This window comes from Paraburkholderia gardini, from assembly GCF_907164575.1.
Taxonomy (GTDB): domain Bacteria; phylum Pseudomonadota; class Gammaproteobacteria; order Burkholderiales; family Burkholderiaceae; genus Paraburkholderia; species Paraburkholderia gardini.
The window spans coordinates 1-57,671 of sequence record NZ_CAJQYY010000002.1; the positions used below are offsets into that span (position 1 = coordinate 1).

Genomic DNA, 57,671 nt, shown 5'->3' on the forward strand with positions numbered 1-57,671 from the left:
TTCCAGATAAGATTTCTGAACCTCAGAACCGGACATTTCTAAAAAGTCCAGACCCGGACATTTGAAACCAGCCTCGACATGGTGTGTTAGGGCTTTTTAGAAATGTCGTGTTTCAGCAAGATACAGATGTCGTGTTTGCAGCTGATGCCATGCTCGGCGTTTCCGGTCTGATTGCGGGAGCCCGCCATGCGTGCAGCCGAACTGGTGACACTGAACATGCGCGAACTCGACCGTTTAAAGGTCATCCAGGACGTCGCCGATGGCAGGCTCAACGCATTGCCACCGGATTCATCCGTTCGCCTTTTATGAGTAAAGGTATTCGTTTCAAACCCGGTGGCCCGAAGCTCCCGCCTACTTGACCTTCGCAGCAGCGGCCAGCTTGCGCACGCCCTCTTCAGGATCCTCGTTCGAGTTCATGAAATTCGTTACGGCGTCGGTAATCGCGCCAGCGGTAGCCGAAGAATGAAGTTCGCCGAAGGCCAGCGACGGCAGGAACCCGCCCGATTTAATCGTGGCCAGTTCGTCTGTACGTGATTTTTTGGCGCAATCATCGAACTTGTCCATGGGCACATCCAGCCGGATGGGGATCGAACCTTTGTAGAGACTGAACTGCTGCTGGAAATCAGGGGACATGATCGTCCTGGCAAGCGCAAGCTGTCCGGGAGTCGCCTCCTTTTTGCCATTCTGCTGGAAGAACACGAACGCATCCACCGTGTAGGTGAAGGCATTCGACGTGCCGGGCGCAGCCGCGCAGACATAATCGACGTCCGATTTCCTGTTCGCATTCGCAAACTCGCCTTTCGCCCAGTCGCCCATGAATTGCATCCCACCCGAGCCGGAAATAACCATGGCCGTCGCGAGATTCCAGTCACGGCCGTGGTAGCCCTTGTCGAAGTAAGTCCGGATCTTCTGGACGGTCTCGAACACCTGCACCATCTGCGGCGAAGTCAGTGTTTTCTGGTCAAGATCAACCAGGGCTTTGCGGTAGAAGTCCGGGCCCTGGGAAAGCACAACCGTCTCCCAGATGGTCATGTCCTGCCACGGCTGGCCGCCATGTGCGACGGCCGTGATTCCCGCTGCGCGGAACTTGTCGGCAAGCGCGAAGAACTCCGGCCACGTCGTGGGCGGCGTGCCGCCCACCTTATCGAGGTCGGCCTTGTTGATCCACAGCCAGTTGATTCGATGTACGGAGAATGGCGCAGCCACATAGTGGCCGTTTGCCTTCATGGTGTTATCGATTTGCGCCGGCGAATGCGCTTTCCAGTCCGTGGCGGATTGATCGATGTTGACCAGCACGCCCTGACTCGCCCAATCCTGAATCAGCGGACCCTTGACCTGCGCAGCCGACGGCGCGTTGCCCGAGATAACCTGCGTCTTGAGCGCCGTCATGGCCGCCGCGCCCGCTCCTCCCGCTACCGCGAAGTCCTTCCACTGGTAGCCCTGTTTGTTCATATCGTCCTTCAGCACGCGGATCGCCTTCGATTCGCCGCCGGAGGTCCACCAGTGCAGTACCGAAAGCGGTTCGGCGCCAAGTACAGAATGCGTTCCAGCCACGAGCAGCGTCATAGCCGTTGCAACCGATGTCAGTGATCGTTTCATTGCAGTCTCCGAATTTTTCGTTATTGATCGAGCGACGCATTCGCGGCCAGGGCGAACGCGCATGCGCGCCCGTTTTCATGCGGGTCAAACGCGGGTCAAACGCGAGTCAAACGTCTTTGCCGATCTACAGGTCAAACCCAAGTTGCACCTTGCCGGTCGGTGTCATGTCCCCGGCCGTCGCGCGTCCGGTGAAATCTACTTCGAAATGGTCAGCCGGAAAATCAGGTGGACTTTCACCCTTCAGGAAGCTCGGCAACTGGCGCTTCAGATAAGCATCGTTTTTGGCGCACGCGGGCGCCGAAGCAATGTACATCACGTTGCTGTAGCCTGCTCCCCTATGCTCGTCCTCGACCGCATGGATGACATCGCTGTGCCAGAACACGGTGTCGCCCGCTTCCATTTTTGGAATCGACGACAGCGCCTCGAACAATGGTGCATGAAATTCCGGTTTGATCGACAGTGCCCGTCCGGGCATTGCACCGCATAGATCGTCTTCCGCGACATCGTCCTGAAGCGCGCGCAGCAGAATGTACGCCATTGCATTGGCGATGGGTACGAGTTGTAGCGTGCCGTCGCCCGGGCCTTGCGGCGTCAGGGCAGTCCAGCCCTGGAAAGTGCGGAACATCGAGCATACGGCGGGCGACGCGATTTCCTGCACGTCCGGCCGGAAAGCCGCGTCGAACGGATCGTAGTCTCGCCAGTTCCCTGCAAACACGTGGCGGTACACCTTCCGGAAATTGCTTTCGATCCAGCGCTCGACCGACCCGCCGTCGCAATGCGCCGACAAGCCGAGCGACGCGGAGCCTGGTGGCCTGCGACGCAGACGGTCGGCATAGACCGGCACGCGCTCCGGATCGAAGTGCACGCGGCCCTCGCTCTCATTGCGCCACAGACGGTTCAGGAACACACGCGCCGCGGTCAGCGACGCCGACTGACGGGCCAGCACTTGTGGCTTCGACCAGTACACGCCATAGATCTGCGGCTTGCTGGATGCCAGCTGTCCAAAGTATTTGTCCTCGGCGCGGTTTTCCAGACGCCTGTCGAGATTATTGCGCTCGACATAGCTTGCAATATCCTCGTCCCAGCCCTGCACCAGCGCGCGGGGAAAGACATTGCGAATCACGCATGCGCCACGCGCCTTGACGAGCGCGATCTGGTCGGCGGTGACGCGTTGTCCGGTGATGTCGGAAAACTGGATCTCGGGAATGACGTCTTCTCCACGATCCCGCTGCCCGGCGATTCGCCGGGCCTCGGTGCTGATCGCTTCCTCGACTTCGGCGAAGACCTCCCGGTAGTTCGGCAACGCCGCGCGCAGTTCCTTTTTCGCTTGCCGGATCGCGGCCGGCAAATCTTCGATTTTTAACGCCATGACTGTCTCCGTATAGATTCGATATCCACGAGGATAGGACGTGTACTCGCATCGTGGTGATACGATTCAGGCAATTCATTTGCGTTTTCGGCCATGAAACCAGCCTATGAGCATGTCGAGTTCGGTGAGGACTGTTCGGTCCGGGTTTACCATCGGCGGCTCCCGCGTATTCCGTTCGAGTGGCATCACCACCCGGAGTACGAGTTAACGCTGACGATGAACAGTCATGGCAAGCGCTACATCGGCGACTCCGTCAACGAATATGAGGCCGAGGATCTGGTCCTCGTGCCGCCGGATCTGCCGCACACCTGGGCGTCGAACCGTTCGATCGAGCCGTCCTCGCCACAGGTCGCCATCGTTATCTGGTTTGACGGCGACTGGGCGCGGCGCATGGCGGATTGTTGCCCCGAATATGAACCGCTGCGCAAGCTGTTGCGCAGGGCCGCGTGTGGGCTGGCCTTCGAGCCGCCTGCTGGCAAATCGATGCGCGACCGCCTGGAGCAATTACTGTCGAGCGGAGCGCGCGACCGCCTTGGCGCCGCCCTCGATATTCTGTGCACGCTCGCCGACGCGCCGGGTCAGCCGCTCGCCTCGCCGAGTGCTTTCAATCAGGCAACCGCGGGCCCATCTGGTCACGAGCCCGAACGGATCAACCGGGTTCTTTCGATGATCGACGCGCGCTTTGCCGAACCGCTGCGACTGTCAGAGCTCTGTGCAGCCGCCAGCCTGTCGGAGCGCACGCTCACGCGTTATTTTGTTCAACATATCGGCGAGAGCGTGGGTCGGTATATCGCCCGGGTTCGCATCGGCCATGCGTGTCGAATGCTGGCTGACACTTCCCTGCCCGTCGCCGTCATCGCTGCTCGTTCGGGCTTCGCGAACGTCGCCAATTTCAACCGGCAGTTCAGGGCCGCGAAGCAAACGACGCCGGCCGAATATCGACGGCTGTTCGCGGCCGTGGGTTCACCGGATAAGGATGCATCGACTCGTTTGACCGAACGGTCTCCGTCGCTTCAAGGGAAGCGGAAATCAGCCGTCGCCCGCAGGTAGCAAATCCCACAGACCTTTAGACAACCGGCTCTGAACGATCCAGGGTCGATGTCCTGTTGCATCGTTCATACCGCATCGGCACCCAGCGCTTCCAGAAATGACCACGGAAAAATGCCCTGCGCGTGTCCGTCGCTGAAAACGAGCTGTACGCCATACGCCATCGACTGAATGTCGACGACGGCGACGCCTTCCGGGGCGCGCACCTCATCGCCGGCAACGCGCACGCGTCGACAGGCCGCGCATGGACAGGCGCGGCGCAACGCGACGTGGCTCAAGCGCTGCGTCATCGCATCGGGCCAGTACAACGTCATGGTATGAGCGCGGGAATCAAGCTCGACGTGCACAGGCACCTTCATGCCGGATGGCCTCCAATCTGCCGCAGCGCGATGCGTACCGCCTTGCGTACTTCCGGATCGGCGTCGCCCTGCGCTCCCAAAAGAGCGGTCAATACGCGACTGTCGCCCAGTTCGCCGAGCGCGAGCGCCGCCTCCTTGCGCAGATTGCTGATGGCATGCGACAGCAACACGGCAAGCGCCGGTCCCGCGGCCGCATCGCGCAAGCGGCCGAGCGCCCTCGCCGCCTTCAGCCGGACCTGCCAGTAGGGATCGTCGAGCGACGCAACCAGCGCCTCGCGGGCGCGCGGCGCGCGCAGTTTGCCCAGCGTCGTGGCGGCTTCTTCACGCACTTGCCATGCGTCATCGCGCAGCGCGCTGAGGAGCGCATCGACGATCGGCGGCGTGGGTTCCGGGCACAGTCCAAGCGCACCCACTGCCGCGCGGCGCACGTCGGGATCGGCATCGCCGGCAGCCACCGACGCCAGTTGCGCGAGCGCCCGCGGGTCCTTGAGCCATCCCAGCACGCCGACCGCCTCGAGACGCACCGCCGCCAGCGAATGCGAAAGCGCGCGCAGGGCGGGATCGAATGCATCGGCGAGACGCAGTTCGCGCAGCGCACGCAACACCGCCATCTGCACGAACGGCTCCGTGCGCGCGATCCAGCGCAGCAACACCGGACCGGACGTCGCGTCCTTCAACTCGGAAAGGCTTTGGGCCGCGGCGAGACGCACCGCTTCGTCGCGATCAAGCAACGCGCCACACAGCGCATCGACGACCTCCTCACGCTCCCACGCGGCAAGCACGCGTGCCGCCTCGCGGCGCACGTCGGCCGAAGCGTCGTGCCGCAACGCGTCGACGATCGGCGGCAAGAGGTTTTCGTCTTCCAGATCCGCGAGTTCAAGCAACGCGATGCGGCGCACCACGGGGTCGCTGTCAGAGAGGCGCGGCAGCAGCACGGAAGCCTCGGGGTCCAGCGCGTCGGGGTCGAATGTCAGCGGGGGAAAATCAGTCATGAGTCGCTTTGAATGAAAACAGGAATCGGGATGAATCGCTCTTCAGGCCGCTTCGCGCAACAACGCGAGGCAGCGCCGCTTGATGTCGATGAATTCCGCTGCGACGGTGCTTTCGTCGTCGCGCGGCCGCGCGAGCGGCACCGCGATATCGGCGACGATCCGCGCGGGCCGGTGCGACAGCACGAGAATGCGATCCGCCAGAAACAGCGCTTCGTCGATATCGTGCGTCACGAAGAGCACGGTGGTCCGCATGCGCGTCCATATGTCGAGAAGCAGGCGCTGCATCATCCGGCGGGTCTGCGCGTCGAGCGCGCCGAACGGCTCGTCCATCAGCAGGACGTGGGGCCGGTTGATCAGCGTGCGCGCAATCTCCACGCGCTGCTGCATGCCGCCCGACAGTTGCACCGGATAGCGCGATTCGAAACCCTGCAAGCCGACAAGCGCCAGCAGCTCACGTGCCTCGCGATGCCGTTCCGCGAGACCGAGCCCGTTCATCTTGAGTCCGAACGCGACGTTGTCGATCACGCGCTTCCACGGAAAGAGCGTGTGCTGCTGGAAGACGAGCCCGCGATTGCGGTGCGGGCCGTCGACCGGTTCGCCATCGACCGCGATCTCGCCGCGCGTGAGCGGCACGTGACCCGCCATGGCGCCGAGCAAGGTGGATTTGCCGCAGCCCGAAGGGCCCAGCACGCAGACGAATTCGCCCGGCTCGACGGTGAAGTCGAGGCGCTCGAGCGCGGTGAAGCGCTCGTTCGCCGGGCCCACGTCGATGCTGACGGAACGTACATCGACGCGCCCGACGGCCGCGTCGGTGGCGGGTACGGCGCTCATCGGCGAACCTCGCTCAGCCGGTACCAGGGCATCAGCGCGAGCCCCAGCCGCTTGACGAGCACACTGCTGCCCATGCCGAGCGCGCCGATCAGCAGCATGCCGACGACGATGTCCGCGTAGTTCTGCAACGTGTACGACTCCCACGTGAAGTAGCCGATTCCGTACTGCCCCGCGATCATCTCGGCTGTGATCAGGCAGAACCACGCGGTGCCCATGCCGATCGACAGGCCGGTCACGATAGCGGGCGCGGCGCCCGGCAGGATCACTTCGCTGAAAAGCGAAAGACGGCGCGTGCCGAGACTGCGCGCTGTCGCGACGAGACGCGGGTCGACGCCCTCGACGCCATGAATGGTATTGAGCAGAACCGGAAACAGCGCACCGACGAACGTGATGAACATCATGCTCACCTCGGACGACGGGAACATCAGGATCGACAGCGGAATCCAGGCAACGGCGGGAATCGGGCGCAGCACTTCGAGCGAAGGCAGCAACGTGTCCTCGAACGCGCGGTATCGCCCGATCGCAAGGCCAAAGCCGATTCCCACCACCGCGGCCGCGCAGAATCCGACCAGCACGCGCGTGATGCTGGAGAAGAGATGCATCGGCAGCTTCGGCGAATGCAGCAGATGCCAGAAGGCCGGTGCGACGTCGGTGGGCGCGGGCACGTTCGCCATCGTCACGAAGCCGAGCGACGCCTTGTACTGCGCCGCGATCTGCCACAGGCCGAGACAGGCGAGCAGCGAGACGCAACGCCAGATCCATCGTCCAGCAGGAATGCCGGACGAGGCCCGTCCGGAGGCCGACGGCATGCTGCCGCTTTCGGTAGGTGCAAGAGAAGTTGCCATGCCTGAATTCCTCGCAGGGTTGGGATGTCGGGCTGGAACCGCGTTAACGCGCAGCCAGGGCCTGGGCCGCGTCGGCGCGCGCCGACGCGTAATCGACGACGTTTCCGCTGACCTGCTTCGCGTAGGTCTCGGCACTCGTGCGCAGCAGGAAAGCCGCGATCTGTCCGTTGGCCGGGCGGACATACCATGCCTGACTGGCAAGGAGCTTCAAACCGGTCCCATGGTCCTGGGCGAACACCGCACGCACTTTCCTGCCCTGCTTCGTCAGGCTTTCCAGCGCGGCGAATGCCTCCTGCGGCTGCGCATAGCTGCGCACCCTGCTCTCACCCTCCACCCATATCTGGGCGACGTCGTTAAAGCGGGTGATCGGCTTGCCGGTCTGCGCGTCATTCGCCACGAGCGGTTGCTTCGCGTAGTTGGCAAGCGCCGCGGCATAGTCGAGCCCGGACTCCTTGAACGCCTCGCGGATGAACTGGTCGTCGATGATCGAGTTGGCGTCGAGTTCGACGTCGGTCTTTTTCAGTAGCTTGAGCGTGTCGATCGCGTTTGCCACCGCCTGGCGATATTCCGGCTTCCAGGTCAGGTCGCGCGTCTGCAGGCCGAGCGGCCCGTGGTACAGATAGTCCACGGTCGCCTCGATGCCGGTCACCTTCTCGATCAGCAGGCTATATTTTTCGGGGTCCTGTGCCATCAGGCGATTCGCCTCGATGGTTGCCCGCAGATAGGCGACCACGATCTCCGGATACTTCTTCGCGTAGTCGACGTTGACGAGCGCGCCATGGAACGTCGGCGCATGGGTTTGCGAACCGTCGTAAATCTTTTGCGCGAAACCCCGATACGGGAAAAGATCGGCGAACGGCACGAAATCGGCATGCGCGTCGATCTTGTGCGCCTTGAGCGCGCTGCCGGCCACTTCCGGCGCCTGCGTGATGATGTTGACGTCGGTCTCCGGATCCCAGCCCTGCGCCTTGATCGCACGCAGCAGCATCGCGTGCGAGGTGGACGCGAACGGCACCGAAATCGTCTTGCCCTTGAGGTCCGCCAGCGAATGCACCGGCGAACCAATCGGCACGACAATGCCGTTGCCGCTGCCTTCGGTGCTACCCGAGAGCACGGTAATGAATTCGCTCTTCTTGCCCGCTTTCTTGAACGCCGCCGCGTTGAGCGTGCCAGGAAAATCGGCCATTCCGCCGAAATCGAGCTTGCCCGCCACCATCTCGTTGGTGAGCGGTGCACCCGATGTGAAGTCCTTCCACTGGATGTCGTACTGGACGTCCTTGTACTTGCCGTCATGAGGCAGATATTTGTCGAGCAGGTGCAACTCGCGGATCATCAGGCCGCCGGTTGCGCAGTTGATCGTCGTATCCTGCGTGCCGATCGCGACGCGGATCGTCTCCGCGCGCGCGGCGCCCATCGATGCGACAAGGAAGACAGGAACCGCCAAAGCTTGCATCCATTTAAGACTTTTCATCACACAACCCCGAGTGAGTAACGGTGGAACGCCGCGTTAGCGCAGCAGATAGGGAATCTCGACCTTGACCGCGCCGGTCGGGCAGTCCTGTTCGCACGGCATGCAGTACCAGCATTCGTCGAATTTCATATAGGCCTTGCCTTTGGTGAGATCGATCGCGAGCAGGTCCAGCGGACAGACGTCGACGCACACGGTGCAGCCCTTGTCGGCGATGCATCTGCTCTCGTCGATCGTGACGGGCGCCGTGCTGCGCTGATAAATCTCGTGAGGCGTATGGGACATGGATGGCTCCGTTCAGACAGATTCCGGCGCGAGCGCGGGTTCAGGCGCCCGGGCGCCGATACGCAGTTTTTGATAAGCCTGGCTTTCCTGGTCGCCGAGCGGAACCACATAAGGTTCAATCGGCCGCTTCACGCTCTTCATCCTGCCGGACGCGTCCTTGAACAGATGCGTATGGCAGAACCACTCGGCGTCGTTGCGCTGCGGATAGTCCACCCGATGGTGATAAAGCCCCCAGCGGCTCTCGGTCCGGAAGAGCGACGCGCGCGCCGCCATTTCCGCGCAATCGCGTATGGCCCGAACCTCCGCGGCACGCATCAGCTCGTGCGGGTTGTCCGCCTTGATGTCGCCGATATCGGCGCTGATTTCCTCGAACCGCTGCAGCCCGATTTCCATCTTGCGGGTGACCTTGGGCGGCTGCAGATAGTCGTTCACCATGCGCCGCAGCTTGTATTCGACCTGCGCCGGCGCGAGCCCCGCTTCGCGTTCGAGTGGCGCATAGATCCGCTGCCGCTCGGCGGCGATCTGTTCGTCGTCGAGCGGCGAGAACGCGCGTCCCGCGACATCGCCAGCGGCGTTCCATCCCGCGAACCAGCCATAGGTGAACGCGCCGAGCATGTAGTTGTGCGGCACCGCCGCCATGTCGCCGGCGGCATACAGACCGGGCACCGTCGTTTGCGCGTGTTCGTCGACATACACGCCCGATGCGCTATGTCCGCTGCAAAAGCCGATCTCGGAGATATGCATCTCGACCATCTGCTGCCGGTAGTCGGTGCCCCGCCCCGCATGAAAGCGTCCACGGCTCGGACGCTCGTTGGTATGGAGGATGTCCTCGATCGTCCGGATCGTTTCCTCGGCGAGGTGATCGAGCTTCAGGAACACGGGCCCGTTGCCGCTTTGCAGTTCCTGATAAAACTCCCACATCATCTGGCCGCTCCAGTAATCGCACTCGATGAAACGTTCGCCCTTGCCATTGGCCGTAAAGCCGCCTAGCGGTCCGGTCACGTATGCGCAGGCCGGCCCGTTGTAGTCCTTGATGAGCGGATTGATCTGGAAGCACTCGAGGTTCGCGAGCGCCGCGCCGGCGTGATACGCCATCGCATAGCCGTCGCCGGCATTCGTCGGGTTCTCGTACGTGCCCATCAGGTAGCCCGACGCTGGCAGCCCCAGCCGGCCGGCCGCGCCGCAACTCAGGATCACGGCCTTCGCGCGCACCACATAGAAGTCGGCGGTGCGGCAGTCGAAGCCGAGCACGCCGCAGACGCGCCCGGTCGCATCGGTCAAAAGCCGCGTCGCGACGATCCGGTTGGTGATGGCCACGCGCGCGCGCTTGAGCTGGCGGTACAGCACCTTCTTGATGCTGTGACCTTCGGGCATGGGCAGCACGTACGAACCCATGTGATGCACTTTCCTGACGGCGTAGTCACCCGTGCTGTCCTTTTCGAACTTCACGCCCCAGCGGTCCAGTTCCTCGATCGTCTTGAAGCTGTGCCGCGCGTATGCATACACCGCCGACTGGTCGACGATGCCATCGTTGGCAATCGTGATCTCCCGGGTGTACTGCTCGGGCGTCGCGTGCCCGGGAATGATCGCGTTGTTCAGCCCGTCCATCCCCATCGATATCGCGCCGCTGCGCTTGACGTTGGCCTTCTCCAGCAGCAGCACCCTGAGCGACGGATCGCGCTCTTTTGCTTTTATCGCGGCCATCGGCCCGGCGGTTCCACCGCCCACCACGACGACGTCGTATTCCAGAACATGTGTGTTCATCACGCTTTCCTTGCATTCCTGCGTTTCTTTTCACGGTCGATGCGCAGCCGGTACTGGAATGCGTCGCCGCGAAAATAAAGGTATTCATAGTCGATCGGCGTGCCGTCGGCGCAATGCGTCAAACGCTCGATCCGCAACACGGGGCTGCCCTCTTCCACCTGCAGCGCCGCGCCGATTTCGTCGTCGGCGAGGATCGCGTCGATCGACACGTCCGCATGACCGAGCGCCAGTCCGCAGTCGTTTTCGAGGATCAGGAAGATGTCGCGCGTCACGAGATCGGCGTTCGCGAGACGCTTTTCGAGCGCCTCGGGGACGTAGGTGACTTCGAGTGAAACCGGCGCGCGGTTCAGCATCCGTACCCGATGAATCTCGACGACGCGCGCGCCTTCCGGCAAATGCAGGCGCGCGGCCACATGGCGGTCCGCATTGATGATCCGAAAGCGCTGCAGCCGGTTGACGATTTCATAACCCATCGACGACATCGCCTCCGCGAAGCCCTGCAGCGACGTCACGTTCTGGAATGCCTTGGGTCTGGAAACGAACGTCCCCTTGCCGTGAATCCTGAACAGCAATCCCTCTTTCTGAAGATCGCCCAGCGCCTGCCTGACCGTGATCCGGCTGACCTCGAACATCGCGCACAGCTCATGCTCGGACGGCATCTGGCCGTGCGGCGCATAGGTTCCGTCGAGGATGCGTGCGCGCAGCACCTCCTTGATCTGGACGTAGAGCGGCGGCGTCGATAGCGGCAATACAGTGGCAACGGAGTGGGTCATCGCAACTTGTTATGACAAGACGAGCCGAGTCTAAACAAGCTGTTAAACGCGACAAACGAAGATTTTCTGATATCGATAAAATCAGGCGTGTGGAAATGCGTCGCTGCAAAGGGATATACCCCGCGCTCCGATCAACCGGACCTGAACCGACAGGTCTCGTCGTCGAGAATGCGGGCGAAGAAGCGAACGTCGTCGCCGGGAAGGCGGCAAAGGGGCGGGCAACTTCGGCTACAACGCGCAGACGGGTGAATAAGGCGATCTGGTCGAAGCCGGCGTACGCGTATTTGAGCCAGTCTGGCTGGCCGTACGTCAAACTCGCGCGCGCTCAGAAGAAGAGCAATGAGCGCAATTCGATGCTTCGACGCGGCCGCGCGTCGATAGGCGACGTTTGAATATCGAATGCCGTATGGGCGCCCAGACGCGCGATCGAATCGCCTGACGAGTCGCAGGATCTTCAGCAACCCGATCAGGCGAACGCCAACCCCGGCTAGACACGCCGCACCGGTCGCGCGGCGGCCAGTGCCGTCGCGTCCGCGGTGCGCCCCGGCGTACCTGCGTCGCTAGTGCGACGACGTGTGCGTCCAGTGATCGCCCACGTTGCCAGCGCGTCGAGCGACGTGCACAGAAGCAGATAGACGAAGCCGACGAACAGGAATATCTGCTCGGGGTACACCATGAGACGGCTGTTCACCTGATTGGCGAGGAATGCGAATTCCGGCACGCCGACGATATAGGCAAGCGACGTATCCTTCACGAGCGACACCCACTGGTTGATGAACGAGGGCGCCATGATCCGGATTGCCTGCGGCAACAGCACATGGCGCAATGCCTGGGCACGCGTGAGCCCGAGCGAGAGCGCCGCCTGCAACTGTCCATCACCGGTCGCCACGATACCCGCGTGCACCGAATGCGACAGATAGGCGCCGCCGATCAACGCGAGCGCGCAGACCACCGTGGCAAGGCCTGGCACGTCGACGTGCAGCAGGATCGGCATCAGGAAGAACGTCCAGAAGATGAGCATCAGGACTGGAATGGCCCGGAAGAATCCGGTCACCGTCAGCAGCACGACGTGGGCAGTCCTTTGCGTGAGCGCGAGCGCCACGCCGCCCGCGAGTCCCAGCAGCGCCGACAGCGATGCGGAAACGACGGCCATCACCACCGTCAGCGCGGCGCCGCCGAGCGGCCCGTGCGGAAAGTTGCCGATGAGCAGGTACGGAATGTTCGAGAGCAGCGGCGAAAGGTCCATGGCCTACCGCCTGCCTGTGCGCGCACTGGCGTGTTGCGACAGCACGAGCCCCACCTCCAGCACCGCAATGGTGAGGATGTAAAGCACGGTCGCGGCGCCAAAGGCCTGGAAGGTCTTGAATGTTTCGGTATCGACCTGACGCGATGCATACGACAGTTCGGCGAGGCCGATCGCCATCGTCAGCGACGAATTCTTCACGACGTTCATGTACTGCCCGAAGAGCGGCGGCGTCGCGAGGCGCACCGCCTGCGGCAGGATCACATGAACGAAAGCGCCCACGGGTGTGAGGCCCAGCGCTGCCGCCGCCTGATGCTGACCGGCGGGAACGCCCGAAAGCCCCGCGCGAAACTCCTCCCCGATGAAAGCGGTGGTATAGCAGGTCAGCCCGAACCATCCCGCGACAAATTCGAACGACGGCCATCCCAACGACACAACGCCGAGGTCCACCGCGTGCGGCGTATTCAACCAGTTCATCGTGGCTTCAGGCAGTAACGTCGCCACGCCGAAATACCAGAACAGGAGCTGCACGATCAGCGGCGAATTGCGAAAGACCAGCACATACAGTGTGGCGCCACGACGCAGCGGCGCAGATCGCGAACTGCGGGCAAGCGCCAGCACGAAGCCGCAGACTGTCGCCGTGATCGCGACCAGCGCCGAAAGCCCTAGCGTCATCCCAAAGCCGTGCCAGAGCCAGTTCACGTACTTCGGCGCGAGCCATCCGTTCATCGGAATCATGCAGTTCGGTAGTCTTCAAACAAAAAAACAGATCCGGCTGGCCGTCACAAGACGACTCAACCGGACGACGCGCAACGTCAGTGAAACGACCGTATGCTCAACTCTTTTGAGGATCGCCGATCTTGAACAACCGTGGCAGCGGCGCACGGCTCTTCGGGCCAAACCACTGGTTGTAGATGTTCGCCGCCGTGCCGTCCGCCTCAAGGCCCTTGAGCGTATCGTTCACGAAACCGAGCAGACGCGGCTCGCCCTTCGGCACGCCCACGCCTTCATAGTCGTTCGAAATGGTGAACGGCGGAATTTCGTATTTTTCGCGATCCGGCACATTGGCGAGAAGCGCCACGAGCTTTGGGCCGTCCTGCGTGATCGCCTGCACGTTACCCGTGCGCAACGCGGCGAACGCGAACGGCGTGTCGTCATACGCGACGATCGTGGCTTGCGGGAACTGGGCGCGTACCTGCTGTTCGTTGGTCGTTCCCTTGTCCGCGCCGATCCGCAAGCTGTTCAGCTGATCGGGCGTCTTCAGTACGCCCTTCCTTGCGATGAACTGCGTACCGGAAGCGAAGTAAGGCGTACTGAAATCGACTTCCTTCTTGCGCTCATCCGTGATCGTGAAGTTGGCGAACACGAGATCCACCTTCTTCGACGTCAGGAAGGCGATGCGGTTGGCCGGGTTGGTCGGCTGGATTTCGAGCTTCACACCCAGTTTGCTGGCAACCGCCTTCGCATAGTCCACGTCGAGACCGACAATCTGGTTGGTCTTCGGATCGACGAAACCGAACGGCGCATTGCTGTCGAACGTCGCGACGCGCAATACGCCGGCCTTTTTGATGTCGTCCAGACGGTCCGCGTGGGCCACGCCCGACACGATAAACAGCAACCCCATGGCGGCTGGCAATAGAGATTTCACTTTCATTGGGTGGTCTTCCAGGGTTCGGTAGAACGGGCACTCGTGCGGTGCCTCGCGACCCTGAATGTAGCAACGGACACGACGCCCGCGAACCACGAAATTCTCGCTTGCTTAGGGCGAACTGGAATAAGGGAATCTTCCGCTCTTCTCTTGCCTTGTGATTCCCTCTTGCCGGGCGCGCCAGCGGCAGCGTTCGCAGCCAGCGTCATTTGCAATGCAGGAATGGTTCGAACTGTGTGGTCGATGGATTGCTTATAGTTGGACACCTAACCATTAACCCTATCGATCAAGGACCGGGGTCCACGATGAAACCACTGCTCTCCTCGCTGCGAATGACCGCTGCCGGCATCGCTCTCTTCGCCATGGCGGCCGGCATTACGCACGCCGAATCGCGCGAAGTCGTGATCGGCTATCAGGACATGGTCGTCCCATGGCGATACGCGCAGGTCAGCGGCGCAGTCGAAAAAGCGACGGGCTACAAGGTAACCTACCGTAAGCTCGCGGGCGGTGCCGACGTGATCCGCGCACTGGCGTCGGGCTCGATCCAGCTCGGCGAGGCGGGCTCCAGTCCGATCGCGGCGGGACTGTCGCAAGGCGTGGACGTGTCGCTCTTCTGGATTCTCGACAACATCAACGACGCGGAAGCATTGGTGGCAAGAAACGGCTCGGGCGTGACGAAACTGACCGAGCTCAAGGGCAAGAAGATTGGCTTGCCGTTCGTCTCGACTTCTCACTTCCACGCCCTCGTCGCCCTGCAGGATGCCGGCGTGGATCCGTCGACCGTGAAGATCCTCAACCTGCGCCCGCCCGAAGTGGCGGCGGCGTGGGAGCGCGGCGACATCGACGCAACCTACATCTGGGACCCGGTTCTCGCCAAGGTGAAGAAGAACGGCAAGGTGCTGATCACGTCGGGAGAAGTGGCGCGGGAATCGGGCAAGGCGACCTTCGACGGTTTCGTGGTGAACCGCAAGTTCGCGCAGGATAACCGCGCGTTTCTCGTCGGTCTCGTGAAGGTGCTGGCGGACACGGACGCCCAGTACCGCGATCACAAATCAGCGTGGGTGGCAGGGTCGAAGGAAGTCGAAGGCGTGGCGAAGGAATCGGGCTCGAATGCCGCCGACGTACCCGCGAGCCTCGCGCTCTACGCGTTCCCGACGCTCACTGAACAGACTTCGCCCACGTGGCTTGGCGGTGGCGCGCAGAGCGGCGCCGCGAAGTCTCTGGCGGCGACGGCGGCATTCCTCAAGTCGCAGGGCACGATCCAGAACGTGCTGCCTGACTACTCGGCGGGTGTCGACCCCCGCTTCGTGCAGCAAGCGTCGAAATGAGCACACTTGAGATCCGCGGCCTTGGCGTGACCTACGAGGGCGCCTCGACGGCCGCACTCGAAGGCGTCGATCTGCGGATCGAGAGCGGCGAGTTCGTGGTCGCGCTGGGCGCTTCGGGATGCGGCAAGACAACACTGCTGAACTGTCTGGCAGGCTTCATCGATCCGACGACGGGTGTCGCCCGGCTGAACGGCGAACCAATCACGGGCCCCGGCGCGGAACGCGGTGTCGTGTTCCAGAAATACGCGCTGATGCCATGGCTCGACGTGCTCGACAACGTCGCGCTCGGGCTGCGCTTCCAGGGTGTCGGCCGCACCCGCCGGCGCGAGATCGCACGTGAAATGCTGGCGCTCGTCGGCCTCGACAATCACGCCGATGCGCGCGTGTACGCCCTTTCCGGCGGCATGCAGCAGCGTGTGGGCATCGCCCGCGCGCTTGCCAGCGATCCGCTCGTGCTGCTGATGGACGAGCCAATGGGCGCACTCGATGCACTCACCCGCGAATCGATGCAGGAACTCGTGCTCGATGTCTGGGGCCGCACCCGCAAGACCATTTTCTTCATCACGCATAGCGTTGAAGAAGCGTTGTTTCTCGCCACGCGACTGGTGCTGATTACGCCCGGCCCCGGCCGGATCGCGCAGAGTCATTCATTGCCCTTCGCGCGCCAGTTTCTCGCGTCGCGCGATGCCCGCGCGGTGAAATCGTCGCCTGAGTTCATCCAGTGGCGCGAGCGCCTCGTGCGGCATCTGCACGGCCAACCGCACGCAGTAAGCGAAACGGCACTGTCATGAGTTCGATCGATTCGTTGCCGTCGTCTCCCGCCGTCACGCGCACGGCCGGACGTCGCAAGCCCCGGCGCGGTCTGCCGGGAGAAGGTCCAACGGCCGCGCTGAGCGTCGCATCCGTCGTCGTCATCGCGCTGTCATGGTGGGCCGCGACGTCGTTTCGCTGGGTTCCGCCGCTCTTTCTGCCCTCGCCGCTGGCAGTGTGGTCCGCATTCGTCGACGCGTGGAACGGGCGCATCCAGGGCGGCCTGCCGCTTTCCCAGCACCTGATGTGGAGCGCCATCCGCGTGTTCGGCGCATTTGCGCTCGCGAGCCTGACGGCGGTTCCGATCGGCATCCTGATGGGCGTGAGCCGGATTGCGAGGGGCCTGCTCGATCCGCCGCTCGAGTTCTATCGGCCGTTGCCGCCGCTCGCCTATTTACCGCTGGTCGTCATCTGGTTCGGCATCGATGAAACCGCGAAGCTGATCGTGATCTATCTCGCGTGCTTCGCACCCATCGCGATGGCCGCGCGTGCCGGCGTTCGCAGCGCGACGGCCGAGCAGGTCAACGCCGCGTATTCACTCGGCGGCAGCTTCGCTCAGGTCGTCCGGCACGTGGTACTGCCAGCAGCGTTGCCGGAAATCCTGACAGGCTTGCGGATCGCCGTCGGCTTCGGCTGGACGACGCTGGTCGCCGCCGAAATGGTCGCAGCGACAGCCGGGCTCGGTCAGATGGTGCTCAACGCCTCGAGCTTCCTGCGCACCGATGTCGTCGTGATGGGCATCGTGCTGATCGGCCTGATCGCATGGACCTTCGACCTCGGCATGCGCGCGCTCGAGCGGCGTCTGGTACCGTGGCGCGGGAAAGCATGAAAGAGACGCCCGTAACCTAAGCCGACTCCGCAACCGCGAGCCGCCGCGCCTCGGCCACGGCGCCCGCCAGATCGAGTCGCAGCGACGCATATGCGGCCCGTTTCACGTCGTCAGGCAGCGTCCAGTCCCACTTTTCGTTATCGACGTTCTGGATCGTCTGCAACGCGGCGGTCGTTTCGGACACCGTCATCGCCGCGATCCGCTGCAATACGTCGCGCACCGCGCCGGTTCCCGAAGCGCGGACACTGACCGCCGGCCCCTGGTTCCACGCATCGAGACCCTGCGCGCGAAGCAGCACGACGAGCGCATCGTTCAGCCAGTCGCCGGACCACGTCGCCAGCATCACGCTGCTGCCCGCGACGAAAATCGATTGCGTCGCGAGATTCGACGCAACGAAATAACGCCGCGCCTCGTCGAGCAGCATCTGCGCTCTGGCGTCCAGAAATGCGACCGGCTCCGTTTCCGCGAGCACGCGGTACATTTCGCGCCGCACTTCGTCGTGAACCCGCGCTCCCGCGCCGTCGAAAACGGGCGGCGCACCGCCGCGGTCCGGATGCACGAAGACGGTCTTCTTTTCCGCGTCGACGTCCTGTACCCGCCAGCGCTGTCCGGCAAAGATGATGCTCTGCCCAGGCGTCAACGGATGCGAAACCGGCAGCGAACCCAGCCGCCGGTTGCCGGCCACCACGCTGAATTCGTCGTCGCTGGAAAACGATGCGTAGAACGCGTAGTGATTCACGAGCCGCTCGCCCGCGACGCCATGCAGCAGCAAGCCGCCCTGCTCCTGCACGATCAGATCCCTGCTGCCGAGACTGCGCAGGATCGCCGCGAACGTGGGCTTGTCGATCGTATCGAACGGCCCGTTCACGACGAGCGTCTGCCACAGGTCGAACGCCGTGGCGCCGCCGCGCTCCGCGATGATCGACAGGATCTGCTGCACCAGTGTCGACGGATGCAGGCCACCCGCGCGCGGCGGTTCGAACCAGCGCTTCAAAAGCAGCCGCACCATCGCGATCGATTGCACAAGACCTTCGCGCAGCCGGTCCGACAGATCGGAGTTGTCGCGCAGTTCCGCCTCGATGCAGTAGCAGCGCAGAATCGCCGCTTCGCCCTTGCGGCGTCCCGAGCGTCCGAGACGCTGGCGCAAGCTCGCCACCGATGGCGGCGGTCCGATCTGCGCGACACTTTTCACGGCACCGATGTCGATGCCCAGTTCGAGCGTCGTCGTGCACACCGCGCTCGCGGGCCGGTCGCCGGCCTTGAGCGCCCGCTCGGTTTCCTCGCGCAGTTCCTTCGAAAGACTGCCGTGATGCGGCCAGAATTCATTCGGATAGCCGTCGCGCTCGCACGCGCGACGCAGCAGGCTCGCGTAGTTTTCCACCAGCCGGCGGCTGTTCGGAAAGATCAGGTTGTTCGAGCCGCGCAGCGCGCGATAGATCTGGTTCGCGACTTCAAGCGTGCTGCCGGGCACATCGTCTTCGAGCGCGGGACGCTCGCCGGGCGCGAGATCGAAGTCGAGCCGCGCGCCGGTTTCGACGAAGCCCTTGATCAGCACTTTCAGTTCCTGCCCCGCGCTGCCGGACTCGATGATCTCGACGGGCTTTTCCGCCCGCGCGCGCAGAAAGCGCGCGGCGAGCCGCATGTCGCCGAGCGTCGCCGAGAGCCCCACGCGCGGCACGGCCCGGCCGCACACGTGATCGACGCGCGCCATCAGCGACTGCAACTGCATGCCGCGCTCGGCGCCGATGAACGCATGCAGTTCATCGACGACCACATACCGCAGCGTGCTGAAAATCGTCGCGAGCGAAGCGCCCCGATTGACGAACAACGCTTCGAGCGATTCCGGCGTGATCAGCAGCACGCCCGCGGAATGCTTCAGGAAGCGCTGCTTGCGCCCCGCGGACACGTCGCCATGCCAGCCCGTCACGGGAACGTCGAGCGACTCGCACAACCGCTCCAGACGCGACCACTGATCGTTGATCAACGCCTTCAGCGGACTTATGTACAGCACCGAGCCAACGCAACGCGCATCGCGCAGCAGGTTCGACAGGATCGGCAGAAACGCCGCCTCGGTCTTGCCGGCGGCCGTCGCGGCCGCGATGATGACGTCGCGGTCCGCATCGATCAGCGCGGGCACCGCGCGCTCCTGCGCGTCGCGCAGTTCCGCCCAGCCTTCGCGCCAGATCCAGCGGCGGACCCGTTCGTCGAGCAGGTCGAAACTGCGTGAATCAGTCGAGCCGGAAACGGGTGAGCTCATCGTCGCTGTCCGTTGCGATGTCCGCTGCGCCACCGGTGTCGCGCTCGACTTCGAGGCCGCCGATCAGCTGACGCCAGTCCACAGCGGGATTCTGTTCCAGTACGGCAAGCAGATTGATGAACGCGGTGATCGTGGTGCGCGGCGTGCGGAAATACGCTTCGCCAAGGCGCGCGGCGGCATGCGCCATGAAAGCCTGGATCGCCTCGACAGGCAGCAGTGCCCTGCCCGCGTCGCCAGATGCATGGACGATGCGGATCTTGTCGAGCAGCACGTAAAAATCCTCGGGCGTGAGGCTCGCGAGACGGATCACCGGGCCGCTATAGTCGACGAGCCCGTTCGTCGCGAACGTATTTTCCGCAAGCCGCGACTGCAGCGCCGGATAGCTGTAGAGACCACGCCGTGTATCGAGCAGGAATTCAGGCGTGCCGCCCAATACGAAACCGAGCCCCGCCGCGGAACCCTGCAACGAGTCGTTGAGAATGCGCAGAATCTGTTCGTAGTTGGCGTTTCGCGCCTGCACGTTCGCGAGCTTGTAGAGGTTGACCAGTTCGTCGAGGCATACCATCAGCCCGCTATAACCGGCCATCCGCACGAAGCGGCCGAGCAGCTTGAGCTGGTCGTACATGCTGGCATCGTCGACGATGGTGCGCACGCCGAGCGCATTGCGTGCATCGGTGCGCGTCGAGAATTCGCCGCGCAGCCAGCGCACCGCATCGCTTTTCAACTGCTCGTTGCCCTCCTCGAAACCCCGGCAGTACGCCGCGATCACGTCTGCGAAATCGTAGCCGTTGACCATCTCCGTCAGTTGCGCGAGTTGCGCGCGAATCACGGCTTCGCTCGTGCGGCCGGTCGCTTTTGCTTCGGTCTTCGCCTGCCCGATAAATTTCTCGACGACGCCTGCCAGCGCCCCGCCTTCGGGCTTCGTGCGGGTCGCCATGTTCTTGACGAGTTCCGCGTAGAGCGAGCGCGCCTGTCCGCCGGACGCATGCAGGCGCCGGTCCGGATTCAGATCGGCATGGACGGTGACGAGCTTTTTCTCCAGCGCGATCGCGCGAACCAGGTTCAGAAAAAACGTCTTGCCCGCGCCGTATTCGCCGACGACGATGCGAAAGCTCGAGCCGCCGTCGGCGACCCGTTCCACGTCCTGCAACAGCGCTTCGAGTTCACGCGCGCGGCCCACCTGAATCAGATGCTGTCCGGCGCGCGGCACGACGCCGGCACGCAGCGACTGCAGGACCGCATCGCGGTCTCTCGGGCGAATCGTTGGAATCGTTGTCATGCTGCCAGCCTTTGTGCCAGATCCTGATTGATTTCCACGGGGTCGTCCCCGTCCGTGAGCGGCTCGTCCCAGTGATCGAGCGACGCCTCGTTGACCTGTTCGATCGCGCCGTCGAGCATCAGCTCGAGGTCCGCCGCGGCATCGGCGAGTTCGGCACGCGTCCACGACGGACGTGACACCAGAAGTCGCAGGAACGTCGAATGCGCATCGTCGAGGCCGAGCAACGCGTCTGGCGCTGGCACGACCTCTTCCGGCTCTTCCAGATCTTCCGGCGCGACGGATTCCCGCGCATTCGACGCCTCCTCGAGCGGCACCGCCGGCTGCTCCTCGACGAACACGTCCGCGAGAATCGCCGACACGCGCGCGGTTTCCTGCTGAAGCGCCGCGATCCGCGTCGTATCGAGCACCAATCCCGCGCCTGCTGAACGTGCTTCCGGCGCGGCATCTTTCGATGCCCGCTCCCCTGGCTTCACCGCGACTGACGCACGGCGCGCGCCGGGAGCGCGAGCGCCACCCGGACCCGACACGGCACTCGCGCCCTGATGCAGATCGATATAGAGGCGCTGCGGGTCGAGATCAAGCATGCGGTAGATCTTTTCCAGCAGTTTCACTTCCTCGCGCGAGACCGTGCCATCCGCGTTCGCGGTTTGTACGAGGAAACACGCAATCGCCTTTTTGACCCCGGCGGGCAGCGGTTCGAGCTTCTTCTTCAAACCCGCGCTGGATGCCGCCTGTGCAAGCTGCACGAGATTTCTCGCCTTCAGGCGTGTCTGCTGCAGCGGTTCGAGATGCGACCATGCGTCGATTTCCCGCTCGATCAGCGCGATTTCCGCCGCCGATGCAGTGCCGTCCGCGGTCGCCACCGCAGCAGCGAGATCGACCATCAAGGTCGCGACGACATACGCATCGTCGGTATGCGCGAGCGCGGCGGTTGCGGGCGCGGCGAACAGCGCGACGGCATCGTCGGGTTTCGGTGTGCGTGCGCCAAGCCGCACGTCCGGTTCGACCGCGATACCCGCCTGCGACAGCGCGGCGTTGAACGACGCCATCCTGTCGCGCGTGAGCGTGCCCATCGCCTTGAAGCGCGCGAAGAGCGCGCCGAACGTGATCACCGTCGTCGTGTCCGCCACCTCGCTGGCGAGCGCGCTAATGGCATCGCGCGTCGCATCGGGCCACACCTCCGGCGGCAACATCAGCGTGGCTTCGAGCGAGCCATATGCATCGGGATTGCGGGCCAGATAACGACTGAACGCACCGAGCGCGTCGGCGGATTCGTTCATCAGCAGTTGCAGCCGGTTGCGCGGCCCGGTGACCGCGGCGACGTCCGGCAGCCCGAGCAGAAATCCCGGCAGCGGCACGTTCTGAAGCGCCTTGAACGCGGGCTGCGGCAACACGTTGAGCCGCGTACGGTTCACAGGCACCAGCATGCCCTCGTGAAAACGCTCGCGATACCTGCGCATGAATACCCGGTCGAATTCGTCCGGACAGCGCGCCACGGCCGCGCGACGGATCATCATCGGATCGAGCTTGACCCATGCGAGCGCCCAGCCGGCCGGCACCGGATGGCGGTCGAGCGCCGCCTGGCCGAACGCCACCCGCACGTTCAGCGGCACCTGATAACCGGTCGCCGAGCCGTTCGGCGGCTTCTGGTCGTAGACCTTGCCGGTTCGCGCGGCCATCAGGTCGATGAAATCGAGCAGATTGCGCACGTGCCGCTGCCATGAATAGTCGGCATCGAGGTTGAGCATCCGCTGCAATTCACGCGTCATCTCGCCGTATTCGGCTTCGCTGACCTTGCCCGCGGCGCCGTCGATGAGCACGCGCCGCTCGAAGCCGAACAGATGCAGGAACAGGTAGCGGGTATGGATATCCGGTTTCCGGCGGGGCGACGCGAGCCATTCGATGTACGTGCGCCGCTCTTCCCCCGACAGGGTCGCGTAGCCAGGCGGAACGATGCCGATGTCCGCGGCGGGATCGGCCGCCTCCTGCGCGACCTGGGCGCCGGTATCGATAACACACGCATCGACCGGACCCGGGCGGCCCCGGCGAAAATCGCCGACGTAGAAGAAGCCGCGCCCGATCGGCAGGTCTTCGATGTCGACCGTTTCGCCCGGCATGACCCAGCGCGTGGACGATGCCGGCACCGACGCACCCGCAGGGGGCTTGATCCGGTAGCTGCCGGCATTGTCGGGACCGTTGTCGCCTGAAACCGGAACGGTGACCAGCGGCTCATCGCCTTGGGAGCCGGAAGGATTTGTCATGGAATAACGGGCTAGCGAGCCTTGTGCGAAGTGAATGCAGACGCAGCATGGGCGCGGGCGGCCCTCGCCCCCTTTTCCTGCTTGCCATGCCTGATGCGCTTCGGCCGGTGTCCGCACATCGCGGACTGGCCTGGGGTTAGCCATTGATTATATTACGGGTTCCAGAGCGGCGAAGGACGCGCGCGAAGCCACATCCTTCGCCCGATACCACGGTCAATAGCAAGGCCCGCGCCCGGCCCGGCATCCCCGGTTCAGCGCGCCACCTGCACACCCGGCACATCGTACGGGGCGAGCAGATGCCGGGCATAAGCGCACGCCTCGACGGGCCGGCTGAAGAGATAACCCTGCTGCTTGTCGCAACCGATGGCGCGCAGAAAGGCCGCCTGCTCCGCCGTTTCGACGCCTTCGGCGGTCACGTTCATTCCCAGCGAATGCGCCATCGCCACGACGGCCTGCGTGATCGCCACGGAATCGCGATGATCCGGCAGGCCGGCCACGAACGAGCGGTCCACCTTCAGGTTGTGCAGCGGAAACCGCTTCAGATACGACAGCGACGAATAGCCGGTGCCGAAGTCGTCGACGGAAATCCGCACGCCCATGCCGGTCAGCGCCACCAGCATCGGCAGCACGGCTTCGCTGTCGTGCATCAGAACGCCTTCGGTAATTTCAAGTTCCAGCGCGGCGGGATCGAGCCGCGTGCGCGAGAGGCAGGCGGCGATGCGCTCGACCAGCCCGTCATTGAACTGGCGCGGCGACAGGTTCACCGCGATCACGAGATCGGGGGCAATTGTGCGACGCCATTCGGCGGCCTGCTCGCAGGCGCGTTCGAGCACCCAGTGGCCGATCGCGACGATGAGGCGGGTATCTTCGGCAACCGGGATGAACTCCGCCGGCGACACCTGCCCCAGCGTTTCGTGGTGCCAGCGCAGCAGCGCCTCCGCGCCGATCGTGCGGCCGCAGCCGCTGTCGATCACCGGCTGGTAGACGAGGCTCAGCTCGCCCGCGGCCAGCGCGCGCCGCAACGACTGTTCAATCGTGAAGCGCCGTTGCAGACGCTGGTTCAACTCGGCGGTAAAGAACTGGAAGTTGTTCCGGCCGCGCTGTTTCGCGTGATACATCGCGGAATCGGCGTGACGCATCAGCATCGTCGCGTCCTGCCCGTCGTCGGGCGACACGCTGATGCCAATCGAGACGCCGAGGTAATACTCGTTGTCGGCGACCTCGAACGGCACGGCGATCGTATCGAGCACCTGACGCGCGAGCGAAGCGATATCCTCGACGTCGCGATAGCCGCTCACGACGATCACGAACTCGTCGCCGCCCACCCGCGCGAGCGTGTCCGCTTCGCCCACGCAGCGCGCGAGCCGTTCGGCGACGCTGCGCAGGAGCACATCGCCCGCGTCGTGTCCGGCGGTGTCGTTGACCTTCTTGAAACCGTCGAGATCGACGAACAGCACGGCGATCCGTTCGGGGGGCGTGCTGCCGTCGGTGGGCTCGAACAGTTCACGCATCCGGTCGCCAAGGTACGCGCGGTTGTAGAGGCCCGTCAGCGAATCGCGTGTTGCAAGCTGCCGAAGCTGCTGCTGGGCCTCGCGCACGGGGCCGATATCGTTGAACGAGATGAGGACCGAACTCGCTTCGGTTTCACCCGGCTTGATGATCGGCACGACGTTTTCGGTGATCCACACCATCTCGCCGTCAGCCAGCACGAGGCCCATGGTGATTCCAGGCAGCGGCTTGCCGCTTGCGAGCACACGGCGGGTTGGCTGTTCGTGCGGGGCAATGAGCGAGCCGTCTTCCCGCACGGCGTGCCTGAGCACGCTATAGATACTGTCGCCCACGAGACTCGTCTTCGCGTGCAGCATGCGCCGGGCGCTCGGATTGCACGCCAGCACGATGCCTTCCGGCGACTGCACGACGATGCCTTCGTTCAGGTGATCGATCACCAGCCGGTGATGTTCCTCGCTTTGCGCGAGGCGTCGCGCGATGGTGTCCTGATGGACCGCGAGCCCGACGCTGCGGCCGATGTCGCGCATGATCGCTTCTTCTTCGCTGCCCGGCCGGCGCGGTGCGCGGTAATACACGGCGAACGCGCCGAGCACGGCGCCCGCTTCGTCCTGCAATGGAATCGACCAGCATGCGCGCAGCCCGACCGGCAGCGCGAGATGCTTGAAGTCCGCCCAGAGCGGATCGGTCTCGATGTCTTCGACGACCACCATGCGCCGCTCGAACATCGCCGTACCGCAAGAGCCGCGACTGGGTCCGATCTCAAGTCCATCGAGCGCCGCGCTGTAATGCGCGGGCAAGGATGGCGCGGCCCCCACCCGCACGCGGCAGCCGTCTTCCTCGAGCAGCAGGATCGTGCACGACGCGCCGACACCCAGCAGCGCCTCGGCGCGCCGGCATACCTCGACAAGCAGCTCGGGCAGGGGCGTATTACGCGTGATAAGCCGTAATACACTCTGTTCGGACGCGAGCACTTCCTCAGCCAGACTCGACCGGTAGCGTGCGCTCTCCGGCTCTGCGTCAATGGCGAACCCTGCGGTCTCTTGACGAATCATAGTTGCGCTCCCTAACCCGACATCGGCAGTTCCAGAGCCAGAGCGTACTGGGGTTTACGCTAAAAATTGCGAAAAGAAGCGTGGGATCGTCCACAGGATCGACAATACACGAAGCCGGCCCACTGCTGGCATGGCCAATATTCAGCAGGCACCCGGTAATGTCCAGGCCTGCGTTTCGAAGTCTGGCGGGGCCTGCCGCGGCGTCATGTGGCGCGGCAGGCCTGGTGCGTCAATCGTGAGGAGGGCGATCATGGAGCATCGTTTTGCCGATCGCGCGGAGGCCGGCCGCGTGCTCGCGCACCAGTTGAACGTCTATGCCGGCCGGGGCGACGTCCTGGTACTGGGTTTGCCGCGCGGCGGCGTGCCCGTCGCGTTCGAAGTGGCAAAAGCACTGGGCGTGCCGCTCGACGTGCTGATGGTCCGCAAACTGGGCGTGCCGGTGCAGCCGGAACTCGCCATGGGCGCGATTGCGTCCGGCGGCGCGCTGTACGTCGACCGTCAGTTGCAGGACGAAACAGGCGTGACGGAGGCGGAATTCGCGCGCGTGCTGATGCAGGAGCGCGCCGAACTGGCGCGGCGCGAAGCGCTCTACCGCGGCGCGCGGCCCGCTCTGCCGGTTAGCGGGCGGACGGTGATCGTAGTGGATGACGGCATGGCCACGGGCGCGACGCTCAAGGTCGCCGCACAGGCGCTGCGCGCGAACGCGCCGGCGGCCATCGTCGCGGCGTTGCCGGTGGCGCCCGCGGATGGGGCACACCGGCTCGGGGATAGCGTCGATGCACTGGTCTGCGCGATGAAGCCACACGTCTTCTTCAGCGTGGGCCAGTTTTACGCGGACTTCAGCGAAACCGCCGACGACGAAGTCCGCGACCTGCTCGCCCGCTCACATCGCGACGCAGGCTGGAACGCCTGACGGCGCGATCGATTCAGGCGGCCTGCGCGGTAAGCGCGAGCGGCAGATAGTTCTGCAGATACTCTTCGAAATCCGCTTTCACTTCGGGATGGCGTAGCGCGAATTCGACGGTCGCCTTCAGATAGCCGAGCTTGCTGCCGCAATCGAAACGCGTGCCGAAATAGCGGTACGCGAGCACCTGCTCTTCCGTCAGCAGCGACTGCAACGCATCGGTCAGCTGCAACTCGCCGCCCGCGCCCGGTTGCAGCGCGCGGATGTGATCGAAGATCGTCGGCATCAGCACGTAACGGCCCACGACACCCAGGTTCGACGGCGCCTTTTCAGGCGATGGCTTCTCCACGATCCCCGACAGCTTGATGACATCCTCTTCCCACTCGCGGCCGTCGACCACGCCATACGAGCGGCTCTCCTCGCGCGCAATGGTTTCAACGCCCACCACCGAGCTGTGATAGTGGTTGAAGACGTTGACCAGCTGTTTCATGACGGGCTCGCTGCTGTGCAGCAGATCGTCCGCGAGCATCACGGCGAACGGGCTGTCGCCCACGAGCTTTTCCGCGCACAGCACGGCGTGACCGAGACCGAGTGCCGTCGCCTGGCGAACGTAGAAACAGTCGACGTTCGCGGGCTTGATGCCGCGCACGAGATCGAGCAGTTCTTCCTTGCCGCGTGCTTCGAGCTCGGCTTCGATTTCATATGACTTGTCGAAGTGATCTTCAATGGCGCGCTTGCTGCGGCCCGTGACGAAGATCATTTCCGTGATACCGGCCTCGATCGCTTCTTCTACCGCGTACTGGATCAAGGGCTTGTCGACTACCGGCAGCATTTCCTTCGGGCTCGCCTTGGTGGCGGGCAGAAAGCGCGTGCCGAGGCCCGCCACGGGAAACACGGCTTTAGTGACTTTCAGCATGATTGTGTTCTCACATCTGTAGATGACGATGCGTCCCGCCCGACTCCGGCGACTCCGCGTTCCCTGAAAAGACTAGCGGAAAATAAATCATCCGGATAATCGAAATAACTATTAAATCTCGATATGCATAATCAATCAGATGGAGTTGTCATATTATGAAATTCAGACGGAAACAGTTACACGTCAGTTAAACAGGAGGCGGAAGGATTTTCCGGATTTCGAGGCGACACACGGTGCCTGGCGGATAAATCGCGCGTGGTCCGTTTTCTGAATTACTCGTTCTCGTCCATTGGCGGCAACTTGTTGCCCTGGTTCATCCTGAACCGGCTGATTGGCTCGTTCCTCAATGCCTCGCGGTACGCGGAAATCGCGACGAGGACCAGCAATACGGCGATACCTGCCAGCAGATGCATGTTCATGGCGCTACTCCCTGATTCCAGCAATCCAGCCTTCAAACTAGCATGAAAAAACGGATAAATAATTCGCCATCCCGGATGCCGTTATTTTCCTTTCAGATTGTCATCGGCATGCCTTTTAATTACTTTTGAAAGAAGATTTTTTATTCATTTATTCATTACCGTCTCGCATTACGATACTCAGGCGGCCGCGTGCGTCCATGACGGTCCGCCATCGCCGCATCGGCGCCAGCGTTTGCGAACGCATGAACCAGGGATTCCGTATGAGCGACCCGGCATTGCATGCCTCCGGCACATCGCTGCCATTCACCTCCGCTTCACGCACTCACACACGCGCCGAAAACGTCGGCAAGGAGCACGTTATCGACGCGATGCGGGGCTTCGCCGCCCTGCTCGTGGCCTACTTCCACTGCCGTCAGGTCACGTGGGTCGGCATGGAAGCGTTTCACCGCACCGCCGGCAAGGTGCTCGATCTCAACACGATCGTCGCGTACCTGACGCTTCCGGTTGCATGGGGCTCGGCAGGGGTGCCGATTTTCTTTGTCATCAGCGGCTACTGCATTCATCGCGGCGGGGCGCTACGACTGGCTGCGAACCCGTCATACAAGCTCGATGCGGTGAACTTCTGGGCACGCCGTTTCGCGCGCATCTATCCGGTGCTGCTGGCGGCGCTCCTGCTCACGTTCGCACTCGATTCGATCAGCTACCAGTTGCCCCCTGTGAGCCACAAGCTGAAAGACATCGGCCTGCCGGTGTTCCTCGTGAATCTCTTCTCCCTGCAGGGTGTCGCGGGCCGAACCTATGGCTCGAACGGCGCGCTCTGGACGCTCTCGCTCGAAGTCCAGTTCTACGCCGTCTATCCGCTGCTGTTCGCATTGCGCCGACGGCTCGGCATGTCGTGGGTCGTCGCGATCGTCGCGGCGCTCAACGTCGTGTCGGCGTTCGTGCTGGAGCGCCACGACATGCAGTTTTTCACCTCGTACTGGCTCTCGTGGACGCTCGGTGCCTGGATCGCCGAAGCGAAAGCACATGCGGGCACCCGTGCAGGCTCACGTTCGCGGTGGCTTTATGCCGGCGCGGCGGCGTTCACCCTCGCCGGCATCGTTGGGTTTCACTTCGGGCAATACGCAGCGTTCCAGCTGTGGGCCGCCGGTTTCGCGTGCTATCTGCTGAAGGCGCTCGATCGTCCCGAGTCGAACGCCCCGCGTTTTCCGCTGCTGTCGCGCCTCGGCGATTTCAGTTTTTCGCTCTATGTCGTCCACCTGCCGCTGTTCGTGTTGCTGTCGGCGCTGGTGCTTCATTCGTCGCTACAGGTCGCGATCTGGCCTTCGTTCGCGTTCCTGCTGCTCGCCATTCCGTTCGCGTGGGTGTTTTACCGTCTGGTCGAACTGCCCGCGATGAAGTGGTCGGCAAGTCTCAAGCCCAAGGTAAAAACGGCGCATGCCCGGACCTGAGCAGACGCCGCTTTCCTGTTGTTTCCCTGTTCCGTACCCGGCCGCTGATGCGGCCGGTTTCACAGCAACAGTAACGCCGCGCTCTACGCGACGGCTGCTTTCTTCAGCTTCCTGCCGTTGGCCGCCTGTCCTGCCACGTTCTTCAGAATGCGCTCGACGCCCGCGACATAGTTCGCCGTACCAAAGCGCTGCACTGCCGTGCGATGACCGTTCGCGACGATCCGTTCGCGCAGCGCAACGTCCGTCTGAAGGTTCGCGAGCGTTCTGGCAAGCGCGCCTGCATCGCCCGGTTCGCACAGCAATCCGTCCACGCCATCTTCGACGATTTCAAGCACGCCGCCCGCGCGCGCGGCAACCACCGGACGCAGCGCGAGCATGCCTTCGACGATCACGCGTCCAAACGGCTCCGGCGTGATCGACGTATGCGCGACGACATCCACCGCGCACATGCAGGCCGCGACATCGTGCTGGAATCCGAGAAAATGCACACGTTCGGCAAGGCCGTTCGCTTCGACGAACGCATGCAGGCCGGCTTCGTATTCATCGTCTTCGCCGAAGAGCGCCGCGCCGACGAACACCGCATGCATGCGCGGATCGTGCACCATCGCTTCGAGCAGGACGTGCTGGCCCTTCCAGTGTGCGAGGCGGCTGAACGAGCCGACCAGAAACGCGTCCTGCGGCAATCCCAGCTGCGTGCGCAAGGTACGTTGCGGCACACCGCGCAACGCGTCGAACGGCGCCGCGGAAATGCCGTTGAACACAACGTCGATCCGTTTCCTGTCGAAGCCGGTCAGCCCGGAAAACGCCCGCGCTGAAGCCTCCGAATTCGCGATCACATGCGCAAGCCCGAATTTCGCGCACCACTTGATGATCGCCAGCTGCTTGCGGCCAAAGTGCTGCGCGCTGACGATATCGCGCAGATGCCAGACCACTGGCCTGCGCGCAAGTTTGCCGGCCATCGCGCCAATCACCATCGCGCGCTGCGTGTTCGCGTAGATCACGTCGGCGTCACGCGCGCATGCCGTCAGGGCACGCACGAGCGAGGCAAGACCCATCAGCGCCGAAGCCTTCGGCAGCTTGCCGCCCTGCTTGCGCACGTGGCGCAGCGCACCGGCGTCGAGCACGTCTACCGCGACGCCGGCTTCGTCGAGTGCGGTGCGAAACGGACCATCGTCGAAAAGCGCGACCTGGATGCGCGCGCGCAGCGTCTTGACGACTTCGAGCAGCGACAGCTCGGCGCCGCCCAGCACGCCGCTCTGATCGATCGCGAGCACGCCGATGCTGCCGGCCTTGAGCGCACTGTCCGAAGGCGGCGCGCAATTGAACGGCGGCAGCGTCGCATGGCGCAGCGCCGGGACTTTCTCCCTGACGTGCTCGAAGAAACGCTCACGGAACAGGGTCGCCGAAAACTGCTCCGCGTTCGCGCGGCAATCCGCAGGCGAAAAACGTCCGATGTTGTCGTCGAACTGCTCGACGGCCGCGATGATCGACGCGGTGGTCTGTTCGTCGAAGAACATGCCCGTGGGCCGCGCGTCATACAGGTCGCGCACCGTTTCGAGCGCACCGCCCTTGCCGTAGGCGATGACCGGCGTGCCGCAGGCCTGCGCCTCGACCACCGAGATGCCGAAGTCCTCCTCGGCGGCAAACACGAACGCCTTCGCGCGACGCATCTGGTCGTGCAGCACGGCGAACGGCTGGTAACCCATGATCTCGATGTTCGGCGTTGCCTTCGCGCGGATCTTCTGCATGTCGGGACCGTCGCCGATCACGACGAGACGTCGCGCGGGCATCTTTGCGAATGCCTCGACGATCAGGTCGATCTTCTTGTACGGCACCATCCGCGAAGCGGTCAGATAAAAATCTTCCTTGTGCTCGCTGACGAGAAACGCGTCGACGTCGACAGGCGGAAAGATGACTTGCGCATCGCGCTGATAGACCTTCCTGATACGCCGCGCGATAAACGCCGAATTGGCGACGAATTCGTCCACCGAATTCGACGTGCGGACATCCCAGTTGCGTATGTAGTGAAGAATCAGCCGTGCGAGGGCGGAACGCGGACCGCTGATCAGGTTCGACTGCTTCAGGTATTGATGCTGCAGATCCCACGCATAGCGGATCGGCGAATGCACGTAGCTGATATGAACCTGATCCGGGCCCGTCAGCACACCCTTCGCGACAGCGTGGCTGCTGGAAATCACGACGTCGTAGGCGGACACGTCGAGCTGCTCGATCGCAAGCGGCATCAACGGCAGCATCGCGCGGTACTTCGTGCGCGCGAGCGGCAGATTCTGGATAAACGACGTGGTCACCGGCTTGTCGCGGATGAACGAGCGGTCGTCGAGAAAGTCGACGAGGCTGAACAGGTCCGCATCCGGAAAGCACGCGATGATCTGTTCGAGCACGCGCTCGGCGCCCGCGTAGGTGACGAGCCAGTCATGCACGATCGCGACGCGAACGGGCTTGCCCGGGCGCGGCGGGCGGCGCGCCGGCAGTTGCAGTTGCAGTTCCAGGCGCGGCGCAGGCAGCAGCGCGCCGGGCGCGGCAGGTACGTCAGGGTTCGCGCGCAGGACGGGTTCGTCGAGAACGTCTTGGTTCATGCGCTTTTCCTCGGGTTCAGTCGCAGCAGCAGCGAGCGGGCAAGCCCGCGCACTGCTGGCGTCATCGTGAGAGACCAGCCGGTATTCGCGAGCACGATGAGCGCGCCCGCCGCGAGTGCTGTCGCGAAGCTCGACAGGAAACCAGCGATATACAGGCTGCCCAGCAGAAAGACGAGATGCGGCAACATGTCGAGCCAGATGGGCCGGGCGCGGATCGCCGAGAGCCACAACAGCACCGCGTAATCGAAGAGCGAGCGTGAGGCCACGATCACCGCCGCACCGGTCAGGCCGAAATGCGCGATGCCGAACCACAGGCCGCCTGCGAAGAGCGGCAGTTCGACGAGCGCGACCCTGGCTGCCGCGGCAGGGTTGACCTGCGACTGGATCAATACGCGCGTGACGTTCGCCTGCCCGATGAGCCATACACTCAACACGAGAATGCGGCCTACAGGTGCCGCTTCGCGTGCAAGTTCAGCGCCCACCCACAGGTGCAGAAACGGTTCAAGCCCGAAGATCGCGACGATCGCAACGGGGGTGAATACCGCGTTGAGAAATTCGAGTGCCTGTTGCGCGAGCACGTCCGCGTGATCGCGGCGTACGGCGGACAGGCGGGGAAACAGCGTACGCACCACCGCCGTCGAAACGATGTTGAGCCGGTAGACCAGGTTTTGCGGCACCGTGTAGTACGTGACGAAGCGCGCGCCCATTGCTGTCCCGAGCATCATGCGGTCGAGCGAATCGGAGACCATGTTCGTCATGCTCGTCACGAGCATCCAGCCACCGAAGTTGAAGAGGCCCCTGGCGACCTTGAGTTGCGGCGGCTGGATGCGGCGGATGCCGAGCACCTTGAGCGTCGAGTACCCTAGCAGCACCGCGGCCAGAAGCCGCGCGACCACCGCCGCGGCCAGCACGCTTTGCAGGTTCGGTGCGACGAACCACGCAGCGGCAAGCGGCAGCAGCTGGAACAGGAAGGTGCCGATTGTCTGGTTCGTGTTGTAGATGCCAAAGCGTTCCGCCCCGTTGATCGAGCCGGCAAATACCCACGAGACGTTCGCAATCGGAATCGCGACGGCGAGCCACGGCAGCGCCATATACACCTCGTGCTGCAACGCCGGCGACACGCGCGTGAAATACGCGGTGTAGATGAACGCGCCGAAGTAGATCACGAGGCCGCCGATGATGCCGGTGCCGAGATTGAGCCAGAACGCGCTCCAGAACACCCGCGCGCATTCTGCATCGTCGTTCGAGGCGCGCGCCTTCGAGATGTGATTCTGCGCGGCCATGCTCATGCCGAGATCGAGAACCCCGAAGTAGCCGATCAGCGTCCACACGAGACTGATCACGCCGTAGCGTTCCACGCCCAGCGCCCTGATGTAGGCAGGCACTGTCACGAGCGAAACGAAAGTCGGCAGCACCAGTCCGCAAAAATTGATCGCTACGTTCTTGAGGATGCCTTTTTCCATCAAATGCCTTTGAGTCAGTATTGCGTCCGCCGCTCGCGCGCCGGGAGATGTTTCGAGTAGAGCACGTAAAAAATGACCGCTGACGTTGTTGAACGCCCGGAAAATAATCCGCTCGAAGGCGACGAAAATGCCCTGATCAAGGCCTTAAAACACTTTTGTGTCAGGCGGGCTTCCAGCGATACATCAACACCTTGCCGCGCGCGTCTTCCTCGACGAAGATCAGGTATTCGCCATCGCCGCGCCTGAATGCGCTGATGCCGTTCGGCACGTCGACCCAGCCCGATGCGCGGCCCACTTCCGGACCAGGCCGGAAAATACCCACTTCGCGACCGGAGTCCCTGTCGTACACGTGAACGGTCCCGACGGGTTCGACAGCGAAGATGTACTGGCCTTCAACCGTGAAGCCCATGATCGTCGAAACCGGCTTCGCCTTCGTTTCCCATGGCAGCGTGATGGCGTAGCGTTGCACCGGCTTGCCCGACGACCACCTGTCGTAACGCACCAGCATGCGGCCCGCTTCCTTCCAGAACGCGCGGTCCACGCCGAGATCCGCCGTATAGCCCGACGCGTACATTGTGTCGGTGGCCGCGTCATACACGGCGCGGCGTAATTCCGTGAACGGCGCGGGCACCGGGTACGTCGTCATGTTCGACCACGCGTAGATCGGGTTGCCCTTCGCGTCCAGCCCGCCGAAATGCAGGCGGAAAATGCCCTTCGTGTCGCGCGCGCGCCAGATGTCGCCGGCTGAATCGACCCACCAGCCCCACCCGCCCGGCAGTTTCGCGCCGGTGTTGTCCGGCGAGAACTCGTTCGCATCGAAACGGCCATTACCGTTCGTATCGCGCCAGATCCAGTCGCCGCCCGGCGGCGCATTCGGCACGTGTTCAACGGCCTTCGGCCTGCCGGCGATGAATCCCGAAGGAATCGCCGTCTCGCCATCGTGCGCCGCGTCGAAGCGATAGATCTTGAGGTGATCCGCGTACATGTCCGTGAGAAACAGGAACGTATGCCCCTTCAGCCTGCGCGCGATCGGCAGACCCGGCCACTCGGCCACGGTAAACACCGGGTCTTCCGGATACCTGAAGCGGTTCGACAGAAAGCCCACGTATTTCCAGTCCTGACCGGCCGGCTTCGACAGATCGAGTTCGAACCGTTTGTTGCCGGTGTAGACGCTGTCGGGCCGCGACGGATCCATCCACGCGCCATCGACGAACAGCAGCCCCTGCAACTGCCATAGCTGGCGCCCATCCGGCGCGTAGCTCTCGAGCGTCGCACCCAGATTCGCCGCGATCACCTTGCGTATTGGGCCGACACCATTGCACGACACGTACACGTTGCCGCGCGCATCGACGCCTACGCCCGTCAGGCCATTGAAGCGCTGCGGCCCCGGTCTGCCGGAGGCGCCGGAAAAAATGCCGCCACGTTCGCCAAGCGTGCCGCTCGCCGTATAGCGGCCATTCGTGCGGCTGAAAAACAGCACCTGCTGACGCGGACCGTTGTCGGCTATCAGTACGCGACCCTGGCCGTCGACCGCGACGTCCGCGACCACCGTATCGTCCGGCAGCGGCAACGTGTCGTTCAGACGCTGCCCATCGGCCGTGTAATGCAGCACGCGCCGCGTACGGTCGCCAGGCGGGCCGCTCAATACCCAGAGCGTCCCGTCCGGCGCGACGGCAATCCGGCCCGGTTCCGGCACGCTCCACGTCGTTTTCCGCAACATCGATTCGGCGTCGTAGACCTCGATGCGGTCACGCGCGGTGTTCGACACGTAGAGCGTGGTGTCGGTCGCGGCGAGCCCGTCGATCTCCGCCTTCTGGTCGGACGGCACTTCGTTCACCATCAGAAAGCTGGCCGCGAGCCGTGCGCGCGGATCGAGCGCGAGCGATACGTTGGCGCCGCTGTGAAACGGTGCGCTGCGTTTCGGGTCGGCGATCTCGCGGCGCGACACGCCGTACCACTGCTTGCCCTTCTCCGGCCACACGCCGGGCGAAACCAGATGGCCGCGCTCATTGCCGACCGAGACCGCCAGAAACTCGTACTTGTGATTGATCGCGACGGCCGTGCCGCCCAGGTTGCCCCAGCCGTGCGTGTCGCCCGCGACACCGAGCACCTTGCCGTTCTGATAGATGCTCGCCTCGGCACCGCTCTCGTCCCAGATCGCGTTGGTGTACACCTTGCCATCGGGCGAAACCGCGATCGCGGCGATGTCGATCTGCATCCACGTGCCGTTGCCGAAACCGAACGTGTTGCCGATCCACGACGTCTTCACGTTCAGCACGTTTTCGGCATGCAGCGGGCACGATGCCAGCGACACCCAGAACAGCAGCGCGCACAGACGCTTTGTCACAAGACTGGCAGACAGCGAACGCGGCAATACAGATCCTCCGGTCAGGGGCCGTTCACGGCGCGGATCGCGCGCGATCGAAGCAGGTCGTTTTCACCGGTTCACCTTACCCGGGAAATCCGGGCCGATGAAAATCGAAAATAATTCAAAAATATTCAGGGAATATTCGCTGATATCCGTTCTGGTTGATTTTCGCGCGCGAATCAGGTCACGTAATCGGCATGCAAGGCGATCCGTCATAAAACGGCCGTTTTTTCCGCAAGATCGCGCGCCTTCATGTGCGCGCCAGCCCGCATCCAGTGAGTGGATCCGCATGAAAAGCGCATCTCCGGCCTGTTTGATTACATTCTGATTCCATTGTTTCGGTTTATCAGTTTTGTATTCGTTTTTTCATCAGTTTATTTTCCCTAGAATGAATGGCACTTCCCGTTGCACACAGGGTGTCTTCGTGCGTGCGGCTTACAACGCGCCCTTTCCGGATGGTTCATGACAGCAAGCGTACAGTCCGCCTCGCCCTCCCATTCCCGTCGCATCCCCCAGCTCGACGGACTGCGTGCCGTCGCGGTTCTTGCCGTGTTTGCCCAGCATGCGCTCAGGGCGCCGTTATGGATGGGCGTCGACCTGTTTTTCGTGCTGAGCGGCTTTCTGATCACCGGCATCCTGCTGGAACGCAAGGCGCGCCAGCAGTCGTATTTCAGCTATTTCTACTCGCGACGGATTCGCCGCATCCTGCCGCCTTATCTGCTGCTGATGCTCGTTTCTTCGCTCGTGTTCGGGCTCGGCTGGGCGCAGCACTGGCAGTGGTATGCATTTTTCGCGACGAACATCGGCGACGCGCTCGGACAAAGCGGCCACGACAGCCTGAACGTGCTGTGGTCGCTCGCCGTCGAGGAGCAGTTTTACATCGTGTGGCCGTTCGCGGTCCTGCTGCTGTCGCAGCGCGCGCTGGCGATCCTCGCCGCCGCCCTGATCGTGCTCGTGCCGCTGTTGCGCGCCGTCGCGACGCCGTGGTTCGACACGTTCTGGCCGATCTACTACCTCACGCCGTTCCGCATGGATCTGCTGTCGGCGGGCGCGCTGCTCGCGGTGGCGGTGCGGCGCGATCGCAATGCGCTCGAACGTTTCCGGCTGCCCGCCGTGTTCGCGCTCTTTGCGGCGCTGGCCGTGCTCGCCGCGCTGCATCTGCATTTCCCGCGCTTTCGCGCGGAGAACACGCCGCTTTCGAACGCCTGCCTTTACAGCATATCGCTCGTGCTGTGCACATCGGCGCTGGTGATCGCGTTGCAGTCGAGGGGTATCGTCAGGCAGGTCCTGTCGCATCCGGTGCTCGTCTATATCGGCACGGTCAGCTATACGATTTACCTGATTCATCTGACCGTGCTTTACATGCTGTGGCCGCTTGAACTGAATCGTTATGTCACCGCCGCGCTTGCGCTCACCATCACGCTGGCCTATGCCACGCTCACGTGGTTTGCGTTCGAACGGCGTCTGATTGCCGGGTCGGGCGCGGGTCGTGCGGGCACGCGAACGGTATCCGCCCAGAGCGGTTCCGCCGGATCGCGGACCTGAGCACGCGCCGCGCTCAACTTCGACATCGAACCACCATGAGCCCAGCCGCCGCGTCACTGTCCGCCACTGTCCGTGCCCTGATCGTCGCCGCGCTCGCGATGTGGGCCTGTGTGCGGCCGGCCAGCGCCGCGCAGCAGGACGTGCTGATCGAGGCGTACGGCGATTCGACAACGCTCGGCATCTCGTGCAGCGACGGCCATTGCGGCCCCCAGGCGCAGAACGCCGTCACGTATCTGCAGGACGCGTTGCAGGCTGCGCACGGCCGGCGCGTCTCGGTCGTCAACCATGGCGTTGGCAGCACGACCGCATCGCAGTTGCGCGACGGCACGGAGCGCGGCCGCGGCACGCCGTGGAAAACGCGGCTCGCGGCCTCGCGCGCGCGGATCGTGACGATCAACTACGGGATCAACGAAGTCATGCAGGGCCAGACGCCCGAGCAGTTTCATGCAGCGGAAAGCGATCTCGTCGCGACCGCGCGAGCGCTCGGCAAGGAGGTCGTGCTGGAAACGTCGAATCCGATGCCCGACGGCCATCTGAACGCGAAACTCGCGGCGATGGCCTCGATGACGCGTCGTGTCGCCGCCGAGCAGCACGTGCCGCTCGTCGACCAGTTTGCGTACATCAGCGCGCTGCCCGACTGGAAATCGATGATGTCCGATGGCGCGCATCCGAAACCCGCGCTTTACCGGATCAAGGCGGGACAGGATTTCAACGTGCTCGACCCGCTGGTGCGACAGATGCTCGACAGCGGCAATGCCGTTCACGCCTCTTATCAATGAATCTCACTACCCTGAAGGATCATCCATGAGCACTCCACGCAAGGCGATCATCACGGGCGTGTCCGGACAGGACGGCGCCTATCTGACGAGACTGCTGCTCAACAAGGGCTATCGCGTTACCGGCACCTACCGCCGCACGAGTTCCGTCAACTTCTGGCGCATGGAAGAACTCGGTGTGCTCGACCATCCGAACCTGTCGCTTGTCGAACACGACCTGACGGACCTCGGTTCGACGATGCGTCTGCTCATCGCCGCGCAGGCCGACGAGGTGTACAACCTCGCCGCGCAGAGCTTCGTGGGCGTGTCGTTCGACCAGCCCATCACGACCGCTGAAGTGACGGGTGTCGGCGCGTTGAACCTGCTCGAAGGCATCCGCATCGTGAATCCGAAAACGCGGTTTTACCAGGCGTCGACGTCGGAAATGTTCGGCAAGGTACAGGCCGTCCCGCAACGCGAGGACACGCCGTTCTATCCACGCAGCCCGTACGGCGTCGCGAAACTGTTCGCGCACTGGTCGACGATCAACTATCGCGAGTCGTATGGACTCTTTGCGAGCAGCGGCATTCTGTTCAATCACGAATCGCCACTGCGTGGCCGCGAATTCGTCACGCGCAAGATCACGGATGCCGTCGCGAAGATCAGGCTCGGCAAGCAGGACGCGCTCGAACTCGGCAACATGGACGCGAAACGCGACTGGGGTTTCGCGCTCGAATACGTCGAAGGCATGTGGCGCATGCTGCAGGCCGACGAGCCGGATACGTTCGTGCTGGCCACGAACCGTACCGAAACCGTGCGCAACTTCGTGCGCATGGCGTTCGCGGCGGCGGGCTACCAGCTCGAGTGGTCCGGCAAGGCCGAGCAGGAAACCGGCATCGACGTCGCGACCGGCAAGACGCTCGTGCGAGTGAACCCGAAGTTCTACCGGCCGGCCGAAGTCGATCTGCTGATCGGTTGCGCGGACAAGGCTCGTGAAAAACTGGGCTGGAAACCCGAAACCACGCTCGAACAGCTGTGCCAGATGATGGTGGCCGCTGATCTCGCGCGCAATGAACATCACCAGACGTTCTAACGCGGCGTCGCGTTCCGGATGCCGCTGCGTTGCATTTGCGTCTCAACGGCGTACAATCTTCGCATCGCAATTGCAACGCACGGAGTGAGCCCATGAAAACCGCCACCATCCCTTCCCTGCGGGTGGATCCGAGGCTGCGTGAAGCGGCCGAAAGCGTGTTGCTCGAGGGGGAAAGCCTGTCGTCGTTTGCAGAAGAATCGCTGCGTGCCAATGTCGCTCGCCGTCAGATGCAAAAGGAATTCATTGCACGCGGGCTGGCTGCAAGGGACGAGGCGCGCCGAACGGGCGAGTACTTCGACGCAGACGAAGTGCATGCCGGGCTTGAGGACATGCTGGCTGCCGCGAAGGTGCGCGAGGGCAACCGTTGAGTTATCGCGTGCGCTATACCAGTGCCGCGCGCGCTGATTTGCGGCGACTGTACGGCCTCATGCTCGAACATGACATGGCTTCGGCCGGGCGGGCCATTGAAGTCATCCGCAAGAGCACTGAAGTCCTCAGCGCGTTTCCCTTCTCCTGTCGCAAGGCCGATCCTGCCAATCCGTTCCTGCGGGAGCTGATCGTAAGCTTTGGGAGCGCTGGATATGTCGCCTTGTTCGAGATCGAGGACGACACCACGGTGACGATTCTCGCTATACGGCATCAACGCGAAGAGGACTATCACTAGCTAAACGACAAAGCCTGACGCATGGCCAGGCTTTGGGGGCTTTGTTAGCGGTCTGAATGCCACGGTCTGCCGTGGCATTTTTTTCAGGCGTATCGAAGCGCCCTAATGGACGACGCCCGCGGCAATCGCTTCGTCATACACCGAAGCCACGCGCTTCGCGATCACCGCATTGTCGAAGTTCTCACGCGCGTACGCACGGCATGCGTCGGCGTCCGGCAGCTTGAGCGAGCCGTCGAGTGCGGCCGCGAGACCCTCCGCGATCGCCGTGGCGCCGGTGGCCGGCAACACCAGATCCTGCGACAGCCCCGCAACCGCTTCCGGCAATCCGCCTACTGGCGTGACGAGCACCGGCGTGCCCGACGCGAGCGACTCCACCGTGATCAGCCCGAACCCTTCGAGCGCCACCGTCGGCACGACGCTGATCGTCGCGGCGCGATACAGCGAGGCGAGGTGCTGGTCGGGAACGAAGCCCAGCAGCTTGACGTTGTCCGCGAGACCGGCTTCGTCGATACGCGCCTGCAACTCCGCTTCGAGCCGGCCCTTGCCCGCGATCAGCAACAGCACGTCCGGCTGCCGGCGTTTGAGAAGTTTCACCGCGTCGACAAGATCTTCCAGTCCCATGCGGCGCACGAGTCGCCGCACCGCCAGCACGATCGGACGTCCGAGCGGCAACTGAAGCTTGAGCCGCGCTTCCGTGGGCGACACCGGCAGGTTGAACTGTTCGACGTTCACGCAACCCGGCACGACGCGAATGCGCTCCGGCGAGATGCCATAGCGCGACGTCAGGATCTTGCCGAACGCCTCCGAGAGCACGATCAGGCGCGACGAACGCGCATACACGGCCTGCTCCAGATAGCGCTTTGCACGCTGGCCAAGCGAATCGGCGCCTTCGACGTGACTTTCATCGGCCCACGGTCCCTGAAAATGCGAGACCTGCGGAATGCCGCGCGTGACGTCGAGACCCGGAAACGTGTACAGCGCGAAGTGCGACGAAATCACATCGGGCCGCTCGATCCCGATCGCATCGCGCAGCGCACGGCGCGCGGCCATCAGACGTCGCGGCAGCGACTGCGCAGCCGGGCCGAAGCCGCGAATCGCGCCATCGGTATCCTCGGCGACACGCGGCGAGCCCGCGACGACGCCCCGTACCGCAACGCCCGCGCCCGGCAGCGCGCCGACGAGCGAGTAGTACATGCGGTCGAGCCCGCCGGCGCGCTCGGGGAACCAGTGCATGCCGATTTGCAGCGATTTGATTGAACGGGTTGTCATGGCTGTTCCCTGGTTATTGTTGAACATGACTGCAACGACGCGCTGCAGCCAGCGTGGCGATGGATGGGATGACCGGTACGTGATTCATTCGGCCGTCTCCCGGTGCGCGAGCACGGGCGTGCGCACGACTTCGCCTTCGGTGCTGCCCGCGTTGCGCGGTTCGTTGCGGCGGCCCACGATCTGCCGGTACAGGTCGATGTACTGGCGCGCCATGCGCGCCCAGCCGAAGCCGTTCGCGAGTTCGCTGGCGGCACGGCCCATCGCGCGGCATACCGGGTCGGACGCGGCGAGGCGCGCAATCGCACCGGCGAGCGCATGGGGATCGTCGGGATCTTCGAGCACGATGCCGCACTCGGGCGTGATGATCTCCGCGCCCCCTGCCGTACGCGCCGTGACGACCGGCAGACCCGCGGCCATCGCCTCGAGCAGCGACAGGCTCATCGCCTCATAGCGCGACGGAAACACGAAGGCATCGACCGAATGCATCAGCACCGGCATCTCGTTCACGAGTCCGAGAAAATGCACGCGGTGCTCGACGCCGAGCGCGCGTGCCTCGTCCGGATACGGGCTGCCCGGCAGATAACCGGCGACCGCGATCTGCACGTGCTCGGGCAATTCCTTCAACGCCCTGAGCACCGTGCCGAGGTTCTTGCGCGGCGTGCGCAGATCGCCGACAAAGAGCAGCAGGAACGCGTCGGCCGGCAGGTTGAATTTCGCGCGATCGCCCGTGGCGGCCGCGAAGCCCTGCGTATCGACACCGTTATAGATCACATCGATGCGGTTGCGCGGCGTGAGCCCGATCGCGCGGATTTCGTCGGCGACCTTCTGCGAGACGGCCGTGATCACGCGCGAGCGCCGGTAGGCCCAGCGTTCGAGCCGCGCGTTGATGCCCGTGTAGAGAAACTGGTACGCGGACCATACGCCCTTCGCGAGCCCGAACGGGTAGTACCTGCTGCCGAACCAGCCGCTGTGCACGAAGTGCGCGGTGTTGACGTCGGCCGCGATCCACGAGATAAAACCGTTCACATGCAGGACGTCGTATTCACGACGATGCCGGCGCAGCCACCATGCGCTCTTTAACGCAAACACCTGCTGGCGGAGCAGGTTCGACGGCCACCATTTGCCGATCCGTACCGGGATCCAGCGCACGTCCGGATGCGCCAGCAGTTCCGGCGCGACGTGCGAAGCAATGAGGGTCACCGCGATATTTTCATCCAGGGCCGCGCGCGCGATTTCATGGTTGACGCGTCCCTGACCGTCGTTATGACGCACGACGTGCGTGACGATGGCGACTCTCACTCAGTGCCCTCCATGGAGAATGAGATTCCGCCTGCGGTTCAGCTTTTGCCAGTGCGCCGAGGACAGAATCGAGAAGAAGCTCATGAACAGGAGCAAGCCGCCCGTGCCCACGAGCGAATTGGTGAAGACCAGCATCGAGAAACACGCAAGCCCGAGACTCAGGCACGCACCCGCGAACTTGTCGTCGTGAAGCGCGAACGAGGCCAGCACGGCGCGCATCAGCAGCCACAGGATGCCCGACATGTAGAGCAGCGTGCCGGGCCAGCCGAGCACGAACGGAATGTTCATCACACCGCTGTCGAAGTTGCCGTACTTGCCGAGTTCGCCGCCGCTGTCGCTCGACAGTCTGGTCGACGTGCCGGTGGCGCCGAGCCCTTCACCCTGCACGTCGGTGAACGCGGTTTTCGCGAACGTCGCGTAGAACTCGTTACGCGCCGCGTAGCTGGTGTCGTCGTTGAGGTTGACGAGGGTTTCCAGGCGCGTCTGCATGCGTTCCGCGACCGGGCCGACGGCCAGCAGCGGCACGCACAGCCCCGCGAGCAGCACGGCGGTCGCGATAATCCGCACGCGTATGCGATTGTTGGATTTGACGAGCTGGATCAGCAGCGCGACGACCCAGCCGCCCCACGTCGAGCGCACGAGGCTCAAGGCGAACGCGATAAAGCCGAGCGCGCCCGCGATCCAGCGCACCCGGTGCTGCGCGGCCATCACGAACACCATCGCGCCCATCATCGCAAGCGCGAACGGACCGGACGAATTCATCGTGCTGAACACGCGCACGCCGAGCGGCACGGCGTCGCCCTGCGAGTTCATCTGCGAACCGAGCATCCACATGACGTCCCACGGCGGCATGATGAAAAACTGCACGAGACCGTATGCGCCCATCGCGAGCATGCCCCAGATGAACGTATTGACGATCACCTCGCGGTATTCGGGGTACTGGCGCGTGTGCGCCATGATGTGAAAACCGATCAGTACCGGATAGATCCAGTTCGCGAGGTCGTACAGCGCGGCGAGCGGCCCGCTCGACACGACGCCGATCAGAAACGCGTACGCGAGACCCGCGAGGATCAGCAGCACCGGCAAGCCACGCCGCTGCGCGAGCACTGGATAAAAACGCAGCAGCGAGAGTCCGCTGATCATCGTGACGGCGAGCGGCGCGACCTGGATGAGGCTCGTCGGTGTGAACGAGCCTTTCGACCAGTCCGCGAGACGGCGTACCTCGGGGCTCAGGAACCACAGCCACCACATGAAACCGACGTACCGCGCGGGGCTTTTGAAGTACAGCCAGAATCCCGTGAGAATCGCGAGCACGGGGAACGCAAGCGTCAGCACGGTGCCCTGATGCGCGCCGATCAGCACGGCCGTGACAAGCCACAGCAGCGCCTGCGGCAGCCATGCCTTGCGCTCGCCGCTGAAAAAGCGCGACGGGCGCTCGTCGATCTGGGCGCGTGCGACAGCCATCGTCATCGCCCCCTGCCGGCCTGATGCCGCGACTGCGGTTGCACGGGCTGCGCGGGTTGCACGCTGCTGCCGCCCGCGCGGCGCCGCGCTTCGTCGACGGAGCGGCCACGCGGCGCCGCGCGCCGGCGCATCAGTTCACGCGTGATGCGCACGTGCTGCTGCGCGAACTGCTCGGTGGTGAGTTCGCGCGTGGTCAGCTGACGCGCGGCGGCCTGCGCCTGACGCAACGCGTCGCCGGGCGCGGCGACGAGCCGGGCGACCGCCTGACGCAGCGCCTCCGGATCGAACGGCGGCACATAAGCGGCCTGCGCATCGGTGAAGTAGTCCCTCAACGCGCCGACATCGGTAACGATCATCGGCTTGCCGAGCGCCGCGGCTTCGAGCATCACGGTGATGCCCGACGCGTGCGTATTCGGCCGTAGCGGCACGACGATCACATCGGCCCAGTCGTACAGTTCACGTTGCTTCTTCAGGCCGGCGGCAGGCGCGATCTCGACGTTCGAAGCGTGCAGCGAAGATGGAATGCGCCGGCGTGTCGCCAGCCTGACCGTGTAGCGCGCATCGTTGCCATAGGCACTGATGAGGCTTTCCCAGTCGCGGTCGCGATCGTTACCGATCGCGGCGATACGCACCGGCGTGTGCGGCTGCCATGCAACCGGTTCCCGCACCGGGAAATCGCGGGTATTCAGGCCATAGTAGACATGCACGGCGTCGCGATCGAGGTAACGGCGGCACAACAACGCGTTTTCGGAAGCGAGTGTCGTCAGCACATCGGCGCGCGCGATCAGCTTGCGATACGCCCAGCGGCGCAGCACACCGTAGTCCGGCCATTTGTCGAGCAGCCACACGCTCTGCGCGAGCAATAGCGGCTGGCGTTTCTGCCGGCGCCTGAGCAGCAGCAATAGCGCCACCGAAAGATATTCGTGTTCCGTATGCGTCCACACCACGTCGGAGCGCATGATTTCGTCGCGATTGCGCAGCGTGTGAATGAAGTCGAAGCCGAGCACGGCCTTCAGCCCACGACGCAGGAGCCGCATCGGCAAACGCTCGCGGGCGTCCTGCGAATAGCTCAGCGCGAACTCATCCGATTCGGCATGGTGATAACCGTACAGGCAGCCGATGTCGTCGCCCTTGCGGTAAAAACGCGGGTCGGCGCCGTAAAACAGATGGACGTGGACGTGGGTCGCACTCATGCAGTAACTCCGGGCTTGTTATGAAGGACTTCGGCGCGCGCGACGATCAGGAGGCCGTACGTCGCGCCTCGTGCGCGCCGGTACGCACGGCGCGCCAGCGCGACAGCGTCGCGCGGCCGCGCTTCGAGGCCAGTGCGAGCACCGCATGCGCCATGCCCGGATACACGCGCGTGCCGACGAGCGTGTACCACCACCAGGCGGCTTCGCGCCGCAGCGGCGGCAGATGGTCGCGCAGGATCAGGTGCAGGTTGTACGCGGCGTTGCGCACGGCCTGCAGCGTCTGCGCGTCGCGGCGGTCGTCGTCGAAGCGTTCGGCGGGAAAGTGATCGACGGCGACCTGCGGGTCGTACACGAGCTTCCAGCCCGCGTGCTTCACGCTCATGCTGAACGCCATGTCGTTGTGAACCTGGGCGCCCGTGCCGCGCAGGCGCGGATCGAAACGGATCGTGCGGATCGCCTCGCGCCGGTAGCTCATGTTCGCGCCCTTCAGCAGGTCGACTTCGCGCGCTCCGCCCACGCCGAGATGGTGGTTGCCGATGATCCTGCCCGACGCGCGCAGCTTGCCCACGAGCGGCCGTGCATCGTCGAGAATGCCGCCCTTCTGGTGTACCCAGTCGCGCCCGCCGAGCGCGCCCAGCAGCAGGTCGTTCGAGAACGCATCCGCGATGCGTCGCGCCCAGTCGGGACGCGGCGCGGCGTCGTCGTCGGTGATCGCGATCACGTCGCCCGTCGCGGCGTCCAGCCCGCGATTGAGCGCCGCGACCTGCCCCGGCGTTTCGACGATCGCGACGCGCAGCGGCAAGGTGCCCTTCACCGCGGGGTCGTGCAGGCATGCGAGCGTTTCGGCGTCGTCGGGGCGCACGACGACGATCACTTCGTCCGGCGCGCGCTGCTGGCGCCGGAGCGCGGAGAGGCAGCGCGCGAGATCGGCGGGACGGCGAAACGTCGGAACCAGTACGGAGAGTTTCATGATGGATCCTTTCGTGCGCTCAGGCGCTCAGATATTCCTGCACCGCCGCATAACCGCGCGAATAGTTGCCGCGCGCGCGCGCCGGCATCGCATTGAAAATCGCGCCCTGCACCGTCACGCCCGCGTTGTTCAGGCGCTTGAGCGCATCGTTGATCTCGGGCTCGCTATGCATGCCCGAACGCAGCACAAGGAACGTGGCGCCCGCGTGCACCGCGACAATCGATGCGTCGGTCACGGCGAGCACCGGCGGCGTGTCGATCAGGATCACGTCGTAGCGCGTCGCAAGCGCGTCGAGATACGTCTGCAGACGCGGTGACATCAGCAGCTCCGACGGATTCGGCGGACGGTGGCCACACGAGATGAAGCTCATGTTCTCGGTTTCCGTATGACGGATCGCTTCCTCGAGCGAGATCTGGCCGCTCAGCAGTTCCGACAGACCGTTGTCCTGCGTGCCGCCGAGGTAACGTTCCAGCGAGCCACGCCGCATGTCGCCGTCGATCAGCAGCACGCGCTTGCCGGAATGCGCGAGCAGCGTCGCGAGATTGACCGTCAGGAAGCTCTTGCCGACGCCAGGCATCGGGCCCGTCAGCACGACGATGCGGTTGCGCGCATCCATCATCGTGAACTGCATCGAGGTGCGCAGGCTGCGCATGCTTTCGACCGTCGCGTCCTTCGGGCGGGCCGCCGCCAGCACCTTGCGCAGACGGTTGCCGCCCCGCTCGAAGCTGCTTTCCAGCACCGCCTGCTCCGGGCTCATCGGCACGAGGCCGAACACCGGCAGGTGGAACATGCGCTCGACGTGCTCCGGATCGTCGATGCCCTTGAAGAGGTTGCGGCGCAGGAACACGAAACCGGTGCCCACGATCAGACCGAGGATTACCGCCGCCGAGATGATCAGCGTCTTCTTCGGCTTGACCGGAGCACCCGGACGCAGCGCGGCATCGACGATATGCACGTTGCCGCCCGTGCCGGCCTTCTGCACCTCCAGTTCCTGCACGCGGTTCAGCAACAGCACGTAGATGTCTTCGGCGACCTTGGCGTCGCGTTGCAGCTGCACGGCCTTCACTTCGGTGGCCGGCAGATTGCGGAAGCGGTCAGCGTATTTCTCGCGCTGCGCCTGCAGTTCGGCGAGCTGCTGGCGCGCGGCGATCAGCATCGGATGATCGTTGCCGAAGCGCTGTTCGAGCGACGCGATCTGGATACGCATCGCGGAAATCTGCGATTCGTACTGCACGCTGCCTTCGAGGTAGACCTTTGCTTCATCGCTCGCATTGATCGAGCCGGACTTGCTCTGATAGGCGGTCAGCGCGGCTTCGGCGCGTTCGAGATCGCCCTTCAGCCGCGGCTCCTCGCTCTTCAGGAAGTCGAGCATCTTGCTCGCATCGGCCTGCTTGCTTGCGATGTGCTGACGCAGATACGACATCGCGAGCGCGTTGGCGATTTCCGCGGCGCGCTGCGGGTCCTGGTTGTCCAGCGAAATCTGGATGACGCCCGTGCCCTTGCCCTGCTCCGACACCTTGATCGCCGACTGGAACGCCGCAATCGCGTCGAGATCGTTCGCGCGCATCACGTTGAACTGCGTGCCCGGACGCGCGACGAGCCGGTTGACGAGGATCGATACGCCGCCGCCCTGCGCCGGCTGGCCTGTCTGGCCGCGCAGCAGCAGCGAGCCGTTGGGCGCCTGGAGTTCGAACTGGCCGTTTTCCAGCGCGGTCATGATCATCTTCTGACCTTCGAGCGCGGGCGGCACTTCGACGTAATCGACGTTGGCGATTTCACCGCCCCACGCGTAGCCGCTGAAGCGGTCGAAGCCCGGCCACGGACGCGCCGGTTCGCCCGGCGTCGCAAGACGCGCGGCGATGCTGCCGATCACCGGCAACATCCTCGGCGCGACGCTGAAGTTCAGCTTCAGCTGCTGGACGACTGGTGCCACCACGCCGCGGCTCTTGATCATTTCGATCTCGGCGTCGGTCGGCAGCGCCGTCTGGCCGGTCGTGATGTTCGCGCCGGTCTGCGTCTGCGTGAGCGCCTGCGACGTGTTGTCGGACTGCTCGACACGCACGTGCGCATCGGCCGAATACACCGGCTTCGCGACGTAGCAATAGAACACGGCGACCGCGACGATCGACAGCGCAATGGCGATCAGCCACCAGATGTCGTCGATGATCACCTGCACCAGTTGACCGAGGACGACGTCCTCTTCTTCGGTCCTGGCCGGTCCGGCCAGATGAGTGTTTGCGTGAGTGCTCACAGTTCGATCCTGGTTGGTTCACCTTGGGCCCGCGCGGTCCGCGACGATGTTCCGTGCGGGCCTCGCGGGCTGTCGGCGGGTCATGTGCGACTAGCGCGTCAACTGCTTCAGATAGAACAACGTCTGGACGGTCGGCAGCACCTGCTGCAGCACGCGGTTGAACGTTGTCGACGCGGCGGTGCCCACGTAGACCACATCCATCGGTTGCAACTGGAACTGCGCGGACAGCATGATGGCGTCCGGCTGCGTCATGTCGAGGCGATACACGTCGGGCGTCGTCGGGTGGTCCTTCATGCCGCGCATCACGTAGATCTGGCGCGGATTCGCATCGGTGTCGAGAATGCCGCCTGCCTGCGTGAGCGCATCGGCGATCGTGAGACGCCCCTTGATCATCTGCAGCTGCACCGGCGCCTTCACTTCGCCCATCACGAACACCCGGCTGTCAATGCGGTCCGGCACGTTGATGATGTCGCCGTTCTGCAGCATCACGTTCTGCGAGACGTCGCCGTTATCGAGCATGCGGTTCGCGTCGAGTACGTACAGCTTCTTGTTGCGCGTGAGGCGCACGCGCTGCAGGTCGGCGTCGGTAGTGAAGCCGCCGGAGCGTGTGATCGCGTCGACCAGCGACAGTGGCACGTCGCTGATGGCAAGCGGCCCGGGCGTCTTCACCTGGCCTGTCACCTGCACCTTCTGGCTGCGATACGACAGGATGCGCACGTCCACCTGCGGGTTCCTGATGTAGGGCACCAGGCCCGCGGCCAGCTGGTCGCGCAGCTGGCCCACCGTCTTGCCGGCGGCATGGATGCGGCCGATGAACGGGAAGTAGATCGTGCCGTCGGAGGCGACGGTCTGGCCGTACGGATCGGCCTGGCCCGGCAATGCCGTCGTGTACGGCTGCTGCAGCACCGCGCCGACCGACTGCGTCGTGTTGCCGCCGGCGGACAGCGTGCTGCCGTTAGGCGTCGTGAGTTCAGGGTGATCCCATACCGTCACGCCCAGGATGTCCTGCGGCATGATCCGGTAGACCCATTGCGACGGATCGGCAAAGCGCGATTGCGGCAGCACCTGCGGCACGGCGGCGGCCTTCGCCTGATCCATCACGACCTGCGCGGTGATCAGATGCACCGGATAGTCTTCAGCGGGTGCGCTTTGCGGTTCTTCCTTCAGCCGCGACGTGTCGAGGTAATTCCCCGGCGCGGTCGCACAGGCCGACAGAAAGAGCGTCAGCAACAGAGAGAGTGTGAGATTTCGCATCAGCATATTTTTTTTAGCCATCCCATGACCAGGTGTTCGATGAGCACGAGACTTGCCCGATAGCCGGCTTCGTGTCCGCCATGCGGATCGGCGACATCGGAGTCCTCCCATTTGCCAAGCGGCCAGACCTTGCCGCGCGAAGTCGGATCGAGTGCCTCGACCTCCTTCACCTGCGCGCGCTCGGTGACGAGCACCAGATCCGCGTCGCGCACGAGACGGCGGTTCAGGCGTCGCGCCCGGTGTCCGCTGGTGGCGACGCCGTGCTCGGCGAGCAGGCGCCGCATGACGGGGTCCATGCCGTCGCCGTCGAACGCACGGATGCCCGCCGACTGGAAGACCATGCGCGCGCCCAGACGGGGCAGCGCGCGGGCCTTGAACAGCATCTCCGCGGCCGGCGAGCGGCACACGTTGGCGTGGCAGACGACGAGAACGTTGGCGAACATGGACCGGTTCCGTGATGTAGTGGTGTGCGTGTTCAGCGGGCCGCGGTCGCGGCCCCGCTGACCTGTGCCTCGCGCACGGGTGCTGCCATCGCGGGCGTGACGTCCGCGAGCGCGGCCCGTGCGGGCTGGCGACCGATCGCGTGATACTCGATGCCGAGTTCCTGCAGCGATTGCGGTTCATACAGATTGCGGCCGTCGAAAATCAGCGGCGACTTCAGCAACGCCTTGAGACTTTCGAAATCGGGGCTCTTGAAGACTTTCCATTCGGTCAGGATCACGAGCGCGTCGGCATCTTCCGCGACGTCCATTTCCTCGTTCATGAATTCGAGGCGGGCGCGTTGCTGCGGTGCGTGCTGCAGATCGAGCGCGAACACGCGCTTCGCTTCATCGATCGCGACCGGGTCCCATGCTTTCACGCGTGCGCCGCGCGCGAGCAGCGCCGCGATCAGACGGCGGCTCGGCGCTTCGCGCATGTCGTCGGTATTCGGCTTGAACGCCAGACCCCAGACGCCGAACGTGCGGCCCGTCAGATCGGCGCCAAGGCGCATCTCGATCTTGTGCGCGAGAATTTCCTTCTGGTCGTGATTGACGGCTTCCACCGCGTTCAGAATGCGCAGGTCGGCGCTGTGTTCACCGGCCGTGCGGATCAGAGCCTGCACGTCCTTCGGAAAACACGATCCGCCGTAGCCGCAGCCGGCGTACAGGAAGTCATAGCCGATGCGCGGATCGGAGCCGATGCCGCGACGCACGGCTTCGATGTCGGCACCCACGCGGTCGGCGAGATTCGCGAGTTCGTTCATGAACGAGATGCGCGTGGCGAGCATCGCGTTCGCCGCGTACTTCGTGAATTCGGCGGAACGCACGTCCATATACAGCGTGCGTTCGCGGTTGCGGTTAAACGGCGCATACACGCGTTTCATGACTTCGCGGGCCTTTTCGCCGGGCACGTCCTCGTCGCAGCCAAGGACGATGCGGTCGGGCCGCGTGAAATCCTCGACGGCCGCGCCTTCCTTCAGGAACTCCGGATTCGACACCACCGAGAACATGTGCTTTTCGCCGCGCGCGGCGAGTTCTCCGGCGATCGCTTCGCGCACCCGCAGCGCGGTGCCGACCGGCACCGTCGATTTGTCGACGATCACCTTGAAGCCGTTCATGTGGCGGCCGATGTTGCGGGCGGCGGCCAGCACGTATTGCAGGTCGGCGGAACCGTCTTCGTCCGAAGGCGTGCCGACCGCGATGAACTGCACGTCGCCGTGCGCGACGGCTGCTTCGATGTCGGTCGAGAACTTCAGGCGCCCGGCCTTGCGGTTGCGCGCGATGACTTCCTGCAGGCCCGGTTCATGGATCGGTACACCGCCGCCGTTGAGCACGTCGATCTTGCGCTGATCGAGATCGAGGCAAAGCACGTCGTTGCCGATGTCGGCAAGACACGCGCCCGTTACGAGCCCTACATAGCCGGTACCAATGATCGTCAGGTTCATCTGTTACACCTCGAAAATTTGAAGATTCCAGAAGCAGAAAACGTATGTGCCGCGGTTCGCTGTCCTGTCTTGCGCAACTGCGGTCCGCTCAATAAGCGTTGCGACCGGCGAAACCCTTGTAGAGCGTCAGGACGACGATCTTGATGTCGAGCCAGAAGGTCCAGTGCTGCATGTAGTACAGGTCGAGCTTCACGCGTCCCATCATTTTCTCGATGCGGTCCGTCTCGCCCCGATAGCCGTTGATCTGCGCCCAGCCGGTGATGCCGGGCTTGATGCGATAACGGTGCATGTAGCCCTTCACCAGGTCCTTGTAGATGTCGTCGTGTTCGAGCGCATGCGGACGGGGACCCACCACCGACATCTCGCCCTTCAGCACGTTGATGAACTGCGGCAGTTCATCGAGGCTCGTCTTGCGCAGGAACGCGCCAACCGCCGTGATGCGCGGATCGCCGCGCGTCGCCTGGGTCACCTTGCCGGCGGTTTCCGCATGCACTTTCATCGAGCGGAACTTGTAGATCTCGAACTCGTGACCGTCGATGCCCTTGCGCTTTTGCCGGAAAAACACCGGCCCCGGCGACGACAGCTTCACCATCACCGCGATCGCCAGCATCAGCGGCGACAGCGCGGCGAGCGCCGCGAGCGCGAACAGGCGGTCGAACACGAACTTCGGCAGCACGCGCACATCGGTGATCGGTGAAGCCGCGAGGTTGATCGCCGGCACGCCCAGCAGGTCGACCACCGGCTGGTTGAAAAGACTCAGGCTGCGTACATCCGGAATGAAGCGGATGTTCACGAACTCGTTGCGAAACTCCATCACGAAGCGGTGAATCGTGCGTTCCTGCGACATCGGCAGCGCGAGCCACAGTTCGCAAATGCCGCGTGTGCGCATCGCGCGCACCATCCGGTTGAAATCGCGCTCGACGGGAATGCCTTCGAGTTCGGCCGGCAGGTTCGCGGCGCTCACGGATGCTTCGAGGCGATCGCTCTCGCGACGGCCGCCCGGTTCATCGAACACGATCACGGGGCTAAAGCCTGCTTCCGGGCGGCTCCTCATCTGCTCGATCAGAAAGCGCCCGTACAGCGCGCCGCCGACGATCGCCACCGCCTTCTGGTTGTAGCCCTCGCGACGCAGCCCCTTCAGCACGCCGTGTACCAGCGCCTTGGTGATCATCAGCAGCACGATCGTCGCGATGGCCCAGTACATGAGCCACAGGCGCGACAGCAGGTCCGAGCGGTGCAGGCTGAAGATCATCAGGATGCCGGTGCCCTCGACGGCCAGCCAGGCGCCCGATACGCGCCACAACAGGTCGTACACGGGCTTGCCGCGCCATGACTGATAGATCCCGAGCGCAGGAAAGAACAGGACCATCAGCAGGCAGTTGAACAGCAGCGAGACGCTCTGCATGTCGTTCAGCCACACAAACGTCCCGTGATACACGGCAGCCGCGATCAGTGCGCCGAGGCCCACCATCGCGATGTCGATAATCCTGGATAGAACGCTCAGCATGAGTCGCCCCTCGATTCGTCAGTCAAGTTCCGTCCGTGTCTGTTTGCATTCGCGCTGTCCCACCGGGCAGCATGGACAGGCGGTCGTGCCGTTCAGCCCGGGCGCCCGTTCATTGGCTCATTGCAATGACGGCGAATCCCGGCTATCGGCCTGTCGAGCGAAATATCTGGCCTGAATGAGTGAATACCCTCGTACAGGTATAGATAAAGCGATATTAAAATTCGGGTTGCAAGGCGGCAAAATATCTCAAATTGTATCGGCAATTGTTACGTTATTTTTTTGCTTTTTGATCAGCAATAGTTGCCGCAAATATTACCTTTTGCCCAGTAAACAGGCAAAATGGACACATCTTCCCGCGGCCCGTGGCAGATACCTCGAAGCACCATCGCGTGCTCCCTCGCCATATTTTTTTCGATAAAAAAATACAGCGGCTCTTTTTTCACAGGTTTTTTTCATTTTTTATTTTTCCCCGCAAATAACCCGGACATATAAGCGTTATTGGCTATTAATTTCACTATTACATTTGAGCAACAGGAATTTAGTGCTTCTTTTATTGGCAAATTACGTCGTGATACAACTCGACGCATTGATCCAGCCTTCAGGAGCACACGCATGACAGCGCACATCGCAGCGCCCGACGTCGACATTCGGTCCTCAAATGCCGCCACAGTGAAACTCAAAGTTCATCCCGTGATTCTGGCCGGTGGGTCCGGCACCCGGTTGTGGCCGATGTCGCGCGAGCAGCATCCGAAGCAGCTGATCGATCTGCTCGGCGATGAATCGCTGCTGCAGTCCACCACACATCGTCTCGACGCGCTCGATGCGGGCTACCCCGTCGCGGACCAGATGGTCGTGGTCGGCAACGAGGAGCATCGCTTCACGACCGCGGAGCAACTGCGCGTGAGCGGCAAGGCCGCGCAGCTGATTCTCGAACCGGTCGGGCGTGATACCGCTCCGGCGCTGACAGTCGCCGCGCTGTCGATCGTTGCCGATGCCCAGGACGGCTTGATGGTCATCATGCCCGCGGACCATGCGGTGGCGGACGTCGCGCGTTTTCATGCAAGCGTGAGCGCGGGCGTGCAGCAGGCCGCGCTCGGCCACATCGTGACGATGGGCATCGTGCCCACGCGCGGGGAGACGGGTTACGGCTATATCCGCGTAGGCGAAGCCGCGCCGGACGCGGGTACCTCGAATGCGCGGCGGCTCGACCGTTTCGTCGAAAAACCGCATCTCGAACTGGCGCAGCGCTATGTGAGTTCGGGCGAATACTGGTGGAACAGCGGCATCTTCATCATGCGTGCGTCGACGTGGATCCGCGCGATCAAGCACTTCCAGCCGGCCATTTACGCCGCGTGCGCGCAGGCGTTCGCGGGCGGCAAGACCGATGGTGATTTCTTCCGGCTGCAGCGCGAGGCGTTCAGCGCGTCGCCGTCGAATTCGATCGACTACGCCGTGATGGAACGGCTGAACACGGATACGTCCGTGTGCGCGGGCGTCGTCGTGCCGCTCGATGCGGGCTGGTCGGATGTCGGTTCATGGGATGCGATCTGGCAGATCCTGCCGAAAGACGCGGACCAGAACGTCGGGCGCGGCCATGTGATGTTCGAAGGCGCGGCCTCGACGTTCGCGCATTCGGAAGGTCGACTGATCGCATGCGTCGGCACGCAGGATCTGGTCGTCGTGGAAACCGCGGACGCGATTCTCGTCGCGGACCGTTCGCGCGTGCAGGACGTGAAGAAGGTGGTCGGCCGCATCCGCACCGAAAACGGCCCCGAGGCGGCGAACCATCGCAAGGTTCACCGTCCGTGGGGCTACTACGATTCGGTCGATACGGGCGAGCGCTTCCAGGTGAAACGTATCGTGGTGAAACCGGGCGCACGTCTTTCGTTGCAGATGCATCATCACCGCGCGGAACACTGGATCGTCGTTCGCGGTACGGCACTCGTCACGCGTGGCGAAGAGCGCTTCATCGTCTCCGAAAACGAGTCGGCCTATATTCCGCTGGGCGTCACCCATCGCCTCGAAAATCCCGGCAAGATGCCGCTCGAGATCATCGAGGTGCAGTCCGGCTCCTATCTCGGCGAAGACGATATCGTGCGCTTCGACGATACCTACGGACGCCAGTGAAGGAACAGCGTGATGTGTTGTTGTGATCCCGTGGGTCGGTATAACGCTACCGGCCGCGGGTGTCCCCTGCGCTCATCCCGCGTGGGAAATGAATTCGGCAGCCGACGCGAAACGGTCACGGCCGGTGGTGCTGTCATCGGTACTGCTGCCCGTGGTGCTTTCCGGATAACGGCGAAGCGGAATCCGGCGTGCATTCACGTTCGCTTGCGCGGCAGCGTGCACATTCGCCGGAACGACAGTGACGGATTGCGTGACGGCTTTTGCGGCGGACGGTGCAGGCACGGATGCAGACGCAGTCCGCGCAGGCACGGCGGCGGCGCCCGCGACCGGACCCGACACTGACGTTGCCGCAGGCCGTGGCGCCGGCATCGGACGCGACACCGGGCGCAATGCTCCCGCATGCAACGTGTCGTCATGCGCGGCGGCGGCGAGCGTGCGTTCGTCACGATCGATCCACTGCTGTGCCCAGTCGAGCGCGTACTGTTCGGCGGCTTCGGGTGTTTCGAAACGCGGGCCGACGAGGCCGGAACGTTCGACGCGTTTGCCGTCCTTCATGATCTCGGCCCACGCGCGATACTTCTCGCCGGGCACGGACTGCGCCATCACGTAGATGCCATAACCGCGCCGGTCCGCGAACTGCGTCCCTGGCGCGGAAAGCCCCAGCCACATCGCGGCGCGACTGTCGTCGTCCGGATGCGCGGTAGCGTGCGCTACTGCGTCAGGATGACTGGCCGCATCTGTTGCGCTGGCACGCGTTTGCGTGTCGTCAGGCGGGCCTGACAGTTGCCGGGTGATCTCGGCGAACGGATCGACGGGACGCGAGTCATGCGCGGTATCGTGCGGTGCCTGCCACGACTCGGGGCTTTTCCAGAACACACCGCGCACGCCTTCATCGTCGCAAGCCGAAGGCGTGGCGACAGGTTGCGCGGCACGTTGCGGCGCCACGGGCAGGGACGGTTCCGGAATGTACGCAAACCGGCGGCCGGTCCGCGACAGAAGCTGCACCATCCCGGCCAGCGTGCCGTTCAGTTGCCACTCTTCAAAGCGGCGACGGCATGTCGGACCCGAGGGATAACGGCCAGGAAGTTTGGACCACGGTTCGCCGGTGGTCAGGATCCACAGCACCGCGTTTGCCACGATGCGCGGTTCTGCGCGAGGACGGCCGCGCCGGTTAAGACGGACAGCCGGTTCATCTGAAACGAGCGCGGTTAGTAGCGCCCATTCGTCATCATTTAGCTCATCGAAAAACATACGTTTCTCCACGCAGCACGGCCACGCTGCGGCTTTGGACAGCACAGATTTCTTGTTTCTCGACCTGTGTCATGCCCCCGGTTGCACAATATGCTTATACGTTCTGGTTCGTTTATGGGAAACCGCACAGCCTTAGTGCGGATAATCCCGTTAGCGGCGCACAAAACGTGGTCTCACTCGTGCATCGGAGAATTTGTGCACGAAGCATACCATCGCCAGGGTTTGCATGAATATGCATGAGACAAGTGTTACGGATGGAAACAAACTTGTCCTTTTTGCGGCGTTGTTTCATCCTCTGTCGTCACGGAATTGTCGTGATTGCAACCTTCAGAATCGACGATGATGCGCACACATTCCATGCACTCGCATGCAAATCCGCCTAACGTACCGGCGTACTCGCATGTTCTCCGACGACGGTCGTCCACGGTCGCACGCGCCAGTGTGTAACGAGCCCCTCGCGCACGTAAGGGTCTGACATCGCGAATGCTTCGGGAATCGCGGGCGAGTCCGCCTCGAAGAGCAGGATCGCGCCGTCGACGGGATCGGCAAGCGCGCCCGCGAGCAGCAGTTCGCCGCGCTCGACCGCGGCCCACGCGTACCCCAGATGTGCGTCGCGATGCTCGCCGCGCCGCGCCAGATAGTCCGCCGATACGTCGTACATCAACAGATAGTGCATGGTCCTGCCTCCGTGTCTGTGTGCGTGTTGCCCGTATGCCAGTGAACATGATGCCGCGCCAGGGAGCGTGCGCGCTTCGCCAGTATCAGGGAAGAACCTTACGGCACACCTGTCAACCGTATTATGGTTTTATTCGTTTTGACGAACAGCTTTGCCATAATGGTGACGGCGATGGGCCATGGATCTTTCGATGCCCGCTCGCACGACCACCAACAACGTTCAACAACGATGGAGTGTCCCATGAAGATCCAGTCCGCTATCGCCGCGCTCGCCCTCGGCTGCATGCTCGTCTCGCCGCTCTCGTTCGCCGACAACAGCCAGCAGTCGAAGATGACCACCTGCAACAAGCAGGCGGCCGACAAGAAAGGCGATGAGCGCAAGGCGTTCATGAAGAGCTGCCTGTCGGCCAGCGCCCCGGTCGCAGCTTCCGCGCCGATGACGCAGCAGCAGAAAATGACCGCCTGCAATGCGCAGGCAACCGGCAAGAAAGGCGACGACCGCAAGGCTTTCATGAAGGACTGCCTCAGCAACAAGGGCTAGGCATGAAGCGCGACGCATCGCATCGCGCGTTAAAGCGCCCGTCTTGACCTTCGCACGCTTGACCTTCGCGCTTTAGCAACCGGTATGGCCATGTCTTTCATGGTTTTTAGCTTTAGCCGTAGCGTGACACCTGCATGCCGCGTCCGACGATGCACGCGGCATGCATCACCCACACCGCTCTCCGCGTTCCCTGCCTCTACCCCCGGCGCTCTCCCCGTTTCAG

Annotated in this window: 49 protein-coding genes; 14 read left to right on the top strand and 35 right to left on the bottom strand. The window is 63.5% G+C overall.

Features of this window, described 5'->3' with window-relative positions; translation table 11 throughout:
- Window positions 1-186: 186 nt before the first annotated feature.
- Window positions 187-309 (top strand): hypothetical protein, encoded by a 123-nt coding sequence (locus LPA34_RS26875; RefSeq protein ID WP_267478169.1) that lies wholly within the window; start codon window positions 187-189, stop codon window positions 307-309.
- A gap of 42 nt (window positions 310-351) precedes the next feature.
- Here the strand turns inward: LPA34_RS26875 and LPA34_RS01495 are convergent, their stop codons facing one another.
- Together LPA34_RS01495 and LPA34_RS01500 are read right to left on the bottom strand one after the other, a co-directional pair.
- Entirely contained in the window at window positions 352-1,566 is a 1,215-nt protein-coding gene (locus LPA34_RS01495) for an ABC transporter substrate-binding protein (protein ID WP_407672518.1), read from the bottom strand.
- A gap of 157 nt (window positions 1,567-1,723) precedes the next feature.
- Window positions 1,724-2,968, bottom strand: coding sequence for a DUF1479 domain-containing protein (locus tag LPA34_RS01500; RefSeq protein ID WP_228974187.1), 1,245 nt, complete (start codon window positions 2,966-2,968; stop codon window positions 1,724-1,726).
- 93 nt (window positions 2,969-3,061) lie between these two features.
- On the opposite strand from LPA34_RS01500, the gene LPA34_RS01505 reads away from it, so the two are divergent.
- On the top strand, window positions 3,062-4,018 hold the full coding sequence (locus tag LPA34_RS01505) for a helix-turn-helix domain-containing protein (protein ID WP_228974189.1): 957 nt from the start codon (window positions 3,062-3,064) through the stop codon (window positions 4,016-4,018).
- Between the two features lie 65 nt (window positions 4,019-4,083).
- Here LPA34_RS01505 and LPA34_RS01510 read toward each other — a convergent pair whose 3' ends face one another.
- From LPA34_RS01510 to LPA34_RS01565, 11 genes are all read right to left on the bottom strand, one after another.
- Entirely contained in the window at window positions 4,084-4,374 is a 291-nt protein-coding gene (locus tag LPA34_RS01510) for a DUF971 domain-containing protein (protein ID WP_267478860.1), read from the bottom strand.
- Entirely contained in the window at window positions 4,371-5,366 is a 996-nt protein-coding gene (locus LPA34_RS01515) for a HEAT repeat domain-containing protein (RefSeq protein WP_228974192.1), read from the bottom strand. The genes LPA34_RS01510 and LPA34_RS01515 overlap by 4 nt, the downstream gene beginning before the upstream one ends.
- Before the next feature lie 42 nt (window positions 5,367-5,408).
- The gene (locus LPA34_RS01520; RefSeq protein ID WP_228974194.1) at window positions 5,409-6,197 is read right to left on the bottom strand and encodes an ABC transporter ATP-binding protein; all 789 of its coding nucleotides are present in this window, start codon (window positions 6,195-6,197) and stop codon (window positions 5,409-5,411) included.
- Window positions 6,194-7,006: an ABC transporter permease gene (locus tag LPA34_RS01525; RefSeq protein ID WP_228974692.1), complete on the bottom strand. Its 813-nt coding sequence runs from the start codon at window positions 7,004-7,006 to the stop codon at window positions 6,194-6,196. The genes LPA34_RS01520 and LPA34_RS01525 overlap by 4 nt, the downstream gene beginning before the upstream one ends.
- Window positions 7,007-7,085: 79 nt before the next feature.
- Window positions 7,086-8,495 carry an ABC transporter substrate-binding protein gene (locus LPA34_RS01530; RefSeq protein WP_228974694.1) on the bottom strand — a complete coding sequence of 470 codons (1,410 nt, stop codon included), beginning with the start codon at window positions 8,493-8,495 and terminating at the stop codon, window positions 7,086-7,088.
- Window positions 8,496-8,549: 54 nt separating this feature from the next.
- The gene (locus LPA34_RS01535) at window positions 8,550-8,795 is read right to left on the bottom strand and encodes a 4Fe-4S dicluster domain-containing protein (protein ID WP_228974197.1); all 246 of its coding nucleotides are present in this window, start codon (window positions 8,793-8,795) and stop codon (window positions 8,550-8,552) included.
- 12 nt (window positions 8,796-8,807) lie between these two features.
- A complete protein-coding gene (locus LPA34_RS01540) occupies window positions 8,808-10,559 on the bottom strand; it encodes a fumarate reductase/succinate dehydrogenase flavoprotein subunit (RefSeq protein ID WP_228974199.1) in 1,752 nt (583 codons plus the stop codon).
- Window positions 10,559-11,332 carry a GntR family transcriptional regulator gene (locus tag LPA34_RS01545; RefSeq protein ID WP_228974201.1) on the bottom strand — a complete coding sequence of 258 codons (774 nt, stop codon included), beginning with the start codon at window positions 11,330-11,332 and terminating at the stop codon, window positions 10,559-10,561. The genes LPA34_RS01540 and LPA34_RS01545 overlap by 1 nt, the downstream gene beginning before the upstream one ends.
- Window positions 11,333-11,819: 487 nt before the next feature.
- Window positions 11,820-12,578: an amino acid ABC transporter permease gene (locus LPA34_RS01555; protein ID WP_228974203.1), complete on the bottom strand. Its 759-nt coding sequence runs from the start codon at window positions 12,576-12,578 to the stop codon at window positions 11,820-11,822.
- Between the two features lie 3 nt (window positions 12,579-12,581).
- A complete protein-coding gene (locus tag LPA34_RS01560) occupies window positions 12,582-13,304 on the bottom strand; it encodes an amino acid ABC transporter permease (protein ID WP_228974695.1) in 723 nt (240 codons plus the stop codon).
- 106 nt (window positions 13,305-13,410) lie between these two features.
- Window positions 13,411-14,229, bottom strand: a complete 819-nt coding sequence (locus LPA34_RS01565; RefSeq protein WP_228974204.1) for an ABC transporter substrate-binding protein — start codon at window positions 14,227-14,229, stop codon at window positions 13,411-13,413.
- Between the two features lie 299 nt (window positions 14,230-14,528).
- On the opposite strand from LPA34_RS01565, the gene tauA reads away from it, so the two are divergent.
- From tauA to LPA34_RS01580, 3 genes are read left to right on the top strand one after another with little or no spacing between them, the layout of a single operon-like run.
- The gene (gene tauA, locus LPA34_RS01570; RefSeq protein WP_411178747.1) at window positions 14,529-15,551 is read left to right on the top strand and encodes a taurine ABC transporter substrate-binding protein; all 1,023 of its coding nucleotides are present in this window, start codon (window positions 14,529-14,531) and stop codon (window positions 15,549-15,551) included.
- Window positions 15,548-16,342, top strand: a complete 795-nt coding sequence (locus tag LPA34_RS01575) for a taurine ABC transporter ATP-binding protein (protein ID WP_228974207.1) — start codon at window positions 15,548-15,550, stop codon at window positions 16,340-16,342. The genes tauA and LPA34_RS01575 overlap by 4 nt, the downstream gene beginning before the upstream one ends.
- Entirely contained in the window at window positions 16,339-17,190 is an 852-nt protein-coding gene (locus LPA34_RS01580) for an ABC transporter permease subunit (RefSeq protein ID WP_228974208.1), read from the top strand. Before LPA34_RS01575 ends, LPA34_RS01580 begins: the two co-directional genes overlap by 4 nt.
- A gap of 16 nt (window positions 17,191-17,206) precedes the next feature.
- Here LPA34_RS01580 and LPA34_RS01585 read toward each other — a convergent pair whose 3' ends face one another.
- From LPA34_RS01585 to LPA34_RS01600, 4 genes are all read right to left on the bottom strand, one after another.
- On the bottom strand, window positions 17,207-19,447 hold the full coding sequence (locus tag LPA34_RS01585; protein WP_228974211.1) for a DEAD/DEAH box helicase: 2,241 nt from the start codon (window positions 19,445-19,447) through the stop codon (window positions 17,207-17,209).
- Window positions 19,419-20,717: an ATP-binding protein gene (locus tag LPA34_RS01590; RefSeq protein WP_228974701.1), complete on the bottom strand. Its 1,299-nt coding sequence runs from the start codon at window positions 20,715-20,717 to the stop codon at window positions 19,419-19,421. The genes LPA34_RS01585 and LPA34_RS01590 overlap by 29 nt, the downstream gene beginning before the upstream one ends.
- 5 nt (window positions 20,718-20,722) lie before the next feature.
- Window positions 20,723-22,987 (bottom strand): tellurite resistance TerB family protein, encoded by a 2,265-nt coding sequence (locus LPA34_RS01595; RefSeq protein ID WP_228974214.1) that lies wholly within the window; start codon window positions 22,985-22,987, stop codon window positions 20,723-20,725.
- A gap of 251 nt (window positions 22,988-23,238) precedes the next feature.
- A complete protein-coding gene (locus tag LPA34_RS01600) occupies window positions 23,239-25,548 on the bottom strand; it encodes a putative bifunctional diguanylate cyclase/phosphodiesterase (RefSeq protein ID WP_228974216.1) in 2,310 nt (769 codons plus the stop codon).
- A 250-nt stretch (window positions 25,549-25,798) separates the two neighbouring features.
- On the opposite strand from LPA34_RS01600, the gene LPA34_RS01605 reads away from it, so the two are divergent.
- Window positions 25,799-26,461 carry a phosphoribosyltransferase gene (locus tag LPA34_RS01605; protein ID WP_228974219.1) on the top strand — a complete coding sequence of 221 codons (663 nt, stop codon included), beginning with the start codon at window positions 25,799-25,801 and terminating at the stop codon, window positions 26,459-26,461.
- A gap of 13 nt (window positions 26,462-26,474) precedes the next feature.
- Here the strand turns inward: LPA34_RS01605 and galU are convergent, their stop codons facing one another.
- Together galU and LPA34_RS01615 are read right to left on the bottom strand one after the other, a co-directional pair.
- Window positions 26,475-27,368, bottom strand: coding sequence for a UTP--glucose-1-phosphate uridylyltransferase GalU (gene galU / locus LPA34_RS01610; RefSeq protein WP_228974221.1), 894 nt, complete (start codon window positions 27,366-27,368; stop codon window positions 26,475-26,477).
- A 272-nt stretch (window positions 27,369-27,640) separates the two neighbouring features.
- Entirely contained in the window at window positions 27,641-27,787 is a 147-nt protein-coding gene (locus LPA34_RS01615) for a hypothetical protein (RefSeq protein WP_228974224.1), read from the bottom strand.
- Window positions 27,788-28,047: 260 nt separating this feature from the next.
- Between LPA34_RS01615 and LPA34_RS01620 the strand changes: the two genes are divergently transcribed.
- Entirely contained in the window at window positions 28,048-29,238 is a 1,191-nt protein-coding gene (locus tag LPA34_RS01620; protein WP_228974704.1) for an acyltransferase family protein, read from the top strand.
- An 83-nt stretch (window positions 29,239-29,321) separates the two neighbouring features.
- On the opposite strand, the gene LPA34_RS01625 is transcribed toward LPA34_RS01620, so the two are convergent.
- From LPA34_RS01625 to LPA34_RS01640, 4 genes are all read right to left on the bottom strand, one after another.
- The gene (locus LPA34_RS01625) at window positions 29,322-31,835 is read right to left on the bottom strand and encodes a glycosyltransferase family 4 protein (protein WP_228974226.1); all 2,514 of its coding nucleotides are present in this window, start codon (window positions 31,833-31,835) and stop codon (window positions 29,322-29,324) included.
- Entirely contained in the window at window positions 31,832-33,298 is a 1,467-nt protein-coding gene (locus LPA34_RS01630) for a flippase (protein WP_228974228.1), read from the bottom strand. The genes LPA34_RS01625 and LPA34_RS01630 overlap by 4 nt, the downstream gene beginning before the upstream one ends.
- 160 nt (window positions 33,299-33,458) lie before the next feature.
- Window positions 33,459-35,645, bottom strand: a complete 2,187-nt coding sequence (locus LPA34_RS01635; protein ID WP_458796456.1) for an NHL repeat-containing protein — start codon at window positions 35,643-35,645, stop codon at window positions 33,459-33,461.
- A gap of 90 nt (window positions 35,646-35,735) precedes the next feature.
- The gene (locus LPA34_RS01640; protein ID WP_228974230.1) at window positions 35,736-35,957 is read right to left on the bottom strand and encodes a hypothetical protein; all 222 of its coding nucleotides are present in this window, start codon (window positions 35,955-35,957) and stop codon (window positions 35,736-35,738) included.
- A gap of 171 nt (window positions 35,958-36,128) precedes the next feature.
- Here LPA34_RS01640 and LPA34_RS01645 point away from each other — a divergent pair, with 171 nt between their 5' ends.
- The 5 genes from LPA34_RS01645 (at window position 36,129) to LPA34_RS01665 (ending at window position 39,723) form a co-directional block, all read left to right on the top strand.
- Window positions 36,129-37,211 (top strand): acyltransferase family protein, encoded by a 1,083-nt coding sequence (locus LPA34_RS01645; RefSeq protein ID WP_228974232.1) that lies wholly within the window; start codon window positions 36,129-36,131, stop codon window positions 37,209-37,211.
- 35 nt (window positions 37,212-37,246) lie between these two features.
- Window positions 37,247-37,990 carry an SGNH/GDSL hydrolase family protein gene (locus tag LPA34_RS01650; RefSeq protein WP_411178750.1) on the top strand — a complete coding sequence of 248 codons (744 nt, stop codon included), beginning with the start codon at window positions 37,247-37,249 and terminating at the stop codon, window positions 37,988-37,990.
- Between the two features lie 25 nt (window positions 37,991-38,015).
- The gene (gene gmd / locus LPA34_RS01655; RefSeq protein ID WP_228974234.1) at window positions 38,016-39,059 is read left to right on the top strand and encodes a GDP-mannose 4,6-dehydratase; all 1,044 of its coding nucleotides are present in this window, start codon (window positions 38,016-38,018) and stop codon (window positions 39,057-39,059) included.
- Between the two features lie 92 nt (window positions 39,060-39,151).
- Entirely contained in the window at window positions 39,152-39,427 is a 276-nt protein-coding gene (locus LPA34_RS01660; RefSeq protein ID WP_228974236.1) for a YlcI/YnfO family protein, read from the top strand.
- Window positions 39,424-39,723: a type II toxin-antitoxin system RelE/ParE family toxin gene (locus LPA34_RS01665; RefSeq protein WP_228974237.1), complete on the top strand. Its 300-nt coding sequence runs from the start codon at window positions 39,424-39,426 to the stop codon at window positions 39,721-39,723. The genes LPA34_RS01660 and LPA34_RS01665 overlap by 4 nt, the downstream gene beginning before the upstream one ends.
- Window positions 39,724-39,825: 102 nt before the next feature.
- On the opposite strand, the gene LPA34_RS01670 is transcribed toward LPA34_RS01665, so the two are convergent.
- From LPA34_RS01670 to LPA34_RS01715, 10 genes are all read right to left on the bottom strand, one after another.
- On the bottom strand, window positions 39,826-40,992 hold the full coding sequence (locus LPA34_RS01670) for a glycosyltransferase family 4 protein (RefSeq protein ID WP_228974239.1): 1,167 nt from the start codon (window positions 40,990-40,992) through the stop codon (window positions 39,826-39,828).
- Window positions 40,993-41,076: 84 nt separating this feature from the next.
- A complete protein-coding gene (locus LPA34_RS01675) occupies window positions 41,077-42,291 on the bottom strand; it encodes a glycosyltransferase family 4 protein (protein WP_228974242.1) in 1,215 nt (404 codons plus the stop codon).
- Complete coding sequence (locus LPA34_RS01680) at window positions 42,292-43,755, bottom strand: glucose-6-phosphate isomerase (protein ID WP_228974245.1); 1,464 nt, start codon at window positions 43,753-43,755, stop codon at window positions 42,292-42,294.
- A 2-nt stretch (window positions 43,756-43,757) separates the two neighbouring features.
- Window positions 43,758-44,948, bottom strand: a complete 1,191-nt coding sequence (locus LPA34_RS01685) for a glycosyltransferase (protein ID WP_228974247.1) — start codon at window positions 44,946-44,948, stop codon at window positions 43,758-43,760.
- 46 nt (window positions 44,949-44,994) lie between these two features.
- Window positions 44,995-45,918: a glycosyltransferase family 2 protein gene (locus tag LPA34_RS01690; RefSeq protein ID WP_228974250.1), complete on the bottom strand. Its 924-nt coding sequence runs from the start codon at window positions 45,916-45,918 to the stop codon at window positions 44,995-44,997.
- Window positions 45,919-45,937: 19 nt separating this feature from the next.
- Entirely contained in the window at window positions 45,938-48,145 is a 2,208-nt protein-coding gene (locus LPA34_RS01695; protein WP_228974710.1) for a polysaccharide biosynthesis tyrosine autokinase, read from the bottom strand.
- Window positions 48,146-48,259: 114 nt separating this feature from the next.
- Window positions 48,260-49,429, bottom strand: a complete 1,170-nt coding sequence (locus LPA34_RS01700) for a polysaccharide biosynthesis/export family protein (protein ID WP_228974711.1) — start codon at window positions 49,427-49,429, stop codon at window positions 48,260-48,262.
- Window positions 49,423-49,866, bottom strand: a complete 444-nt coding sequence (locus LPA34_RS01705) for a low molecular weight protein-tyrosine-phosphatase (protein ID WP_228974253.1) — start codon at window positions 49,864-49,866, stop codon at window positions 49,423-49,425. The genes LPA34_RS01700 and LPA34_RS01705 overlap by 7 nt, the downstream gene beginning before the upstream one ends.
- A gap of 32 nt (window positions 49,867-49,898) precedes the next feature.
- Window positions 49,899-51,347: a UDP-glucose dehydrogenase family protein gene (locus LPA34_RS01710; protein ID WP_228974256.1), complete on the bottom strand. Its 1,449-nt coding sequence runs from the start codon at window positions 51,345-51,347 to the stop codon at window positions 49,899-49,901.
- A gap of 88 nt (window positions 51,348-51,435) precedes the next feature.
- Window positions 51,436-52,854: an undecaprenyl-phosphate glucose phosphotransferase gene (locus LPA34_RS01715; RefSeq protein ID WP_228974258.1), complete on the bottom strand. Its 1,419-nt coding sequence runs from the start codon at window positions 52,852-52,854 to the stop codon at window positions 51,436-51,438.
- A gap of 612 nt (window positions 52,855-53,466) precedes the next feature.
- On the opposite strand from LPA34_RS01715, the gene LPA34_RS01720 reads away from it, so the two are divergent.
- The gene (locus LPA34_RS01720) at window positions 53,467-54,981 is read left to right on the top strand and encodes a mannose-1-phosphate guanylyltransferase/mannose-6-phosphate isomerase (RefSeq protein WP_228974260.1); all 1,515 of its coding nucleotides are present in this window, start codon (window positions 53,467-53,469) and stop codon (window positions 54,979-54,981) included.
- Between the two features lie 72 nt (window positions 54,982-55,053).
- Here LPA34_RS01720 and LPA34_RS26880 read toward each other — a convergent pair whose 3' ends face one another.
- Both LPA34_RS26880 and LPA34_RS01730 read right to left on the bottom strand, forming a co-directional pair.
- The gene (locus LPA34_RS26880; protein WP_267478861.1) at window positions 55,054-56,232 is read right to left on the bottom strand and encodes a transposase; all 1,179 of its coding nucleotides are present in this window, start codon (window positions 56,230-56,232) and stop codon (window positions 55,054-55,056) included.
- 379 nt (window positions 56,233-56,611) lie between these two features.
- On the bottom strand, window positions 56,612-56,908 hold the full coding sequence (locus LPA34_RS01730; RefSeq protein ID WP_228974261.1) for a YciI-like protein: 297 nt from the start codon (window positions 56,906-56,908) through the stop codon (window positions 56,612-56,614).
- A gap of 240 nt (window positions 56,909-57,148) precedes the next feature.
- On the opposite strand from LPA34_RS01730, the gene LPA34_RS01735 reads away from it, so the two are divergent.
- A complete protein-coding gene (locus LPA34_RS01735; protein ID WP_228974263.1) occupies window positions 57,149-57,448 on the top strand; it encodes a PsiF family protein in 300 nt (99 codons plus the stop codon).
- The last annotated feature ends 223 nt before the right edge of the window (window positions 57,449-57,671 follow it).

Bases quoted from the DNA above. Each gene is read 5' to 3' on its own strand.
- LPA34_RS01710 (WP_228974256.1), bottom strand. From the start codon at position 51,347: ATGAACCTGACGATCATTGGTACCGGCTATGTAGGGCTCGTAACGGGC.
- LPA34_RS01530 (WP_228974694.1), bottom strand. From the start codon at position 8,495: ATGCAAGCTTTGGCGGTTCCTGTCTTCCTTGTCGCATCGATGGGCGCC.
- LPA34_RS01705 (WP_228974253.1), bottom strand. From the start codon at position 49,866: ATGTTCGCCAACGTTCTCGTCGTCTGCCACGCCAACGTGTGCCGCTCG.
- LPA34_RS01690 (WP_228974250.1), bottom strand. From the start codon at position 45,918: ATGAAACTCTCCGTACTGGTTCCGACGTTTCGCCGTCCCGCCGATCTC.
- LPA34_RS26880 (WP_267478861.1), bottom strand. From the start codon at position 56,232: ATGTTTTTCGATGAGCTAAATGATGACGAATGGGCGCTACTAACCGCG.
- LPA34_RS01735 (WP_228974263.1), top strand. From the start codon at position 57,149: ATGAAGATCCAGTCCGCTATCGCCGCGCTCGCCCTCGGCTGCATGCTC.
- LPA34_RS01575 (WP_228974207.1), top strand. From the start codon at position 15,548: ATGAGCACACTTGAGATCCGCGGCCTTGGCGTGACCTACGAGGGCGCC.
- LPA34_RS01495 (WP_407672518.1), bottom strand. From the start codon at position 1,566: ATGACGCTGCTCGTGGCTGGAACGCATTCTGTACTTGGCGCCGAACCG.
- LPA34_RS01595 (WP_228974214.1), bottom strand. From the start codon at position 22,987: ATGACAAATCCTTCCGGCTCCCAAGGCGATGAGCCGCTGGTCACCGTT.
- LPA34_RS01685 (WP_228974247.1), bottom strand. From the start codon at position 44,948: ATGAGTGCGACCCACGTCCACGTCCATCTGTTTTACGGCGCCGACCCG.
- LPA34_RS01540 (WP_228974199.1), bottom strand. From the start codon at position 10,559: ATGAACACACATGTTCTGGAATACGACGTCGTCGTGGTGGGCGGTGGA.
- LPA34_RS01650 (WP_411178750.1), top strand. From the start codon at position 37,247: ATGAGCCCAGCCGCCGCGTCACTGTCCGCCACTGTCCGTGCCCTGATC.
- LPA34_RS01560 (WP_228974695.1), bottom strand. From the start codon at position 13,304: ATGAACGGATGGCTCGCGCCGAAGTACGTGAACTGGCTCTGGCACGGC.
- LPA34_RS01500 (WP_228974187.1), bottom strand. From the start codon at position 2,968: ATGGCGTTAAAAATCGAAGATTTGCCGGCCGCGATCCGGCAAGCGAAA.
- LPA34_RS01730 (WP_228974261.1), bottom strand. From the start codon at position 56,908: ATGCACTATCTGTTGATGTACGACGTATCGGCGGACTATCTGGCGCGG.
- LPA34_RS01640 (WP_228974230.1), bottom strand. From the start codon at position 35,957: ATGCGGATCCACTCACTGGATGCGGGCTGGCGCGCACATGAAGGCGCG.
- LPA34_RS01510 (WP_267478860.1), bottom strand. From the start codon at position 4,374: ATGAAGGTGCCTGTGCACGTCGAGCTTGATTCCCGCGCTCATACCATG.
- LPA34_RS01545 (WP_228974201.1), bottom strand. From the start codon at position 11,332: ATGACCCACTCCGTTGCCACTGTATTGCCGCTATCGACGCCGCCGCTC.
- LPA34_RS01670 (WP_228974239.1), bottom strand. From the start codon at position 40,992: ATGACAACCCGTTCAATCAAATCGCTGCAAATCGGCATGCACTGGTTC.
- LPA34_RS01525 (WP_228974692.1), bottom strand. From the start codon at position 7,006: ATGCCGTCGGCCTCCGGACGGGCCTCGTCCGGCATTCCTGCTGGACGA.
- LPA34_RS01555 (WP_228974203.1), bottom strand. From the start codon at position 12,578: ATGGACCTTTCGCCGCTGCTCTCGAACATTCCGTACCTGCTCATCGGC.
- LPA34_RS01715 (WP_228974258.1), bottom strand. From the start codon at position 52,854: ATGCTGAGCGTTCTATCCAGGATTATCGACATCGCGATGGTGGGCCTC.
- LPA34_RS01580 (WP_228974208.1), top strand. From the start codon at position 16,339: ATGAGTTCGATCGATTCGTTGCCGTCGTCTCCCGCCGTCACGCGCACG.
- LPA34_RS01645 (WP_228974232.1), top strand. From the start codon at position 36,129: ATGACAGCAAGCGTACAGTCCGCCTCGCCCTCCCATTCCCGTCGCATC.
- galU (WP_228974221.1), bottom strand. From the start codon at position 27,368: ATGCTGAAAGTCACTAAAGCCGTGTTTCCCGTGGCGGGCCTCGGCACG.
- LPA34_RS01700 (WP_228974711.1), bottom strand. From the start codon at position 49,429: ATGCTGATGCGAAATCTCACACTCTCTCTGTTGCTGACGCTCTTTCTG.
- LPA34_RS01680 (WP_228974245.1), bottom strand. From the start codon at position 43,755: ATGGCTGTCGCACGCGCCCAGATCGACGAGCGCCCGTCGCGCTTTTTC.
- LPA34_RS01615 (WP_228974224.1), bottom strand. From the start codon at position 27,787: ATGAACATGCATCTGCTGGCAGGTATCGCCGTATTGCTGGTCCTCGTC.
- LPA34_RS01515 (WP_228974192.1), bottom strand. From the start codon at position 5,366: ATGACTGATTTTCCCCCGCTGACATTCGACCCCGACGCGCTGGACCCC.
- LPA34_RS01520 (WP_228974194.1), bottom strand. From the start codon at position 6,197: ATGAGCGCCGTACCCGCCACCGACGCGGCCGTCGGGCGCGTCGATGTA.
- LPA34_RS01625 (WP_228974226.1), bottom strand. From the start codon at position 31,835: ATGAACCAAGACGTTCTCGACGAACCCGTCCTGCGCGCGAACCCTGAC.
- gmd (WP_228974234.1), top strand. From the start codon at position 38,016: ATGAGCACTCCACGCAAGGCGATCATCACGGGCGTGTCCGGACAGGAC.
- LPA34_RS01720 (WP_228974260.1), top strand. From the start codon at position 53,467: ATGACAGCGCACATCGCAGCGCCCGACGTCGACATTCGGTCCTCAAAT.
- LPA34_RS01535 (WP_228974197.1), bottom strand. From the start codon at position 8,795: ATGTCCCATACGCCTCACGAGATTTATCAGCGCAGCACGGCGCCCGTC.
- tauA (WP_411178747.1), top strand. From the start codon at position 14,529: ATGAAACCACTGCTCTCCTCGCTGCGAATGACCGCTGCCGGCATCGCT.
- LPA34_RS01565 (WP_228974204.1), bottom strand. From the start codon at position 14,229: ATGAAAGTGAAATCTCTATTGCCAGCCGCCATGGGGTTGCTGTTTATC.
- LPA34_RS01605 (WP_228974219.1), top strand. From the start codon at position 25,799: ATGGAGCATCGTTTTGCCGATCGCGCGGAGGCCGGCCGCGTGCTCGCG.
- LPA34_RS01620 (WP_228974704.1), top strand. From the start codon at position 28,048: ATGAGCGACCCGGCATTGCATGCCTCCGGCACATCGCTGCCATTCACC.
- LPA34_RS26875 (WP_267478169.1), top strand. From the start codon at position 187: ATGCGTGCAGCCGAACTGGTGACACTGAACATGCGCGAACTCGACCGT.
- LPA34_RS01505 (WP_228974189.1), top strand. From the start codon at position 3,062: ATGAAACCAGCCTATGAGCATGTCGAGTTCGGTGAGGACTGTTCGGTC.
- LPA34_RS01600 (WP_228974216.1), bottom strand. From the start codon at position 25,548: ATGATTCGTCAAGAGACCGCAGGGTTCGCCATTGACGCAGAGCCGGAG.
- LPA34_RS01630 (WP_228974228.1), bottom strand. From the start codon at position 33,298: ATGGAAAAAGGCATCCTCAAGAACGTAGCGATCAATTTTTGCGGACTG.
- LPA34_RS01585 (WP_228974211.1), bottom strand. From the start codon at position 19,447: ATGAGCTCACCCGTTTCCGGCTCGACTGATTCACGCAGTTTCGACCTG.
- LPA34_RS01660 (WP_228974236.1), top strand. From the start codon at position 39,152: ATGAAAACCGCCACCATCCCTTCCCTGCGGGTGGATCCGAGGCTGCGT.